We start from the raw sequence: 55,607 nt of genomic DNA, 5'->3' as shown, positions 1-55,607 counted from the left end.
TACCCACGTGTTACTCACCCGTCCGCCGCTAACATCAGGGAGCAAGCTCCCATCTGTCCGCTCGACTTGCATGTATTAGGCACGCCGCCAGCGTTCGTCCTGAGCCAGGATCAAACTCTCCGATAAAGTAGTTTGACTGACTACGCACATTACTGTGCGATTTTATATTAAAACTTGAATTAACAGGTACGTTTTGTCTTGTTTAGTTTTCAAAGATCATTTTGTCACTTCGTTTAAGCGACTTTATTATTATAACTCGTTGACTCATTGAAGTCAATAACTTTTTTTGAAGTTATTTTTTTGTCATCGCCTTGTTTAGCGGCAACGAATAATAATATACCACCTTGTAAATAATAGTGCAATAGTTTTTTGAAGAAAAACCTAAGGAATTATAAAAGAGCGTCATCCTTCTATTAGAAAGGTTGACGCTCTTTTAAATTAGCGCTGTCTCATTTGCGGGAATAACAGTACATCTCGGATCGAAGGAGCATTCGTAAGCAGCATGACCAGGCGATCGATCCCGATGCCTAAGCCTCCTGTTGGCGGCATGCCATACTCCAGGGCTTCAACGAAGTCTTCATCCATTAAATGAGCTTCATCATTACCCTCTTCTCGTTCTTTTAATTGGGCTTCAAAGCGTTCTCTTTGATCAATAGGATCATTTAGCTCTGTGAATGCATTTGCGTGCTCACGGCCTACGATAAACAGTTCAAAACGGTCTGTGAAGCGCGGATCCTCTGGATTTTTCTTAGCAAGAGGAGAAATTTCTACTGGATGTCCATAAATAAACGTTGGCTGGATAAGCGTTTCCTCGATTTTTTGTTCGAAGAATTCGTTTATAATATGGCCCACTGTCATAGAGTCTTTAATCTCTACACTATGCTCTTTTGCATATTCACGGGCTTGCTCAACAGTTACATCTTCCCAGAAGTCAACGCCTGTCGCTTCTTTGACTGCGTCAACCATATGGATTCTTTTCCACTCAGGTTTCAGTTCGATTTGCTCTTCCCCGTATTGGATTGTCGTCGTGCCAAGCACCTCTTGTGCGATATGAGCGACAAGGTTTTCAGTTAAACTCATGATATCTTTATAGTCAGCATACGCTTCATATAATTCAATCATTGTAAATTCAGGGTTATGGCGTGTAGAGACGCCTTCATTACGGAAAACACGGCCGATTTCATATACTTTTTCTAAACCGCCGACAATCAAGCGTTTCAGATGCAGTTCAATCGCAATACGCATGTAGAGCGGAATATCTAAAGCATTATGATGGGTAATGAACGGACGCGCGGAGGCTCCCCCTGGAATGCTGTGCATAGTTGGTGTTTCTACTTCTAAGTATCCATGATCATCAAGGTATCTTCTCATCGCTTGAATGATCTTGCTGCGTGTAATGAACGTATGTTTGCTGTCTGGATTTACGATAAGATCCAAGTAGCGTTGACGGTAGCGCTGCTCAACGTCTTTTAAACCATGGTATTTATCCGGCAGCGGACGAAGCGCTTTTGTCAGCAAATCAAATGATGTTGCTTTTACAGACAGTTCGCCTACATTTGTTTTGAACACTTTTCCGGTTACGCCGATAAGGTCGCCAAGGTCGGAAGATTTGAAGATTTCATATTGGTCGTCACCAACACTGTCTTTTCTTACGTAGATTTGAATTTGACCTTCTAAATCCTGAAGGTGCGCGAAGCCGGCTTTTCCTTTGCCGCGTTTTGTCATCATACGGCCTGCGATTGTCACTTCAATCGCTTTTTCCTCTAACTCTTCTTTCGTTAGATTTTGATATGCCGCAATAATTTGCTCAGATTGATGAGTTCTTTCAAAACGTGCGCCGAATGGATCTATACCGTTTTCTCTCATCTGATTCATTTTGTCGCGTCTGACTTGCAGCTGGTCGTTCAATTCTTCATGATTATGCTCTTCTTGACTCATTGTTATCACTCCATTACAGATATTGTTTCATGAAAAAAGCAGAAAAACTGCCAGCGTAAAACTGGCAGTGAGCAGCAAATAGAGGTGAGTGTTATCCTACTTTTGCGTCTTGAAGCTCTTTTGCCTCAACTTCAACAGTAAATGCATCTAAAAGCTGTACAAGCTCTTCTCTTGTCTCGCAATGATTGATTCCATTACGAACCTCCGCATTGCCTCTTATGCCTTTCAGATACCATGCAGCGTGTTTTCTCATTTCTCTTACCGCTACATTTTCACCTTTTAAGTTAATCAGGCGGTCAAGATGCAGTTTGCATACCGCCATTTTTTCACGTACTTGCGGCTCTTCTTTTAATTCACCTGTTTCAAGGTATTGAACCGTACGGTAAATCATCCACGGATTGCCTAACGCGGCACGGCCGATCATGACCCCGTCTACTCCTGTTTCATCAAGCATACGCTTAGCATCCTGCGGCGTCTTGACATCGCCGTTCCCGATAACCGGAATCGATACAGATAGTTTTACTTCTTTGATAATATCCCAGTTTGCAGTTCCTTCGTACATCTGCACTCTTGTACGGCCGTGAAGTGCAACTGCTTTTCCGCCCGCACGCTCGACAGCCTGTGCGTTTTTCACCGCGAAAATATGGTCTTCATCCCAGCCCATTCTCATTTTCACTGTGACTGGTTTATCGACGGCATCCACTACTGCAGAAACCATTTCATAAATCTTATCGGGATCGAGAAGCCATTTTGCTCCCGCATCACATTTTGTAATCTTTGGTACTGGGCATCCCATGTTAATATCAATGATATCAGCAGTTGTGTTCTGGTCTACAAACTTCGCCGCTTCCACAAGGGTTTCCTTTTTTCCTCCGAAGATTTGAAGGCTGAGCGGTTTTTCACGTTCATCAATGTAAAGCATACCCATTGTTTTGGCATTGTTGTAAAGGATCGCTTTGTCACTGATCATTTCAGCGCAGACCAATCCGGCTCCGAATTCCTTTACAGTCAATCTGAATGCTGAGTTGCAGACACCGGCCATAGGGGCCAGCACAACCCGGTTTTTTAATTGAATATCACCGATTTTAAACATTTTTCCCCTCCTTTCATTTGTTATTATTTTCTGGCGGCGCTAATTCGTCCGCGCTTATATTTAAAACATCTGCTGCACTTTGAATGATGGCAGCTGACGGCAATCGGTTTCCGCGTTCAATTTCGCCGAGAATAGAAACTGATATACCTAACGCTTTCGCAAATCCTTCTTGAGTATAACCTTTCAGCTTTCTGAATGCACGAATTCGTCTACCCCAGATTTCTGCTTCCATACTCTTACACCTTCTTGGTCGGTTTCCGCGCTTTTTGCCTCTTTTTCAACCCGCGTGCATATTTCCGCAAGCGGCGCGAGGACAAATAAACGCTCATACATTCTCGGATGCGGAACAATTAGTTGCTCTGTTTCAATATTTTCACGATTAAACAGTAAAATGTCAAGGTCTGCCGTCCGCGGCCCCCATCTGACTTCTCTCGTCCTGCCCAATTCATTTTCTATATGCTGCGTGAGCTCCAGGAGCTGAAACGGATTCAGCGACGTCTCGATTTCAACTGCCATATTTAAAAATTCATCTTGAGCTTCGTATCCGACTGGGTCTGTTTCGTAAATAGAAGACACTTTTGTGACTGTCACTGCCTCATGTTGATGCAGCATCGCCACCGCTCGCCGTAAATACGTTTCTCTATCTCCAATATTAGATCCAAGTGCTATATAAGCTGTATTGTTCATGATTTTTTTCTCGTGATTTCTATTGCTACTGATTTATAGTGGCCGGGAATTGGCGGATCTGGCTTAATCACTTTTACAGTACATTGCTGCACCTGATGAAATTTCTTCAGGACAGTGTCCGCAATACGTTCTGCCAGTGTTTCCACTAGTTTCACAGGCTCACCTTCGACGATATCTTTACATACGTGGTAAAGCTCGGCATAGTTAATGGTTTGCTCAAGGTCGTCTGTTTGTCCCGCTTTGCTTAAATCTAATTCTGCGGTTAAATCGACTTTAAAACGCTGTCCGAGCTTGTTCTCCTCTTTTAACACACCGTGGTAGCCGTAAAACTCCATGCCTTCTACGTAGATTTTATCCATGATGCATCCCTCCCTTGTTCAGCATTGCATCCATCATTTTCGCCATTCTGGCTATTTGTTTTACATCATGGACTCTCACAATGTCACAGCCTTTTTGAATGCCTAGACACACGGTTGCGCCTGTGCCCTCAGCCCGCTCCTCAGGCGGAAGATCCAAGACACGGCCGATAAATCTTTTCCGGGAGGTTGCAAGAAGAACCGGATAGCCAAGTCCGCTGAAAACTTCAAGTTTGTTCATGACTGCCAGATTATCGTGATAGTCCTTCGCAAAACCAATGCCGGGATCGAGGATAATGTTCTTTTCCTCTACACCTGCTTCAACAGCAATCTTTACACTTTCCATTAAGTCCGACAGCATATCCGGTATTAAGTCGTTGTAGTTTCTCTCTTTGCGGTTATGCATGAGAACGATCGGAACATTGTGTTCAGCTGCCACAGAAGCCATTTTCGGGTCATACTTTGCTCCCCAAATATCATTGATGATTGAAGCGCCGGCTTTAACAGCTTCATCTGCGACAGAAGCCTTGTACGTATCTACAGAGATCGGCACTGCGAGCTCTTTTGTAATCCGCTCAATCACAGGAATCACTCTGGACATTTCTTCGTCCTCGGACACATATTCGGCGCCGGGTCTTGTCGATTCGCCTCCGATATCAATGATATGCGCACCGTCATCAATCATCTCTTTCGCATGCAACAGGGCATTGTCCAGGCTGTCATATTTTCCGCCATCCGAGAAAGAGTCAGGCGTTACGTTTAAAATACCCATCACCAGCGTCTTTTCTCGATATGATAATGCGCTGGGTTTGGTATGGATTACTTGTGTTTGGTCTATCGTTTGCCGCGCCATTCTCTTCCTCCCTGTCATGAATTCATGTTCTTTATTTCTTGGTGGTATAGCGTTTGTAAAGCGGAAGTTATTTCTCCGTTTTGGCCCGGATAGTTCACTTCTTCTATTTTAGAAAACGGAATGATCTCAAGAACCGAGTTGGTCATCCATGCTTCATCTGCCGTCAAAAGGGCTTCAAGCTGGTAGCGGCCTGTTTTGACATCCATCCCTATTTTCTTTGCGTTCTCCATGACAAAACGTCTCGTGACGCCGTCAAGAATTCCGGTATCAAGTGATGGTGTATAGATAGAGCTGCCTTTTCTCCAGAAAACATTCGAAATGATGCCCTCTGCTACAGCGCAATCCTCCGTTAAAAAGATCCCTTCAAACCGCGGATCATTTCCGATCTCCCGTTTCGCATACATATTATTTAAATAGTGATGTGATTTTAACCGGAACGGCCCCTCCGGTGTGTTTCTCCGTACCGATAAAACCTTTCCTTCCTTTTGCAAAGGAAGACTTTCTGGTTTTAACTGATTAACAAAACATAAAACAGTCGGGTTATCGTAAGTTTGAGCAGCGAAGCCTTTATCACTGATGCCGGCTGATATGTTCAGCCTGACGCGGGCATTGCCGTCTTTGATATCATTCAGCCCGAGCAGCTTGTCCAGCATTTCAATCATCTCTTGTTTTGTCACAGTGTATTCGATTTGCAGATCCTTAAGTGCGCGTTCAAGCCGTTCTATATGCCAATCAAGCAGGAACGGCCGGCCTTCATAAAGCCTGAAGGTCTCAAAAACACCGATCCCATATAAAAAACCATGGTCAAAAGGAGAAAGAACTGCATCTTTCTCCTCTATAAATCGGCCGTTTACATATATCATCACGCAATGACTTCCTTGCGGTACGTTTCAATAAAATTTCTGAGCATTTCTTTTCCAAAGGAAGTCATAATAGACTCTGGATGAAATTGAACGCCTTCTATCGGAAGGTCATTGTGCCGAATAGCCATGATTTCTCCTTCTTTCGTTTGTGCGGTTACTGTGAAACAGCTTGGCAGCGTCTCAGGTTTTACGATCAGTGAGTGGTATCGTGTCGCCACAAGCGGGTTTTGCAAACCTTTAAAGATCGTCTTGCCGTCATGCTCGATTTCTGAGGTTTTTCCGTGCATCAGCCGCTCTGCTCTGACCACGTCTCCGCCAAACACCTGTGCGATAGACTGATGTCCGAGACACACGCCAAAAACGGGAATTTTGCCTGCGAAGTATTTAATTGCTTCAAGGCTGATTCCAGCTTCATCAGGACTGCACGGTCCGGGTGAAATCATTAAGAAATCCGGTGACAGCTCTTCAATTTGCTCTATTGTGATATCATCATTGCGTTTTACAATCAGCTCTTCTCCAAGCTCGCCCAAATACTGCACTAAGTTGTACGTGAAAGAATCATAGTTATCAATCATTAAAATCATTTCTCCGCTCACCTCATCTAATTTTTGTCTCTGCTTCGCTCAGCTCTAACGCCTTTTGCATCGCAAAAGCTTTTTTGAATGATTCTCTGTATTCATGCTTAGGAACAGAATCAATCACAACTCCTGCTCCGGATTGCATAAACGCCTGCCCTCCGGCTGCATAAATGGTTCGGATCACGATATTAAACTGAAGATCCTGATTATACCCAAACCACCCTATAGATCCAGTATAAAGCCCACGGCGTGTCGGCTCAAGTTCTTCTATAATTTCCATTGTCCTTACTTTAGGAGCACCTGTAATCGTTCCTCCAGGAAATACAGCATGAATAATATCTACAGCGTCGTATCCATCCTGCAGTTCACCTTGGACATTAGACACAATGTGCATGACGTGGGAGTATTTTTCAATTGCCATGAATTCATTAACCCGCACTGATCCGTAACGGGAAACTCTGCCCAGATCATTTCGTTCTAGATCAACCAGCATGACATGCTCAGCGCGTTCTTTTTCATTATGGATTAATTCATTTGCGAGCGCTTCGTCTTCCTCATCCGTTTTCCCTCTGGAACGAGTGCCAGCGATCGGTCTTGTCTCTAACAGTTTGCCCTTTTTGCTGACAAGAAGTTCAGGAGATCCGCAAATAATTTGGAAATCTGGTGTTTCTAAATATGCCATATATGGAGAAGGATTCACTTCTCTCAGCTTTTTGTAGATCTCATACGGGTGAGCAGACAGCGGCTGCGACTGCCTGATCGATAGATTGACTTGAAAAACATCTCCGCTGGCAATGTATTGCTTGATTTTCTCTACAGCCTGAGAAAAGCCTTCTTCAGTAAAAGGCGCTGCAAAGGAACCGTCAGCTGTATATGTCATCTCTTGTAACGGCTCACCGGGAAGCTCAGTCAGCCACATATGTTCGAGCTGGGACAGCTTTTCGTCCGCTGATTCGTTCTCATCATTCACATGAGTGACCAGCCAAAGAGCCTGTTCTTCATGGTCATAGACGGCGATATCATCAAAGACAAGAAAATAGATATCAGGTGTCTCCAGGTCATCTAATGAGAGCATTTTAAAATTTTCAATGTAGCGTGCGTAATCATAGCTAAGAAAGCCGATTGCTCCCCCTTGAAAATCAGGCAATTCTTCATCCGTTTCTGTTTCCAGCGTTTTAAACCAACTGTGGAAGGCGCGTAATGGGTCACCCTCTATAAACAGTGTCTCATCCCCATGCTTAATGGTTGTAATTCCGTCTTTTCCCTTGACAGCCGCAATTGGATCAAGACCGGCTATACTGTATCTGCCGCCTCTTGCACTTTCAAGAAGCACGTGCTGTTTTCTGGATTGTGAAAGTTTCTCATATTGTTGCAAGAATGAATCTTTTTGAAAAGGTACTTTTTTGCCTGCCGGTCTGCGTTGTGCCATTTATATCATTCCTCTGTTTTCTTTTTCTGCTTTTTTTATTGTAAAGCAATATCATGAGTGAAAAAAGTGAATTTCTCTTCCAAGGATAAGATTCGTCGCGGACACGGCATATTTGATGCACAAATAAAAAAACTCCCGGGCACCGGGAGTTTTTTCGAGCTTTTTAATCGAATTGATACAGCGGCGTACTCAAATAACGTTCGCCGTTACTCGGAATGATAGCTAATACTTTTTTGCCCTTTCCGAGTTTTTTCGCTACTTCAATAGCAGCATAAATGGCCGCACCTGATGAGATGCCTCCGAGAATTCCTTCTTCACGTGCAGCTCTGCGTGCATATTCAAATGCTTCTTCATTCTTCACAGGGAAAATTTCATCGTATACTTCAGTGTTTAAGATGTCGGGCACAAAGCCAGCTCCGATTCCCTGAATTTTGTGAGGGCCTGGTTTTCCTCCTGAAAGCACTGGGGAATCTGACGGTTCAACAGCGTAGATTTTGACGGAAGGATATGCTTCCTTCAGGACTTCACCCGCTCCTGTAATCGTTCCGCCTGTTCCGATTCCGGCTACAAATGCATCAAGCTGGTCATCACCGAATTGCTCAACGATTTCTTTACCTGTTGTTTGGCGATGGATTTCAGGGTTCGATGGATTGTTAAACTGCTGCGGCACGAAGTATCCGTGTTTTTCAGCAAGCTCCTCCGCTTTCTTAATGGCGCCTTTCATGCCTTCCGCACCCGGAGTCAGCACAAGCTCAGCACCATATGCGCGAAGAAGGTTGCGGCGCTCCATGCTCATTGTGTCAGGCATAACCAAAATCGCTTTTAAACCTTTAGCCGCAGCAACCATTGCCAGCCCGATTCCTGTATTTCCGCTTGTCGGTTCAATGATTGTATCGCCAGCTTTTAATTTCCCTTCTTTTTCAGCGGCTTCAATCATCGCTAAACCGATACGGTCTTTTACACTGCTTCCAGGGTTCATGTATTCAAGCTTCAAATATACATCCGCACTGTTTTCATCAACAAGGCGATTTAATTTAACGATTGGCGTATTCCCAATTAATTCAGTAATGGAGTTTGCTACACGTACCATTCTCGACACCTCAATTTCCGACTATTTGTATTGGTATTATGTATATAATCTATCAATTTCAAAATTTTTTGTCAATCATTTAGTACTTTTTTCCCCATAGAACCAAGACACGTCAGCTTCTTTCCAAAGCGATTTTACAGTTGCTTTATCACCTAACTGATCCATTGCGATCTGGCGTTTAATCTGATTCTTCACTTCATCATATGAGAACGTTCTCGCATTTAACCTTTCTTTCAGTTGAATAATCGCATAGCCGTTGTTTACCTTTATCGGTTCGTTTGACCATTCATCTTGTTTTAGTGTCTTTGCTTCTTCAATGTATGATGACGGAATGTTGTCTGATGCCTCGGTGACAAACCCTAAATCTCCCCCGTACGGTGACGTATACCTGTCTGTGGACCGTTCCGCCGCAACAGCTTCAAAGCTCGAGCCGCCTTCAAGCTCTTTTAAAACTTGTCTGGCTTCCTCTTCATCCTTTACAACAATATGCCGAATACGATACGAATCATCAAACTGATACAGTTCTTTATTTTGATTATAAAATGATTTCATTTCTGTCTTTGAAATATCAATATCCTTTGTTAATAATTCCTCAAGAAGAATATTATAGCGAATTTGGTCTTTCCACTCTTTTTCAGTTGTATGCTCGTCTTCGTAAAATGAATTATTCACCGCCTTAATCAGCAGAAATTCCCGATCAATTTCGCTTTTAGATACTTTGAGATTGTTCTTTTTGGCAAGCTGCTCTACCACTCGGACATTGATCATATCTTCAAGTGTTGATTTTCCGTATTCATCTTCCATTTCCTTCAGCCATTCTTCTCTTGTGACGCTTTTGCCTCCAATAGTAGCAATGGACTCGTCGGACGGGGAAGCACTGGCTTGAGATTTCGTCAGTGTATATGCCACTGCGATACAGCATACCAGCAGCGCGCCCCAAATGATTGTCCAGATTGTTCTTGATTTCAAATTTACTGTCAGCCCCTTTTCTTAAATTCAAAAAACCCGCTAAAGAGCTTAGCGGGTCGTTTGGTCTCGAAGCTCTTCCAGCTCTTCTTTTGTAAATAAGTACTTTTCATTACAAAAATGGCATACTGCTTCGGCTTGTCCATCTTCTTCTATCATATCTTGAATTTCTTTTTTGCCTAGTCCTAAAACGGCTGTTTCAAAACGCTCTTTTGAACAAGGGCAATGGAATTTAACAGGCATGGTTTCCAAAATCTCAGGCTTTTCTCCTAAGACTTCTTCCAAAATTTCTTCCGGTGCAAGCCCTTTTTGAATCAGTTTAGAAATAGGTTCTACTACAGATAAACGCTGTTCAATTTTTGTAATGGTTTCATCATCTGTTCCCGGAAGGAGCTGAAGAATGAAACCTCCTGCCGCCAAAATGGTGTTGTCTGGGTTAACAAGCACGCCGACACCTACAGAAGAAGGAACCTGCTCCGATGATACAAGATAGTACGTAAAATCTTCCCCCAGTTCTCCGGAAACGATTTCTACTTGCCCTGTGAAGAACTCGCGCAGGCCTAAATCTTTTACAACACTTAATGTTCCATCTGTTCCAACAGCTCGTCTGACATCCAGCTTGCCGTGTTCATTCAAGTCAAAATGAACATGCGGGTTTGAGACATATGCCCTGACTTCCCCTTTAGCATTTGCATCAGCAACAATCGCGCCGATTGGCCCGCCGCCTTCCACTTTCACTGTCAGCTTATCATCACCTTTCAGCATAGAACCAAGCATTAGTGAAGCTGTCATTGTACGGCCCAGTGCAGCAGATGCTGTCGGCCATGTATCATGCCGTCTCTGTCCTTCATTCACCATATCAGTCGTTTTTGCAGCATATGCCCGAACTTTTCCGTCATACGCCAGCGCTTTTACTAAATAATCCATTGCAAAACCTCCTATACACTTCCCACGCGGTTTCGTTCATAAATCAATTCCAGCCCTTTTAGGGTTAAGAATGGATCAACGATGTCTATACAATCTGATTCGTTTGCGATTAATGGCGCAAGACCGCCTGTCGCAATGACTTTCGGTTCTTGTTTTGCCTGCCATTTCATTCGTTTTACGATTCCTTCCACTTGGCCGACATAGCCAAATAAAATCCCTGATTGCATCGCGCTTACAGTGCTTTTTCCGATAATATTGTCAGGCCGGGCGATTTCAATACGCGGAAGCTTCGCCGCACGCGAGTACAGCGCCTCAGTCGAAATTGTAATTCCAGGCGCAATCGCTCCGCCCATATATTGTTTGTTTTCATCGATATAACAGTACGTTGTGGCTGTACCGAAATCAACAACAATCAAAGGATTGCCGTACAAGTGAATGGCCGCAACAGCATTTACGATTCTGTCAGCGCCTACTTCTTTCGGATTGTCGTACTTTATATTTAAACCGGTTTTCATACCAGGACCGACAATTTGCGGTTCGATATGAAAGTATTTTGTGCACATTCTCTCTAACGCAAACATGATTGGCGGCACAACTGAAGAAATAATAATGCCTTCTATTTGTTCAAACATGAGACCTGAATGATCAAATAAAGAGCGCAGAATCATCCCAAACTCATCTTCTGTTTTATGCCTGCTTGTTTCTATACGCCAGTGATATTCTAATTCACCCTCATGATATACACCAAGTACAGTATTGGTGTTCCCCACATCAATAACAAGTAACAACCTCTATCACCACTTTTGAATAGTTTCTCTATCATTACTTTTACAAACATTCTACAATACCATACACGATCGGCGGCTCATTTGTAAACAAATCGATACCATAATTGGATGATTGAAAAGAGGGGCAGCAGAGGCGGGATTCACATAAAAAAACTGCCAGCGTCAGCCGGCAGTTTTTATCAGAAAGCGTTACTCTTTCGTATCGTCTTTCTTTTCTTCTTCTGTTTTTGACAGAATGTTTACTTTGACATCATCGTTCTTCTCATCATCAGAGAACTTACGCTCAGGCAATGTTCCGTGATCGACAAGGTGTTTGATTTGTTCAGCATCCAGTGTTTCAACTTCCAGAAGCGTCTGAGCAATCAATTCAAGCTTGTCACGATTTTCTGTCAGGATTGTTTTCGCACGCTCGTAACACTCTTTGATAATGCGCTGAATTTCCTGATCAATTTCGTAGGCAATTTGATCACTGTAGTTTTGTTCGTTGTTGAAATCACGGCCTAAGAATACCTGGCCACCCTGAGACTGTCCAAATTGCAGCGGTCCCAGTTTTTCTGACATACCGAATTCTGTAACCATTCGTCTTGCAATATTTGTCGCACGCTGGAAGTCATTGTGCGCTCCTGTGCTGACTTCGCCAAAGATAATTTCTTCAGCAACACGTCCGCCCAAGAGACCGACAATTTTATCAAGCAGCTCCGGCTTTGTCTGGAAGTAACGGTCTTCTCTTGGAAGCATAACTGCATAACCGCCAGCCTGGCCCCGAGGAACAATCGTTACTTTATGAACCATATCAGCCTCATCTAAAACGAGTCCGATAACGGTGTGTCCGCCTTCGTGATATGCCACGATATTGCGTTCTTTCTTGGAGATGACGCGGCTTTTCTTAGCTGGTCCGGCAATAACACGGTCCGTAGCTTCATCAATGTCGCGAGCATCGATTTTTTTCTTGTTTTGACGAGCCGCCACAAGAGCAGCTTCATTCAATAGGTTTTCTAAGTCAGCGCCTGAGAAACCAGGTGTTCTCATGGCAATCGATTTCAGGTTTACCGTTTCATCCAGCGGTTTGTTTCTCGCATGGACTTTCAATACAGCTTCACGTCCAATTACATCTGGGCGGTCCACTGTGATTTGACGGTCAAAACGTCCCGGACGAAGTAAGGCTGGGTCCAAGATGTCCGCACGGTTCGTTGCGGCAATGATGATAATTCCTTCATTGGCACTGAATCCGTCCATTTCAACAAGCAATTGGTTGAGCGTCTGTTCACGTTCATCGTGTCCGCCGCCGAGACCCGCTCCACGCTGGCGTCCGACTGCGTCAATTTCATCAATGAAGATCAAACAAGGCGCATTCTTTTTCGCGTTTTCGAACAAGTCACGCACACGGGAAGCACCGACACCTACAAACATTTCAACGAAATCAGATCCGCTGATGCTGAAGAATGGTACACCGGCTTCACCGGCTGATGCTCTTGCAAGAAGTGTTTTACCGGTACCCGGAGGTCCAACTAAAAGCACACCTTTAGGGATTCTTGCGCCAAGCTCGGCAAACTTGCGGGGATCTTTCAGAAATTCAACAACTTCCACAAGTTCTTGTTTCTCCTCGTCTGCCCCTGCAACGTCTTTAAATTTGACGCGTTTCTTTTCCTCTGTATATAGCTTCGCCTTACTCTTACCAAAGTTCATGACACGGCTGCCGCCGCCTTGAGCTTGATTGAGCAGGAAGAAGAACAGAATAAAGATAATGACAAATGGGATGATGGTCGTCAGGAACGTCACCCATCCGCTTGTTTCTTGAGCGGGATCAACCTTTACATCTGTCTTTTTTATAGCATTAAAGATCTGGTCTGCTCCCTTACCTTCAGGAACATGAGTCAAAAAGTATTGATCCTTGTCGTAATTTTTCAGCTGTCCTTTTACCTCATAAACACCTCTGACAGGCTGAACCGACACGCTATCAACTTTCCCGTCATCCAGGTTTTTGATGAACGTGCTGTACGACATATTTTCTGTTTTCGGATTTGAGGTCTGGAAGTAGCTCACAACCCCGATTACTACTAATAAAATAAGTAAATAAAAAATGGTATTACGGAAGACCCGATTCATTCCTTACCTCCTCCCACAGTAAGCACAACTATGTTCAATAGTACCATAGAAAATCATTCCAATACAACCAATAACCATCTCGGAAGCAGGCTGCCGATCAGCTTTCATAAACTGCCGGTTTTAACACTCCGATATAAGGCAGATTGCGATAGCGCTCAGCATAATCAAGTCCGTAACCCACTACAAACGCGTCAGGAACTTTAAAGCCGACGAAGTCTGCTTTAATGTCCGCTTTTCTTCCGCTTGGTTTATCCAAAAGGGTAACAATCTTAATTGATTTTGCTTTACGGTATCGGAAGAGCTCTACTAGATAACTTAAGGTTAACCCACTGTCGATGATATCTTCAATAATTAAGATGTCCCGGCCCTCTACAGATGTATCCAAATCTTTAATGATTTTTACTTCTCCAGATGAAACCGTAGATTTTCCGTAGCTTGATACATCCATGAAATCCATTTCCAAATATGTATCAATATGCTTGATAAGATCCGCCATAAAAGGAAGAGCTCCTTTTAACACACCGATTGCCAACGGAAATTTATCTTGATACTCGCTTGTTAAGTCTGCACCTAACTCTTTTACTTTCTCTTGTATCTCTTCCTCTGAGATCAGAACTGTTTCAATATCATGTTTCATCATGATTATGCTTGCCCCCTACACTTTTCATGCTGTCTATATTGTAATACAATGCGGTCACTGTTTGGAATCACAAGATCTTCAAAAATGGATTTTTTCAAGCCCGGTATCCAGATAATTTCACCGCTTGCATCCGTCACAACCGGCCAGTTGTCTCTTTCTTGCAGAGGCAATTTCTTATCAATAAATATATCCTTTACCTTTTTCGAGCCGTTCATCCCTTTTAGTTTTATCCGATCGCCGGCTTTTCTTGTCCGGATCGTCAAGGGAAATCTCACCTTATCTTGACTTGTAATAAAAACAGAATTCCCATGACCTTCAAGAGATTCCGCGTTACGCTTTGCCTCTATCAGAAATCCGTTTGGGAGCACTGCCGTCTCATCGGCAGCTCCGCTTATTTGATATTCAAAGGGAACATTTTTGCACTGCCATTGTTCAAATGTAAACAAACATGTCTGATATGATTTGACCACCTTCAGTCCTTTCGGAAAGTCCAGTACTCCTGAAGGACCGCCCTTATCCGCCCAATCCAAAAACTGCTGAATATGATGAGCTGAAAAGGATGATGGAACGTTTTCATAAAGATAGTTTAATATTAGTTGAACTCCTCTTCTTTGTAAAGGCATCGGGAGGGCAAGCAATTGAGAGGAATTGATTTCAACTGATATTTTAGACTGGCTTGTGATTACTTTATTCATTTCTTCTTTCGTTAATGACTGTAAGAATTGCTCATCTTCAGTCAGTGCTTCGCTTACTTTCTGAAACCTTTTATGCACATCCGGTGATTCCTGTTTCAAAAAAGGGAGCACTGCTTTTCTGAATCTGTTTCTAGTGTAATCATCTTTGGCGTTGCTTTCGTCCGTCCGGTAGCTCAAAGCGTTTTCATGGCAATAATGAAGAATCTCTTCTTTTGTAATGGCTAGAAATGGTCTGATCATCTGTCCCGTTTCAAACCGTCTTACCGGCTGCATGCCGGCAAGTCCAGCTCCGAGTATGCCTTTGGCCAGTCTCATAAGCATTGTTTCAACCTGATCATCTCCATGATGAGCAAGTGCAAGATAATCCGCTTGATGCTTGGACATCACTTCCTTAAAAAACTGATATCGGCAATCACGGGCAGCTGCCTGCTTGTTGAGACCGTTTTTCTCAGCATACGCAGTTACATTGATTTGAGCCGTTTCACATTTGATCTGTTCAGCCTCACAATATGCTTGGACAAAACGCATGTCTTCCTCAGATTGTGCCCCTCTGAACCGGTGGTCTACGTGAGCCGCAATCACATTGGCTGAACGGCCGTATAACGCATGAAGCGCGTGAAGGAGAGCCATCGAATCCGGACCGCCGGAAACGCCTACAATAATTGTCGCCCCTTTTAACGTAAGATTGTGTTTGATAAAAAAATCTTTGACACTGTTCACAATGTCCTCCTCACAATGAGCAGGTATTTTAAAGATATTCATATCCTATCACTTTCAATCCTTCCAAGCAAAGAAGAAGCATGGGTATTGCAGATTGCGGCTGTCAAATAAGGAAAAAGATAATGTAAGCGAAATAAAGCGCCAAAACACTGATTACGATAAGAGCGGTTTCGAATAACCCTCCGGACTTAGCGCCCTTCTTTTTAGGTGCATATCTCGTCTGTGTTACTTTTCCCTGGCGCATTTTTTGCTGTCTTTGTCTTGAGATAGGTTGCGCCGAAGTTGGCGTTTTTCCGGCCTGTTTTCTTTGCGCTGCCTTTTGCCCTGCTGCGAGCATCTCTCTTTTCATCTCGTCAGCGGAATCATAATGGCCATTTAAAGCAGAAATAAGCACTTTTTTATACTTTTGCAACACCGGACTGCCTTCGATTAAAGATCGCAGTTGTTCCTTTGGCTGGCTTGTTTTTTTGAATTCCTTTTTATGTACACAGTTGATCATAATCATAGCAACCGCAAACAAGTCGTAAGAGGGCTCTGCTTTTCTTGTCCCATACCCCCAATATCCTCTGTCGTAAAACTCGGTATACTCTTTTATCGCTCGGCCCTCCTTGGTTGTTCCGCCTACATCTATGCATCGGATTCTGGCTGGCGGACCGGTGACAATCAGATTATCCGGCTTAAGGTCGCCGAATATCCACCCTTGCTGATGAAGCACGGATAAGCTGGTTAACAGCTGAATCATCAAGACCGGAATCCATTCTGCTCCTTTGTCACTGACGAATTGTAAAAGCAACGGGCCTTTTATGTATTCCATTGCATAAAATGAAACCTTTGTATTAGCACTGGGAATAAAGGCATCATCAGTGTCAAAAAAAGAAGGCCCCATCGTTACGGACTGGGCCTTTGAAAAAGATTTTAAGACATTCACTTCAGAAGTAATAGACAGGCTGTCATCGCTTACCTTTAAGGCAACATGTCCATCTGATGCTTCTGCCAAATACACAATTCCATTGGCCCCTTTTCCAAGCTGTTTACGCAGTGTGTAAGTATTTCCATTCCACTTGCCCTTTACTCTCGTTCCCGGCTTGAGGCTACATGCCAAACTCGTCAAAGTGTCGTTCATCATCTGCCAGCATGCTCCTTCTTGAGCGGATTTTTTCGAATTGCTGTGTCGCTTCACGAATCGCCGGACCTGTCGGCGTGATGCCGCCTGTCGATAGCTTCGCAAAGAGTGTGGAAAGAGACTGCAGCTTCGGTGTCCAATTTAGCACAAGCTCGACCTCCTGTTTTTTCCCGGGAAATATACACATCGCAAATTCGTTATTCCCTATTCGGGAGTTAAGACTAACGGACAAGTCAATCAGTGCTTCTTTCACTGTAGGGAGCTTTGGCGCCATACTAGCGCTTGTATCAACGAGAACCAAAACCTGAAGATGCACTGTTTCTCCCAGTTCATCTACCACTTCCATGACTTCGCCGCGTTTTTCCGGAGAAAGCTCCTCCATTTCCACATTCTTTCCCAGGATTTGCTTCAGTTCTTGATTTACCACCCCTTGCAGGGTTTGCGTCATTGCTTTTTTGGTTACCATTTGAACCGTTTGCGAAAGCTGTGATGCGTAAACGACCTGATGCACGCCGCCTCCAGCAAGCGCAATCCCTTCGACTTCTTTCATAGCCTCGTGGTCAATTTTGTTTTCTTCCATTATACCTATGACATTTACTGTAATCCCTTGCTCTTTAGCAAAAGCAGCCATAGCAAGCGGATCTTCACCATGATTTGAGCAGCCATCCGTTATCAGCAGAATTTGATTTAAACGTCCGTTGTTCACATTCATTCCTCCTGGAGAATACGATGATTCTCAGATTCATATAGTTCCATCTTCGCCAGAAGAAAATTGATTTATACGGAAGCGTTATGAAATTTCTTGTTTGCTTTGAAAGATGGCCGGAACGGGAATAGACGCCCACTTTGGTGTGTTGTGATCAATTCGGACGACAACAACCGTCATATCATCATCAATTTGGCCTGATCTTGTGCGAATCACTTCCTCCATGAGTAAGTCAGCAATTTCCTGCGGATCATCTGTTTTTAACCCTTTCATTTTGCGCTTCATCCATAAATCATGATTTTCCACGTGTTTAGGGCCTTCGAAAATACCGTCACTCATCATGATCAGGAGGTCTCCCGCCTTCAGCTGCTCACTCACAACCTCAACGTCGAATTCGTTAATAATGCCGATTGGCAGATTGCTCGCTTGGACTTTCATCACCTGCTCACCCCGTTTGATAAAGCTCGGTGTTGATCCAACCTTTAAAAACTTACAGCTCGCATCCTGAAGGTCGATAATAGAAAGATCGAGCGTGGAATATATTTCATCCGTTGTCCGCAGAGACAGTATGCTGTTGATCGTTTTGATTGCTATTTTTTCATCAATTCCTGATTCAAGGATCTTTTCAAGAAGTTTAATCGTTTCATTGCTTTCAAAGTGAGCCCTCGCGCCATTGCCCATGCCGTCGCTGATAGCAGCTGCATATTTTCTTGCGCCCAGCTCCATCATGCTGTAGCTGTCGCCGGAGACAAGGCCGCCGCCCTTCGCTGCATGAGCCGCACCCGTAGACACTCTGTACGATTTTGTTGATCCAAACGCGACATGGCTGTATCCATTTGGATGCGGCGAATGCTGCTCGGCTTTCACGAGAACTTGCTCTTCCAAAATGTCAGAAAGCATAGGCGCTATGATTTTTTCACTTTCTCCATGCCCGCTGAATGGGATTGTCATTTCAATATCAATGTTCCCCTGTTCAAGGCTGTAAATTTCCACCTGCTGAATCTCTATTCCAAAATGCTGAAGAGCCTCAATAATTTGTTCTTCTTGGATAAAGTGCTGTTCCCTCTCCCTTTTTATTTCCCGAGAAAAGTCTGCCATGACCTCTGAAACACCCAAGAGCTGTTCAGCCACAAGCCGCCTGCTGTCCTGCACTTTTTTCTTAAGGGTTAAATGCGCATGATGATAGGCAAGTTCATCCTCTATCAACTCTTCAACCTGACGCGATTTAGAGCAATACTGGTGAAACTCTTTTTTCAGCCTTCGGTTTGAAGCATACTCTTTTTCCTCTGTTTCAAGCATAACTTGTTTCATTAAATCATATGTTTTATCAAAGTTCTGAACCCAGCACCTGTTTTTCTTGTAGCACGTTTGACAGGAATGCTCCGTAATTTTACTTAAAAACAGATCGACTTCGCTGTCATCTGTTTGTTCGTCAGACGCTTGATAAAAGGTTGCAAAGCTTTCTGACAATGCATGAAATACATTGGAGAACTGATCCACCTTTTGAGCAGTGACATCTCTGATTTTTCTCGCGTATTGCTGCTGCTCCTGAAGATGTTCCACAGTGCCCGGAATATATCTCGCCACTTTTCTTGTGATGGACTGAGGCGTAAGCAGAAACAGGCCGACTGCTATCAATGACTCATAGAGCGTTGTCATCAGACCGGCAGAGCCTTCTCCATATAAAGAAATAAGAAGCGACCCGATAATCAGCCCGATTGCCGCACCTGCTTTTTTTCCTTCTTTCAGCAAACCGCCTAATAAGCCCGAAAAAGCGAGCAGACTCATTTGATAGAGATTTCCGATATTGGCTAAGCCGAGAATCAGGCCTGTCACGACACCCACTGTACAGCCGATGCTTGCACCGCCGATGAAGGAAAAGCTTAATACAACATAACGGGCCAGGATATGTTCTGCCTGCATCCCTTGATAGGACAAGCCTGCAAGTCCAGTCAGCACCGAAGCAATCAGAATCATAAAACAAATGATTTCTTCTATTTTTAAGGATTGTTTTACTTTCTTCACTGTGAAAATCGGAAGGCTTTGGAGGAAAATCAGCGTTAAAATAAAGGACAGCCCCGCTTCTACAACAGCCATCACATAATCATAGGTTGTAAACGCGCCATTCTGAGCGTAAACAAAACCCGCTCTTGCCGCCGCCATGGAGAAGAACACGACAATCGGAAGGGCTTTCACACGATCATCTGTGATGAAGGATGCTACTTTAGAAAACACGAAGAATGCAAGCAACGCCGCTAATATGAGTAATGAGTGCTTCGGAGAAATTGTCATTGCACCTGCAAGCACAGCCAGCACTGCATACAGCGCCTTGTCTCTTCTGATCAGAAGCATTGCCCCAAAGAAAGGAAGGGCGAAAGGAAGGACCTCGGATAATATGAAAGCTCGTCCAAGCAAAAACCCGATGACGACATAAATGAATCCTTTATAGAAAAACAGTGAATGCAAATGATGAGTCACCAGCTTCGCTCCCCTGTTAAAAAACGATTGGAGTTTTTCAAAAGCTTGTCCCGCCATTGGCCCGTTCACTCTTCTTTCTGCTTTTTCCATTTCTCTCATCTCCCACCTGTTATATTCGTTGCCTGTCATTATAGCGAAAGCACAGATAGGATTTTGTCAAAAGAAGGTAAGTATACCAAAGAAGTCTTCGACGGTTTCTGCCCTGAAATTCGTTTATGCGGAGAATTTCCAGAAAGATGTCTAAAAATGAAAAAAATCGGTTTCTGTAACAGAAACCGATTTTTCAGTATGACCCGTACGGGATTCGAACCCGTGTTACCGCCGTGAAAGGGCGGTGTCTTAACCGCTTGACCAACGGGCCTAACAAATATGGTAGCGGCGGAGGGGATCGAACCCCCGACCTCACGGGTATGAACCGTACGCTCTAGCCAGCTGAGCTACACCGCCATATTGTTTTGTGCTTCTAAGCACAAGTTATATAATACAAAGGTTTGTCCTTTTCGTCAACAGAAACTTTAATGTTATAATTTTCTGACTCTTACCTTGAGAGAGCATATAAAAAAAGCACCCGTTGGGACGAACGGATGCTTCATTTATTTATAGAAAGCAGCAAGTTATCCTCTTCTTGCTCCGCGCCCTCCACGTTTTGATTCCGTATTGCGTTTTAAAGATGACAAGCGATCTTCGCTATCTTTTAAAAACTTGTTCATTTTCTGTTCAAAAGATTCTTTCGGACGGAAATCATTTCTAGGTCTGGCTTGCGGACGGTCTTTAGCTTTTTTAATAGATAAACCAATTTTCCCGTCTTTTTCAACGTTGATGACTTTCACTTCAACTTGGTCGCCGACTTTTAAGTGATCATTAATGTCTTTAACATAATTATCGGCTACCTCACTGATATGAACGAGACCGGTTGAGCCTCCAGGCAATTCAACAAATGCTCCAAAATTTGTAATACCTGTAATTTTCCCTTGCAACTTGCTGCCCACTTCAATCGACATAAAAAAAGTGCTCCTCCTTAGGCTTATAAAAAGATCGTTTGCTTAATTATACCTAAATAAAAATTTAAGTGTCAACAAGGCTACTTGTTCTTCTTCTCCACATTAAAGATTATTTCACCGTCTCCAGACATGAATAAGTCTCTTCTGGCAAGCTCTGTGACGTAATCTTCATCTTTTAATTTGGATATTTCTTCTTTTAAATCCGTTTGCTTTGTCTTTAAATTCTTCAGTTCTTTTTCAAGCTGTTCTTTCTTTTCTTCTTTTGCGCTAAGGGAAGATGTTTGGCTCCATACAGAGCTTGCCAGTACAATTGCCGTCAGAAATACGAGGGCGCCGAATACAGTCAACCGTCTGTACAGCCCTTTTCTTCTTCTTTTCTTCAGCTGATTTTGCCGCTCTACTTTTTCTTTATAGTCGTTTTGTATTTCAGTTATCGTTCGTTCCCTGGAAAAATTCAAATCAGACGGTCCTCCTTTCATCTCTTCAAAAAACGTGTAATGGTCGTTCTTATGGTTACCAATAGTTTCTTCTTCTTTTTTAGAAATCCTGCACCTTTTTGAAAATATCGTCTGAAAATTAGACGCAGTTTTTCAGGAAGAAGTTTCATACATTGTTTCACGATAAAGCGGATCGGAAAACACAGAACCATGACTATTTTATAAAGACATAACATGAGAAAACCGATCAGGCGGTATGTTCTCTGAAAGAGAAACGTGACCAGCCAGATGATGACTCCGCATGTCCACACAATAGGACGAAATAACACGTGCTGAATGAGCTTTTTTAAGAATTGATAAACAGAAACAACAAGATAAATGACGAATTTCAGTATTTTTATATAGATTCGTTTGCAAAGGCTTTGATACGTCGCAACGCCCAGCAGAACCGCCAAAAAAATGTACAGCCTGAATTCTCCCTCATTTACATGAAGCAAGACATAAAAGAAGAGCAGCCCCTGCAAAATCCAGAAAAGAATATCATGAATAAATAAAAGCCATCTGGCTGTTCTGGCACGAATGACAAAGAGCCTGTACGTATCAAGCGACGCGCCAAGCCAGAGGCCCATACCGGACATCGCCAGCATTGTATAGAATTGTGTCGTCAGCGTCATTTAAACAACTTGCTAAAAAACCCTTTAGCTTTATCCCCTTGTTGCTCGTCTAAATACACTAAATCAAATACCCTGCCTTTGATCGAAACAATCCCTTTTTCTACATCAAGATTTTTCATTTGAAGGTTTTCGCCTCTGACTGAGAGCATTCCCATCACTGTTTCCAGCAGGAATTCTTCGTTATCAAAGCTTTCAACTTGCTTAACCCCAGAAATATCTAAATGTTTCCGGCCTTTCATTGTCACATCGTGCTGTTCCGGAACAGAAGAAGAACCTTTTTGTTCATAATATGAATTCATCTATTCAGCCCCCATATCCTCGATACTTTTAGCATTATTACTGCATTGTATGAGGCGGGGGATTCTTTTAGAACAAGCCTATTCGCCGAGTTTTTCTTCCTTTAGCACCGTATACATATTTGCGGCTTCTTCTTTTTTCGTCGTGTCTTTGAGCTCATTCACTTGTACCGTTACAAGCTTTTGGCCGAAGCGGATCGTTAATTCATCTCCAGGTTTTACGTCTGAGCTTGCTTTAGCCTGATTTCCGTTAATGGAGATTCTGCCTTGATCAGCTACTTCCTTCGCTAGTGTACGTCGTTTAATCAGCCGTGATACTTTTAAAAATTTATCTAATCTCATATTATGATCTCCTCTCAGTTTCTTTTGCTTCATTCCACAGGTTGTCCATGTCCTCAAGAGACATATTAGCCAGCTCGATTCCCTTTTCCTTCGCTGTTTGCTCAATATAAGAGAAACGTCTCCGGAATTTATCGTTTGTCATCGCCAATGCTTCCTCCGGTTCTATTTTGTAGAAGCGGGCTACATTTACCAAGGCGAAGAGAACGTCGCCAAATTCGGCCTTGAGATTGTGTTCATGAGGGTCTTCAGAAACCTCCGAAGAAAATTCCTCCATCTCCTCATTCACCTTTTCCCAAATATCACTCACATCTTCCCAGTCAAAACCGACTTTTGCCGCTTTTTTCTGAAGTTTAGCAGCTTTAGAAAGAGCAGGAAGGGTTTTCGGGACGTTGTCTAACAAGGATTCTTCAGATGTATGTTTTTCTGCTTTTTTAATATCTTCCCAATTTGCCAAAACATCGTTTTCATCCTGAACCTTAACATCTTTAAACACATGGGAATGTCTTCGGACCATTTTTTCACTGATCCCTTTAATCACATCATCTATTGTGAAATAACCTTCATCTTCACCGATTTGCGCGTGAAGCAGGACCTGAAGCAAAACGTCGCCAAGCTCTTCGATCATATGGTCTGTGTCTTCTTCGTCAATTGCTTCGAGAAGTTCATAACACTCTTCAATCATGTATTGTTTTAATGACTGATGAGTCTGCTTTTTATCCCACGGACAGCCGTTAGGCCCGCGAAGCTCTCTGATAATGTGCCGAAACGCGGAGAACTCCCGGTACAGCAGCTTCTCTTCTTTAATCGGCGGAATATACACACTTGTTAAGTTATTCATGGCGACATTACGGTCCAATTCAAATAAAGGCACTCTCCGAATATCCTCATCGCGGCTTCCGGCGGCCGTTACAATTACAACTTCATAATCATCCGGCAGCTTCTCCATTAATGTCAGCTTCACTTCGGATGCAGTCATTTGGTCGTAAACCTGACAAATGATCAGGTGATGTCTGAGCTCAAGCTCATCCGCGCTCAATGTGCCGGCATCCACAAATTGAAAGCCTTCAATGGGATCAATTTGCAAGGCATTAAAAGTTGCATCAAGAAAACTTTGCCCTCCCGCGACTTTCACCTGAATGTTTTTTTCTTCCTGCCGCTCCGTCAGCAGCTGTACTGTTTTTTCTGCTACAAATGGATGCCCCGGAACCGCATAAACAACGTCCTGATGCTTCGCTTCTCCAAAGAGAATGTCAGCAATTTCTTCGTATACCGCATCAAACTGGTCGTGCTTCTCATATATATCATCAAAATAACGAATGTTCTTCGTTTCGCTTTCTAGCTCCTGAATTAAAGGATGGTCTTTTGTTCTGACAAACAGAGTGTCCGCCTTTGTCAGCAGCTTATGTATGCCAATTGTCAACTGGTCCATGTCTCCGGCGCCAAGCCCGACGACTGTAATGTTACCTGCCATTTTGTTCTCTCCTTCTTGTGAGTTTGCTTAACTTGCTGCCAAAAGGCACACTGTTGAGCTCTTCATCCGTAAATATTCCCAATTTCATCATACAATAAATAAACACCGCGCCTCCAATGGCGACAGCAGAAACACTTTCAACCGCCGCATATCCTCTTCCTTCCGCATCAAACAGAAAAGACCAAAGGCGTAAATAAGCAAGCAAGACAGCTGACATCAATAAAGCGGACCCAATAATCAGAAGCATAACGCCTCTCAGCTTGTCCAGCCATTCTTTTTGCCGCAGGCGATATAAATTAAGGCCGGCGACAGCCGCAAAGGTAGCCGCTGTCGCAAATGAAGCCCCTTCAATTCCATAACGCGGAACCAAAAAGGTATTTAACACCCATTTCACAGCCACGCCTGCGCCTACCGCTATTGCAGGAAATACCGTGTTTCCCGTTCCCTGTAAGACAGCAGCAGCCGTGACCGCCAAGGACGCAAACAAAATGGAGCAGCTAAATATCTGTAACGCAGCTGTTCCTTCACTATTTTGAAACAGCATAATGTTGACCGGCTTGAGGATGCAGATGAGACCAGCAGACGCCGCAACGCCAATCGCAAGACACAGCTTTAAGGAAGACGTCACTCTTTGTTTCATCACCAGCACTTGATTGTCCTTTACCGCTTTTGAAATCAACGGTACGAGTGAGGTCCCGATGCTCATTGCGAAAACAGAACCGAGCTGCAAAAGAGGCTGCCCCCGGTCATAAATTCCTTTCAGCCGCTTTGCTTCTTCACTCACCTCACCGCCAGACAGCAAAGAATATAAATTCAGCGCATCGACAAGCTGAATAAACAAAAGCAGCAGGCTGCTTACACAGATCGTTACCGAATATAAAAGCAGTTTCTTAATTAATTGATTTGTTGTAATGTGATTTTCTTTTTCTATTTCCGCTTTTTCAGGCTTTTTCGTTTTGAACCAAAAAAAGACGAGGATGATAAGCGCAATCAAACTTCCGGCAAGAGAACCAGAAGCAGCTGCCGCTCCCGCAGTATAAAGCGAGGCACCCTTTTTGATGAGCCAAAAAGATAACCCTAAAAGCACCGCTACCCGCAGAAACTGTTCCATGATTTGCGATAAAGCGGATGGCAGCATATTGTGCCTCCCTTGAAAAACGCCCCTGAGCAGCGCGACAAATGGAAACAGAAGAAACGCATATGCAGTTACTTGAATTAACTGGGCGAGATGCGAGTCACCCATAAACAGAGCGATCGGAACAGCTCCCATATATAAACACAGAAATAAAAAAACACCTATTACCGATAAAACCAGCGCTGAAATTTTCATTATGGTGTTATGGTTTTTTTCACTATAATCATTCATCAGTTTAGAAATAATCACCGGAAATCCTGATGTTGAAAGCATGACGGCAATACCAAGAAAAGGGTATACCTCCTGATATATATAAAATCCAACATCGCCGACAATGTTTTGAAATGGGACTCTGTAAACGGCGCTTAATATTTTTGAAATAACGCCTGCCAGAATTAAAACAAAAGCCCCCTGCCACATCCAATGCCGTTTGACGCGTATTGAATCATCCATCCAAAAGCTCCTTCCCAACGTCAGGGGCCATGCAGAGTTCGCAATGACCTTGGCACAAATAAAAACGAGGTTATTATACCATATCCCAACCCTTGGAATCCTTTTTCAGCCTGCACAAAAAAGAACAGCGTCCCAAGGAGAGCTGTTCTTTCTATACCTATTTTGATAATTGTAATAAGACCTACTGTTCCATTTGACGAGCCAAAAACCCAGCTGCTGTTTCAACGGCTTTATGCTCTACTTCGCCCATCGTCTGATCCTTTGAAAAAATCACGACAGCACCTATCGGGTCGCCATTCGCCACAATTGGGCCGACAGTATAAGAACTCATATCTTCATCAATTCCATTCACAAGCTGCACGGATTTTGCATCGCTCTCAAGCACGGAACTTCTCTGATCCATTGTTTTTTCCAGCATTTCGCTGATCGGCTTGTTTAAGTAGTCTTTTTTGGAACTTCCGGAGACGGCAATGTAGACATCACGGTCACAGATAAGCACTGAATGGCCAAGACTGTCATAAAGCGCGTCTGCATACTCCTTTGCAAAGTCTCCAAGCTCACTTATCGGAGAGTATTTTTTCAAAATAACTTCTCCGTCACGATCTACAAAAATCTCAAGCGGATCGCCTTCCCTGATTCTCAGCGTTCTGCGAATTTCTTTAGGAATCACGACCCGTCCTAAGTCATCAATACGACGTACGATACCGGTTGCTTTCATCTCTGGTGCCTCTCTTTCATTTGATGGTTATACAATGTGGGAAAGACCTAAAGCAGTTACTTTATGTACCTTCCGCCTCGCTTGAAATTAGTATCCGTCACATCAAATGTAATATACACCAGAGAGTAACAAAATTTACGTTGATGAAATGGTTTGTTTTTTCACATCTTTAAGGCCCTTCAGCATGCCCAGCACGGTTTCGAGCCATTCATCCGCAGTCTTGCCTTTCGTTTGAACGGAAATTTTGAGTTTTTTTCCTTCCATTCCCAGTCCGATTTGTCTGCCGTATTTGTTGCCAAGCTCAAACAGTTTCTGGCCGTCAATATCAGCACTAGCCTCTTCAGAAATGGTCAGCCTGACTGCATCTTTATCTTGCTTAATCAATTCGACCCGTTCATTTTTCGCATAAACCTTCATTTCAGCTACGGTAAACAAGTATTCAACTTCTTTTGGATAATTTCCAAACCTGTCAATCATCTCATCTTGAAGTTCATTTTTCTCTTCAATTGAAGCCACAGATCTGAAGCGTTTATACATATCAATTTTCTGTTTGCCGTCTTGAATGTAAGTTTCCGGAATGTACGCATCAAGCTCAAGATCAATTTCTGTTTCAAAATGCTCCGTTTTCGCTGTATCGCCTTTCCGCTCTTCTATGGCCTCTTTTAGCATTTGCGAATAGAGGTCAAATCCGACCGAATCGATAAAGCCGTGCTGCTGAGCGCCAAGGAGGTTTCCGGCTCCGCGAATCGTTAAGTCGCGCATGGCGATTTTAAAACCAGATCCCAGCTCCGTAAATTCTTTAATCGCCTGCAGTCTTTTTTCAGCTACTTCAGTAAGCACTTTATCCCGGCGATACGTGAAATACGCATACGCTACACGGTTAGAACGGCCGACACGTCCACGCAGCTGATAAAGCTGGGAAAGACCCATCTTGTCGGCGTCAAACACGATCAGCGTATTCACGTTTGGAATATCTACACCCGTTTCAATGATTGTTGTGCTGACGAGAACGTCTGATTCCCCTTCCAGGAAACTCAGCATGACAGCTTCTAATTCATTTTCTGTCATTTTCCCGTGGGCATACGCAACCTTCGCGTCAGGGACAAGCATTGAAATCTCATCTGCTTTCCGTTCGATATCCTCTACCCTGTTGTATAAGAAATAGACTTGGCCACCGCGCGCAAGCTCGCGCTCAATCGCCTCTCTGACAAGGGCACCATTGTATTCCACAACATATGTCTGTACAGGGAAGCGGTTTTCCGGCGGCGTCTCGATCACCGAGAGATCCCTTACGCCAAGCATAGACATATGCAGCGTACGCGGAATCGGCGTTGCTGTTAATGTTAATACATCCACATTGGCTTTAATCTGTTTGATCTTTTCTTTATGGGTGACACCAAAACGCTGCTCCTCATCAATGATGAGCAGCCCTAAGTCTTTATAAACAACATCTTTTGATAACAGTCGGTGTGTCCCAATGACGATATCAACCGTTCCGTTTTTCAATCCTTTGATCGTTTCGTTTGCTTCTTTTCTTGTTCTGAATCGGCTAAGCAGGCCGATATTCATCGGGTAGTCCTGAAAGCGCTCTGTAATGGTCTCATAGTGCTGCTGAGCCAAAATGGTTGTCGGGACAAGCAGTGCGACCTGTTTTCCATCAGCGATTGCTTTAAACGCCGCCCGGATGGCAACCTCTGTTTTCCCGTAGCCTACGTCTCCGCAAAGCAGTCGATCCATCGGCCGCTCTCTTTCCATGTCTTTTTTGATTTCGTGAATAGAGCGGAGCTGATCTTCTGTCTCTTGATAAGGGAACGCCGATTCAAATTCACGCTGCATTTCATGATCAGGAGAAAATGCGTAGCCCTTGCTCGCTTCCCTTTCGGCATACAGTTTAATTAAGTCATCAGCGATGTCTTGAACGGATGTTTCTACTTTTTTCTTAACCCGCTTCCATTCGCTGCCGCCTAACTTATACAGCTTCGGTTCTTTTCCTTCTGATCCGACATACTTCTGTACCTGGTCAATTTGTTCAACCGGCACATAAAGCTTGTCGCTTCCCTGATAGTGAATGTTTAAATAGTCTTTATGAATTCCATTGATCTCAAGGGTTTCGATCCCTAAATACTTTCCGATCCCGTGATTAATATGAACGACATAATCACCAATTTGAAGCTCGGAATAGCTCTTGATGCGCTCTGCATTCGTAAGCTTCTGTTTTCGAGGTTTCTTTTTCACGCGGTTTTTAAACAATTCTTCTTCAGTAATGACAGCAAGCTTCATTAACGGCAGCTCAAATCCTGATTGAAGCTCGCCTTCCATGATATAAACCTGTCCCTGAACAAGCGCCTTTTTGCTGTCAGTCATCGCCGCTTCGATTTCATAATCGGCCAAAACAGAAGACAGTCTTTGTGTACGTTCCTTATTTGCTCCCAAAAACACAACGGTGAAGTTTGATTTTTTAAACCGCTCCATTTCACCGGCAAGAACATTCATTTGCCCGTGGAAGCTCTGCATTTGTCTGCTGGATACATTTACGATATTTTGCGGGCTCGTATGCTGAACATGGCGTAAAAACAAAGAATAGTACAGCAAAGGCCGTCTTTGTTCAGCAGCTATTTTTTGGAAGCTGAATGACAGACTGATGTCATGCAAAATCTTCCCTTCCTCCAGCAGATTTGTGACAAACTCCGCTTCTTCCTTTTGAAGCTGCTCTTCCATTTCATGAATCCGGCTGACTTCGTCCAAAATAAGAAGCGTGTTATCAGGTGTATAATCTAGCAAACTAGCAGGTTTTTCATAAAAATATGAAAGGTACTTCACCAGTTCTTGATCTGTCTGGCCTTCAGATAAACGCTCTTTATCATGAGAAATATTCATATGCAGGATTTCTTTTTGCTTGTCGAGCTTTAATTTTTTCAAGCTGTCGGCAAGGCCTTTATCCATCTTCTCTATTGCACGTGCTTTTTCTTCAGCTCTGATAATCAGTTCCTTTGCCGGACCGATACTGATGGAGGTCAAGGTTTCAATTGACCGCTGATCGTCGGAGTTAAAGCTGCGGATGGAATCAACCTCGGTGTCGAATAATTCGATTCTGACCGGATGCTCAGAGGTCAGCGGATAAATGTCGATAATTCCGCCGCGAATACTGAATTCACCGGGTGCAGAAACCATATCAGACCGCTCGTATCCCACCTCTACCAGTCGGGATGCCAGCTGATCCGGTTCGATATCATGACCCACCTGAATGAGCATTTGGCTGTTTTTCCACACCTCTACCGGCGGCAGCATTCTTCTGACAGCCGCCACCGGAGCAACAACTATAGGCGTTTCTCCGTTTGTTAATCTATTAATGACATCTAAGCGCTGCGCCCGCAGTTCAGGGCTAGCCACCGCGATTTCTGATGATATGAGTTCATTGACGGGGTACAGAAGGACAGACCGATCTCCAAGAAGTGAAGTCAGATCATCCGTTACTTTCTGAGCTTGGTATAAATTATGGGTGATTAGAAAGATAGGCTTATTCGTTTCATTAGCCAGAGCAGAAGTAAAAACAGAACGCGCGGAACCTGAAAGACCCGCGAGCAGTTGTTCCTTCAGCCCCTCGTTTAAACCGTTGACGATGGATTTGAAGTCATCGCTTTCTTTAATAAAGGTTTGAATGTTGTCCATATGGCCCCTCCTCTCTGTTTTCTGTAAGAACAGAAAAACGCTTTGGTCTAGTGTCTACACCAAAGCTTTTTATTGAATAAATGTGTGATGTTCGTGGTAATGCGGATTTCGTTCAAGCGCCTCTTGGCAATCTTCACATATTGTAAGAACATGGACATCTCCATTGTCTTTATATGAAATCATATCGTTTCTTTCCTCGTTTGTTAAGTGCTCAAATCCAAGTGAGTTTGTCGATACCATGGAAGATTCCAGACTTCCAACTTTTACTCCGCAATGACGACAATAATAATGCAAAGCCATACAAGGGACCCTCCTGATGAAAAAGTCATTTTGGTGTAGTATGGACTTTGATTATGTATTTTATACCTTCGCGTTGAATTCGTTCATAACCTCTAAAAATGGTTTGCTGAGAGAAGCCTCACAAGCCTTAACGGACTTTCCAATCGCTTCATCAATTGCTGGTGTTTCATCCTTTGTAAAAGCGCCTAAAACATAATCAACCACCTTCATCCCGTTCACTGGCCGCCCGATTCCGATGCGGATGCGATCAAACTCAGGCGTTCCGAGATGCTGGATCAGTGATTTGATGCCATTATGCCCGCCGGCACTGCCTTTCGTTCTTAGACGGATCTTGCCAGTCGGAAGATCAAGGTCATCGTAAATGACTTTTAAATCTTCGTTGTCTACATCATAATAATCCATTAAAGGCCGCAAACATTCTCCTGATAAATTCATATATGTAAGCGGTTTAACAAGTAGAACCTTTTTGCCGGAAACAAATCCGGTTCCGTATAATCCGTTAAATTTGCTCTGGTTCAGCTCAATGTTCCATTCCTTCGAAAGCTGGTCTATTGCCATAAATCCGACATTATGCCTTGTATTTTCATAGTTCTTTCCCGGGTTTCCGAGGCCAGCAATTACAAGCATGGCAAATCCTCCCTTAGTCACATAAGCTCCCGCTCTAACACGGGCTATAATTCTTCTCATTCTAGCACAAAAGACGTAACCGCGGGAGGGTTACGCCTTAAGCTATTATTGATCTTCGTTTTCACCTTCAGGCTGAGCATCGGCAGTTTCCTCAGCGTCTGTTTCTGCAGCATCCTGCTGCTGCGGAGGAAGAATAGAAGCCACAACTTCATCTGATTCGTGATTATAGGAGTAGTCACCGCCGGCAGGCAAGTCCTCAATCGTGAGTACATCATTTACATCAAGACCAGAAATGTCTGCCTCGATCGATTGCGGAATTGCTTTTGGCTTCGCCTTCACGGTAAGAGCGTAAAGCGGCTGTTGCAATACGCCTCCATTTTTCACTCCAATTGCTTCTCCGGTCAGATGAATCGGCACTTCCACTTCAATTTCTTCACTCATATTGACTACTTGGAAGTCAGCATGAGTGACCTCATTTTTCAGCGGGTCCGTTTGCAGCTCTGTTACCATGACAGCGTGCTTCTCTCCGTTGACGTCGAGTGTAATGACTGTATTCTTGCCTTCATCCCTCAGTGTTTTGATAAGTTCCACACTGTCTAAGGATACCGGTTTGTTTGCCGTGTCTTTTCCATAAATGATACCTGGAACATGTCCTGAAGTACGGATATCCCGAAGAGACGAACGGGTGAAACCTGTTCTTTCTTTTGCCGTTAACGTTGCCATATTCAGCACCATCCTATTATCGTTTTATTGTCCTATTAGAAACAATACCCATAACGATAAAGGTTTAAACCTTTCAAAATCGGTTTAGCTGAAAAGGTAGCTGACAGATTGCTGCTCATGAACGCGAATAATCGCTTCAGCCAGAAGCGGTCCGACTGAAAGCTGCTTAAACCGTTCAATTTTCTTTTCTTCAGGAAGCTTGATGCTGTTTGTCACAACAAGCTCTTTAATTGTTGAGTTATTAATCCGTTCAACAGCAGGTCCTGATAGTACCGGATGTGTACAGCATGCATAAACTTCTTTTGCTCCGTTTTCAACGAGCGCATTAGCTGCAAGTGTAATGGTGCCGGCAGTATCAATGATATCATCGATAAGGATAGCGGTCTTCCCTTCGATATTACCTACAATATTCATGACTTCTGCCACATTCGGTCTCGGACGGCGCTTATCAATGATCGCAATCGGCGCTTTTAGTCTGTCAGCCAGTTTGCGGGCACGTGTCACACCGCCGTGGTCTGGTGAAACAATGACGATATCTTCAAGGTTTTTGCCTTCAAAATATTCTCCTAAAATCGGAACACCCATTAAGTGGTCAATCGGTATATCAAAGAATCCTTGAATTTGCGGTGCATGCAGATCAAGCGCAATGACACGAGTCGCACCGGCAGTTTCAAGCAGGTTTGCGAAAAGCTTTGCTGTGATTGGCTCACGGGATCTAGCTTTTCTGTCTTGACGCGCATAACCGTAATAAGGAATAACAATGTTAATGGTTTTTGCAGAAGCGCGTTTCAACGCATCTACCATAATCAACAGTTCCATAATATGCTCGTTAACGGGGTCACTTGTAGACTGGATGATGTAACAGTCACATCCGCGAATACTTTCTTCGATATTAATTTGGACTTCCCCGTCACTAAATCTTGTGACAGAACACTTCCCTAATTGAACTCCAACTATATCTGCGATTTCTTTTGCAAGCTCTGGATTAGAATTCAAAGAAAAAATCTTTAAATTCTTATCTCCGTATTGATTAGACATGGATAAACCTCCGAATTTAGGATTATTTTTTATGAATATTTTTCACATAATCGTCTTTATTTACTTGTCTCGCTCTGGCAATAGCAAGTGCTTTTCCAGGTACATCTTCCGTAACAGTTGAGCCTGCCGCTACATAAGCGCCTTCTCCGACTGTGACAGGGGCAACCAAATTGGAGTTGCAGCCGATAAATGCGCCGTCTTCAATTTTCGTCAAATATTTATTCTTTCCATCATAATTGACAGTAATTGAACCGCAGCCCAAGTTGACGTCTGTGCCTACTTCAGCATCCCCGACATAGCTTAAATGAGAAGCCTTGCTTCGGTCTCCGAATTGCGTCTTTTTGATTTCAACAAAATTCCCGATCTTCACTTCATTCCCGATGACAGAATCAGGCCTGATGTGAGCAAAAGGTCCTATGTTTACATCATTCCCCACTTTACTGTTATTGACTACCGATTGTTTAATCACAGTACGGCTGCCAATTGAACTATTCATAATCTCAGTATGAGGGCCGATAATCGTATCTTCTCCGATTTGCACCTCACCTTTAATCACAGTTCCAGGATAAATCACAGTATCGCTTCCGATGACAGCTTCAGGAGAAATATACGTATTCATCGGGTCAATCAGCGTAACGCCATTTTGCATATGCCGTTTATTAATCCGCTCTTTCATAAACCATTCAGCCTGAGAAAGAGCAACTCTATCATTAACTCCGAGCGTTTCTTGGAAGTTACCAGTCTGGTAAGCGGCAACAGTTTCGCCTTCATTTTTGAGGATCTCTATCACATCCGGCAAATAATACTCGCCTTGAACATTATCGTTCGATACTTGGTCAATGGCCCGGAATAGAGCTTCATTATCAAAACAATACGTTCCAGTATTGATTTCAGTCACAAGACGTTCTTCCTCTGAAGCGTCCTTGTGCTCCACGATTTTTTGAACCGCTCCGCTCTCACCGCGAATGATTCGGCCGTATCCAGTCGGATCTTCTGCAACTGCAGTCAAGATCGTAGCTTTTGCTTCTTTTTGTGTATGTTCTTTCAGCATCGCTTCCATTGTCTCCGCTGTTAAAAGCGGCGTATCTCCGCAAATGACAATCGTTACACCTTTTTCGTCAGCAAGAAATGGCTGTGCCTGTTTTACAGCATGAGCAGTGCCAAGCTGTTCTGCTTGAAGCGCATACTCGCTTTTATCACCAAGCTGCTTTTTCACTTCTTCCGCACCATGTCCGACAATCGTGACAAGCTTCGTTAAAGATAACTTTAAGGCTTCGTCTACGACGTGCTCTACCATAGGCTTACCGCAAACTGGATGAAGGACTTTGTAAAGCTTTGATTTCATTCTTGTTCCTTGTCCAGCCGCTAAAACAACTGCAAACCGCTTATCCATTTAATGGCCTCCAATATCCCTTTTATCCATAGAAAAATATATCCTAAATATCAGTTGATTTCAAGGAGACTTCATGAAGTGCAAGAATTTTCTATGGGTGCATTTTAGTTTGAAAAATCAGAATTAAAAAAGGACTGCCGGAAAAAGGCTTGTCTCAGCCCTATCAGCAGTCCTTGCTTTTTGGTTATTTTTTAAGAAGCTCCAGCTTCTTCGAATTCTAATGCTTCAGTGTCACCCAGACGATGATACTCATTTAACACGGCATCTTGAATCTTTCCTCGCGTGCTTGAATTAATAGGATGAGCAATATCGCGGAACTCTCCATCAGGGGTGCGTTTACTCGGCATCGCAACGAAAAGACCATTGTTTCCATCAATCACACGAATATCATGAACAACAAATTCGTGATCCAGCGTGATGGATGCAATCGCTCTCATGCGACCATCGGTATTCACGCGGCGTAATCTTACGTCAGTAACTTCCACAGTAGTTCACCACCTTTTCCCTATATAAAAGCATTAGTGTATCAATTCCACGATTTTTTCTGAATTCCTGCTGTTTTTTAAAATATTTTTTGAAAAAATAGGATATACATACACAATTAGGTCATAACGCTTTTATTTCGGACATAAGGTAAATAAAAAAGTGATTCCGAGTTTACCCAGAATCACTTTTCTTATTATTTTACTAACGCAATAACTTCAATTTCGACTAATGCATCCTTTGGAAGTCTCGCAACTTCAACGCAAGATCTCGCCGGTTTGTGCGTGTCAAAATATTGTCCGTACACTTCGTTCACTTCCGCAAACTGTTCCATGTCCGCGATAAATACAGTTGCCTTTACAACTGTTTCAAAAGAAGCACCCGCTTCTTCCAACACCGCTTTTAAGTTGCTGAATACTTGATGCGTCTGCTCCTTAATATCACCGTTTACCATCTCGCCTGAAGGCGTCAAAGGAATTTGGCCTGAGCTGTAAAACATATTATTGACGATGATCCCTTGTGAGTAAGGTCCAATTGCCGCTGGGGCATGTTTTGTGTGGACTGCTTTTGTCATGATTCTGTCTCTCCATTCTTCAAAAGATTGTCTTTAAAAAAACGCAGAAAATTGCCATTCTGAATTTCAATGGACTTATCTTTCATGTTGATCGTTGAAAGAGTTAGAAGTGACATATATTCATCAACAAGACGTTCATCTACTCCTTCGGCTTCGACCAAGACGCCGATCCCCGCGACATTCGCATTAAACTCATCCAACAGGTTAATCATACCATTAATTGTGCCGCCTGCTTTCATAAAGTCATCAATAATGAGTACGTTTGAACCCGTTTTCATGCTTCTTTTTGCAAGTGACATCGTTTGAATGCGGTTTGAGGAGCCTGACACGTAATTAATGCTCACCGTGGAGCCCTCCGTTACCTTGTTATCCTTGCGCACAATGACGACAGGCACATTCAGATAACTTGCAGCTGCATACGCAAGAGGGATGCCTTTCGTGGCAACGGTCATAACAACGTCAATTTCGCGGTCCGCAAATACAGAAGCAAACAGCTTTCCAACCTTGGAGAGAACAGATGGCTTTCCTAAGATATCCGTTAAATACACATAACCGCCCGGAAGGATACGCTCAGGATTTGCCAATGACCGTCCAAGTGTCTGAACGAACTCTTCAGCTTCAGCCTGCTTCATCTTCGGAATATATTTGACACCTCCGGCTGCACCGGGAACAGTAAGCAAGGTACCAATCCCCTGCTGCTCAAAGGTTTGCTTTATAATTGTTAAATCTTCACTGATCGATGATTTTGCAGATTCATACCGCTCAGAAAAAAAGGTTAACGGTATTAACTCGTGCGGATGGGTTAACAAATAATTTGTTAAGTCCACCAATCTGCCGCTGCGACGAAACTTCATGAACTTACCCCCAAAATCCGAATATTTTAAGATCAATATAACTTAACATACGGATTTAATCAAGAGCGTTCTGTTCGCCGATCATTCTCACCGCATATACCTGATCGCAGAAGCCTCTTAACCCGTTATAAATCCTCTGTACCTTAGACTCATACTGAACCAGTCCAAACACAGTCGGGCCGCTTCCGCTCATTAACACAGCATCTGCACCAAAGCGTTTCATCTGGTTTTTGATCATCGCAACTTCAGGATGCATATCAAGCGTTACAGACTCAAGCACATTGCCTAAACGGCTGCACATCTTTTGAAAGCTCTTTTCCTCAATCGCGTCAATCATACCGTTTACATCCGGGTGTTCCACCTCATCAAGCTTCAGCTGTCTGTAGACCTCGGCCGTGGAAACGCCGATTGTCGGCTTCGCCAAAATGACCCAGCAATGCGGAGGCGGGCTGATGTGTTTGATCTTTTCACCGCGTCCGGTGGCAAGCGCAGTTCCGCCATAGACGCAAAACGAGACGTCTGAGCCAATTTCCGCGCCCAGCTCCGCCAGCGTTTCTGCAGAAAGATTTAAATTCCACAGTCTGTTCAGTCCTCTGAGTGTTGCCGCCGCATCACTGCTTCCGCCAGCAAGGCCTGCAGCCACCGGGATCACCTTAGTGATCATAATGGAAACTCCCTTTTTCACGTTGTATCTGTCTTTGACGAGCTTGGCAGCCTGATAAGCTAAGTTTCTTTGGTCATCGGGCACAAAGCGGTTGTGGGATGAAACCCTCACTACATCTTCTGCCAGCTCCGTCAATTCAATCCGATCCGCTAAATCAATTGTCGTCATAATCATTTCGACTTCATGATAACCATCCGGGCGTTTTCGGGTAACGTCGAGTGACAGATTGATCTTGGCTGGCGCTTTTTCTAAAATACGCATAGCTTTCACCTACTTCTCCATCTAAACATAAGTATGAACATTGTATCACATTTGAAGTACGGGATGAACATATCCATATTGGAGCTATTATGTATTTACATCCAAAATCAAAAACCGGGGAACCATACGTCCCCCGGGTCACATTCCTTATCGGTTATTCTGATTCTGAGCCATTTGCTGTTCGGCGATTTCAATTGCCCGTTTTACCATGTTACCGGCATCGCGGGCACGAATGCCGCCCCAACCTTCATTTTTTACAGTGTCGTAAAAACCAAGGTCCTTAGCCAGCTCATATTTAAACTCATCTGACATAACTCCACGACGTCTGCCCAAACGAAACAACCCCTTTTTTAGAGATGATAACGATTCGTGCACGTCACGATAAAATGTGACCGTTTATATCTTTTGTTTAATGACAGTGAAAATATCGAGAGAATTAATGGAAACCAAAAAAAGGCAAAACAAAAAGCAGTAAACAAAAAGTTCACTGCCCGTTAAAATGCTACTGAACTTGCCGCGTCATCATTAAATGTCAGCTCAACAGTCTCAGTCAAAATATCAGCATAACTGTATGAAACTCTTTCAAACGAGTTCTCGTCTTGATCTAGTTGTATCACAAAAACAGCAGGGTACGTCTCAGCTAAAATGCCCGAGCGCTCAATCGTTTTTCGGCGGCCACCGTTTGCTTTTAACGTCAGCCTTTTACCTAAATTTCCATCAAGCGACCTTTTAATATCGGACAACGTCTTCGCCATTGCATCCACCTCACTACATTTATTGTACAACACGAGCCCATTTTTGTCAAATAAAATTTAAATTATATCAACGTTAATAAGACGTTGTCAACAAAATTATTTTGACAAAATTCTATGATTCCTCAAATATTTTCCGCAAGTTTCGGTAAATTATGTATCATTATGCAAAATAAAAACCCCGAATAAATCATCTATCCGGGGTTAATTGGACTTATAAGGCATTCCGACCCTCAGTACTCCTCTTGTTTCAATGCCTCCAAGTCCTTTCTCTCTTGTCAGTGTATTCCGAAGCACTTCCCATACATTGATTCGTTCCATAAAAGGCGTAAAGCTGATTTTCGCTACGATATATACAGGATCAAGAGCGTGAATGTTTACTCTTGAAGGAGAACTCGCGAAATTCGCCCCCGCTCTTATTAGTGATTCAAAGTGGGATTGGCAAGCCCCCGCAAAAATAACAAGCTGATCTAAGTGAGGGATTTTTTTTCGGGCTTTATGAACTGTTTCGACAAAGTGTTTTGAATGTCTGTATGCGCTCAAATCATCAATGCCGCCCTTTTGCTTGGAGTATGCATCATGCCCGGTAATCACCAGGATGTCAGGTCGATATTTGTCGAGCAATTCTTCTATAGAAGCAGACATTTTCTTTTCGTGGCAATGAATGCCGTAAACCGGCACACCGATTTTTTTATAGACACTCAGGCATTTTTTTAAATACGCCTCATCACCATCCATATGAAGCACCTTGCCCGGCATATGAAAATAGTGCTCCTGATGCTGATACTGGCTTGTTGCATAGTACTCCTGTTTCTCTCTCAGCAGTTTATAATCCTGACGGAGCAACTCAAGTGATTCATTCATTCTGCTTTCATCTTTCTTTTTTCGCATCAACTGCTCATCTTTTTGCACGGCCACCAAATCAGAAAAATACGCATCAGCAATCAGCCTGACTTCGTCACCATGCAAAATGGCGATTGAATTTCCTGTACTTGTTTGCTCTATCCCTATAATGCGAAACAAAACATCCATTTGATAGGATTTTCTGGCTACCATATCCCCTATTTGAAATTGCACGTTCCTCACTCCACACATAGACTAAGCCTCATCATGAAAGAAAGAGCCTTGAGAAAAGCGCCTTTTTTCGCTGAGTGCAAGTTTTTCTTATCATTGAATTTTAAGGTCCTTCTCTAGCCTATGTAGCGGCAGTCCATGTGGTGCGAAAACAAAAAGCCCTTTTAAAAAAGGGCTTTGTACAATCCGTTAGACAGCGCAGCGAACTCCTCAATAGACAAGGATTCACCTCGGCGCTTGCCGTCAATATTCGTTTCTTCCAGCACTTGCTCGATCGTTGGTTTTTTTGCTTTTCCATCAGGCAGATTGTTCACTAAGTTATTAAGCAATGTTTTACGGCGCTGAGCAAAACTCGCCTTAATTAACTGAAAGAAAAAGGCTTCGTTTTCTACATCCACTGCCGGGCCGTCACGGCGAATCAGCCGAATGACTGCAGAATCTACATTAGGCTGAGGAACAAATACCGTTTTCGGAACGATCATCACCGTTTTGGCCTCTGTATAAAATTGCACAGCAATAGAAAGTGAACCGTATTCCTTAGATGAAGGATCAGCTGCCATACGTTCGGCCACTTCTTTTTGCAGCATAACGACAATCCCCTTCAGCGGAAGGTTTTCTTCAAGCAGCTTCATGATAATCGGCGTTGTCACATAATAAGGAAGGTTGGCTACAACCATCACCTCATCACAGTCCTTAAATTGCTCTTCAATGACCGATTTGACGTCAGCCTTAAGCACATCTTGATGAATGACAGTGACATTGTCATAAGGGGAGAGCGTGTCTTTAAGGATCGGCAATAAACGCTGATCAATTTCAAATGCCACGACCTTTTTCGCCCGCTTGGCAAGCTGTTCAGTCAAAGCCCCGATTCCCGGGCCGATTTCAATGACACCGGTTTTCTCTGTCACTTCGGCGTGGTCGACAATTCTGTCTAAAATGTTCGTATCGATTAAGAAATTCTGTCCCAAACTCTTTTTAAAAGAAAAACCGTATTTCTTCAGTATCTCTTTCGTTCTATTCGGTGTCGCAATATCTTTATTCATTCTGTTCCTCCCGCATGACGGTATCGAGCGCACTCATAAAATCACTTTTTTTAATTTGAAACATTTGCAGCCGTTTTTGAAGCTGTTTGCCATTTGTATATCCGATTTTCAGCAAATCACCAAGACGTTCACGGCGGCGCTTTGCTTCAGATCCGCCAATCAGCCCGGCGTGAATCAGGTCTTCAGCAGAAATTTCACTCGGCTGTGCTTCCATTTCTTCGTGCACGTTTTCTAAACATGCCCTGATGCTTTCAATCGATGCGTGTTCTACGCCAATTCCCCGTTTGTTCTTAGGTTTCGCAAGATGCTTTGGCAAAAATGCATGCTTACAGCCAGGTACAGCCTCGGAAATGGTTTTTCGTATTTTTTCACCCGGGAAATCCGGATCCGTTAAAATAATGACTCCTCTGGTTTCCTGAGCCAAACGGATTTGTTCAATCACATGATCACCGATGGCTGAACCATTTGTTTCAATTGTGTCTGCATCAACAGCCAATTTGATGCGGGCTGTATCGTCACGCCCCTCGACCACAATGATCTCTTTAATTTTCATTATTTCCTCCAAGACAAAATAAAAACTTTTGTATATTGATGAAACTTTTTCATATTTCGAGCGTCTAATAAGCAGAAAATACACTTCGTCTATTATAACGAAAAAAACAGAGGGCGCAAAACCCTCTGTATAGATAAGTATATATTAATTCAAGATTTTAATTTTAACTGTTTTATTTCCCCATCGGTAAGCCGATGATTTCTCAGGGAAAAAGACATCTATTTTATTCCCTTTAATCGCTGAGCCCGTATCAGCAGCAACAGCGTATCCATATCCTTCAACGTGGACTTTTGAGCCTAGCGGAATGACATTTGGATCTACTGCGATGACTTTTGCATTAGGATTATTTTTCAGATTAACACCTGTAGCCGTATGTCCTGAACATCCGCTGCAGCTTGCAGTATAAGCCGTAGATGATACTGTCATGACTTTGCCGGTTGATTCATTGCTCCGAGACACAACTGGTGTTGAATCGCCAGAAGCACTGACCTTTTCAATCTTCGGACTGCTTTGCTTCGTGCCGATCGCAACCACTTTATCTTTGCTTTGCTCGGCTGTTTCTTCTTTTACAAGCTCTCTGGAAACTTCTTCGCCGTTTTCCTTTACGACTTCATAATGTTTTTTGAGCTTGCCTTCTTTTCCTTTTTGAACGACCTTTTCTTGCCCTTTTTCAAGAGAAGCGTCTTCTTGTTTTTTCACATCAAACGCTATTTTCTCTTCAACTACATCGGTGACCTTTTCGATACGAGTTATTGTAATATCAGCCTTTCCTTTCGTTAGCTTTTCGTCTAACGCAGGCTTGATTTTATCTTCGTCTTTTATGTTCATCTTTTGCTGTTTTAAAAAGTCAGCGACCGTAGTCGAAGTCGTCCAGATCTTCTTTTCTTTCCCCGCATCGTTCACAGTGACTTGGAACGCAGGTTCTATGTTAATTTTCATGTCTTTCGAAACTTCTGTATCTATTGCAGGATCAATTTGATCGTGTTCTTTCACATCAACATCTTGTTCGTCCAGTAATGCACCGACCGTTTTTGCTGTTGACCATAATGTCTTTTCTTCCCCGTTTAAAGTAAGCTTCACAGGTTTTGCAGCCTCATACACAACATTCATATCTGCTGTTATCTGTGTCTTTTTAGCAGGTGTGATCTTATCTTCGTCTCTTGTCTTTATATCGAGTGTTTCTAAAAGATCACCGACTGTTTTTGCATGTGTGCGTATATTTTTCTTTTTGCCGTTGATAGAAACTGAGACTGATTGTTTCGTCAGCTCATGAGCTGCGTACGCAGTCCCGCTTCCCGCCAGCAGCAAACAAGCAGCAATCAGAATGACTTTGCTTTTGCTAAGCTTTACGGAAAACAGCTTTTTCATTTTTTGTGTGATGAAAAACGCCTCCTTCTCCTCGGAGAGATTATATAGAGTATCTAAAAGGCTGTCAACCCTCCCTTCTCCTTCTCCTAAAAGCTCAGTGTCTTCTTCATTATCCTGAAACACACCGAGAAACGGAAGAAAGACTTGTCGACAAACCTATCCTATGAGGAGAAGAAAGCATGTAGAACTTTTATGGAAAAACGCCGGAACGGACAAGCTCTTACAAAACCTGCTAGCGTTTTTTGTCAGTTTATACGGAAAAGTCTTTTTGCATTTTCAGTCGTGATTGATGCAATTTCTTCAAAGGTTGTTCCTCTTAATTCAGCAATCTGCTCCGCCACATATTTTACATAGCTTGGCTCATTTCTTTTCCCTCGAAAAGGAGTTGGTGTAAGAAACGGACAGTCAGTTTCAATCAGCAGCCTATCATTCGGAATTTCCTTTACAACTTCCTTCGGTTTCTTCGCATTTTTGAAGGTGACAGGACCGCCAAATGACAAATAAAAATTCATCTTCATACATTCTCTTGCAACTTCGATACTGCCCGTAAAGCAATGCATGATGCCGCCGACTTCGTCTGCGCCTTCCTCTTTCAAAATGGCAACAACATCCTCTGTCGCATCACGGTTGTGAATAATAATAGGAAGATTGACCTCTTTCGCCAAGGCAATTTGTTTTCTGAATACTTCTTTTTGAACATCTTTAGGAGATTTATCCCAATGATAATCCAGGCCCATTTCTCCTATCGCTACCACTTTTTCATGAGCAGAAAGCTCTTTAATCCAAGCCAAATCTTCCTCTGTCATGTCAATGGCGTCAACCGGGTGCCAGCCGATGGCAGCATAAATAAAATCATATTCCTCAATCATTTCCATCGCCCGGGTAATGGTCGGCCGGTCAAAACCGACGACTACAATACGGTCCACTTTTTCAGTTTTCGCCCGCTCAATAACCTCTTCTAGATCTGTATTGTATTGTTCTGCATTTAAATGCGCATGTGTGTCAAATAACATAAATGAAAAACTCCTTTCTTGTCGAAACACAAAAGGTGTTCGACGAATTGTTACACGTGAAACACCTTTTGTTTATCATTATTTAATTCTTGTGCCTTTCGGTAAGGACTGATCGATGGATACGACTTTTAATACGCCGTCTGCTTCTCCTGCAAGGATCATTCCTTGAGAAAGCTCTCCTCTCAGCTTAACCGGTTTTAGATTTGTTACACATACGAGTTTTGTTCCAATAAGCTGCTCAGGCTTATAATGTTTTGCAATGCCGGATACGACTTGGCGTTTCTCAAAGCCAAGGTCAAGCTGGAGTTTCAGTAAACGATCTGCTTTTTTCACCGGCTCTGCTTCTATAACCTCTGCCACACGAAGTTCTACATTCATGAACTGATCAATCGTAATTTCAGGTAAACGGTCGACCTCTTGCGGCTCTTCTTCTTTTTTCTCTTCTTTAGCTGGAGCTGAGCCCTGCATTTTCTCTTTAATGTACGCAATTTCTTCTTCTGCCTCTAAACGCGGGAATAAAGGCTCGCCTTTTTGTACTTTTGTGTCTTTAAGCTGACCGAAAGCTGTAATGCTGTCCCAGGCTTTTAAAGCATCATCCGTGATGCCCAGCTGCTCAAACATTTTTACCGGTGTTTTTGTCAGGAACGGCTGAAGCAGTACGGCTGAAATACGCAATGATTCAGCAAGGTGATACATAACCGACTGCAGTTCTTTTTCTTTTTCAGGATCTTTGGCAAGAACCCATGGAGCCGTTTCGTCAATGTATTTATTTGTACGGCTGATCAACTGCCATAACGTTGAAAGAGCCACCGAGAATTCCATATTTTCCATTGCTTTTTCATATGATTTCACTGTTTCCTCAGCCACAGAAGAAAGCGTCTGGTCAAATTCCGTTACGGCACCTTTATAAGAACCGATTTGCCCGTCAAAATATTTATTGATCATAGCAACAGTACGATTCAAAAGGTTACCTAAATCATTCGCTAAGTCATAGTTAATCCGTTCAACAAAACCTTCCGGCGTGAAGACACCGTCAGATCCAAATGGCACTTCGCGAAGCAGGTAATAACGAAGCTCGTCTAAACCGTAGCGTTCGATGAGTGTGACTGGATCAACAACATTGCCTTTGGATTTCGACATTTTTCCGTCTTTCATCAAAAGCCAGCCATGCGCAAATACTTGCTTCGGCAGCGGAAGATCCAGAGCCATCAGCATAATCGGCCAATAAATGGTATGGAATCGCACAATTTCCTTACCAACTAAATGAACATCGGCAGGCCAATATTTTTGATATAGCTCATCATTTTCTGTATCATAACCGAGTGCTGTTAAATAGTTGAATAGTGCGTCGATCCAAACATACACAACATGTTTTGGATTTTCCGGCACCTTCACACCCCAGTCAAATGTGGTGCGTGAAACAGCTAAATCCTCAAGGCCGGGTTTGATGAAGTTGTTAATCATCTCGTTTTTACGTGACTCCGGCTGAATGAAGGTTGGGTTTTCTTCATAGAATTTTAAAAGACGGTCAGCATATTTCCCCATACGGAAGAAATAGGATTCCTCTTTGATCAATTCAACAGGGTGCCCGCTGTCAGGGCTTTTCCCGCCAATAACCTCACCCTTTTCATTTCGTTCAATATCCACAAGCTGAGTTTCCGTATAGAATGTTTCATCAGGGATACTGTACCAGCCCTCGTATTCATCAAGATAGATGTCCCCGTTATCAAGAAGCTTTTGAAACACCTTTTCTATGACGACTTTATGCCGTTTTTCAGTTGTGCGGATAAAGTCATCATTTGAGATTTCAAGCTGTTTCCACAGTTTCTGAATATCTGCCGCTGCGCGATCCACATACTCCTGAGGCGTAATGTTTTCCTGTTCAGCTTTTTGCTGAATCTTCTGCCCATGCTCGTCCGTTCCCGTTAAATAGCGAACATCAAAGCCTTTTAATCGTTTGTAGCGAGCCATTGCGTCACCCGCGACTGTCGTATACGCATGGCCGATATGTAATTTTCCGCTCGGATAATAAATCGGTGTTGTAATGTAAAATGTATTGTTTTCTTGCGGCATCTTGAAACCTCCCAATCAGAATGTCAAAAAGCTCCCGCCCAAAGGACGAGAGCGGCGATAAGTGCAAATCATATATGATTACCTATTTTTATATTTATCCTTTATCTATGATACCATCTTAGCCTTTAAGATCAAGGATATATACGTATGCCCCTAAAAAGAATAATTAAAATTAAAAATGTTTAATGAAAATAAAAAAAGTCTGTTCATGTCGAATTTTGTCGTATATAATCTTACGGTATAAAAAACCTTGGTTCGAAAGTCTTGATTTAAAAGGATTTTTCATAGGATAATAGCTTTATTAGAAAATTATAAAATGCTGTTATTCCGGTATTTTCAAAGCCATTACTGACTATAAGAACTAAATCTTACAATCAATAGTAAACAAAAGGATTGACGATTATTGGAAACCTTGTTATGCTATGAAGGTAAGGATTTTGTCGAATAATGACGAAGAAAAATATAATTTAAACAATAATTATCTCTTGGGAGGAGAATGTTTATGAAATCTACTGGTATTGTACGTAAAGTTGATGAATTAGGACGTGTAGTGATTCCTATCGAACTGCGTCGTACTCTTGGAATCGCAGAAAAAGATGCTCTTGAAATTTATGTTGATGATGAAAAAATCATCCTTAAAAAATATAAACCAAACATGACTTGCCAAGTAACTGGTGAAGTTTCTGACGATAACCTTAAACTTGCTGGCGGCAAATTGGTACTAAGCAAAGAAGGCGCTGAGCAAATCATCAGCGAAATCCAAAACCAGCTTCAAAACCTTAAATAATCATTTTTTACACAAAAAACGTTCTTGTTATGACACAAGAACGTTTTTTTTATTGCTGAATATGGTATGCATCATACATTTCACGTTTTGGGACGTTACGATCTACAGCCGCTTTTTTAATGGCTTCTTTTGATGTCGCTCCCTTTGAGATGTAATGCTCGATATGTTCTTTTGCAGATAGGTTCTCCCACCAATGTGTTTCTTCATCTGCTTCCTCAGCTTTATTGCCTTCGACCACAAGACAAAACTCACCGCGGATCTGATCCTCATTTGCCCAGTCTATCACTTCGGATATTGTTCCTCTTATAAACTCTTCATATTTCTTAGTGAGTTCACGGGTCACCGCAATGTCCCGATCTCCTAATATGTCTAACATCACAGACAGGGTTTCCTTCAATCGGTGAGGTGCTTCATAAAAAATAATCGTTTCTTGCCGTTTTTTGAGGACATCGAGTTCTTTCTTCTTTTCTTTTTTCTGCCTGTTGAGAAATCCGTAGAAAAAGAAAGGCTGCGGTACAATTCCTGAAGCGATCAGCGCTGTTAATGCGGCATTGGCTCCCGGCAGAGGAACAACATAACCGCCCATTTCCGTAAAGTCCTTGACGATTTCCGCTCCAGGATCAGAAATTGTCGGCAGGCCGGCGTCACTGACCAGCGCTATGTTTTTCCCGGACTTCAGCCATTCAATGATTTTGTGGCCGCTGCTTTCTTTATTATGTTCGTGATAACTGACAAGCGGTGTTTCAATTTCATATACATGGCAAAGCTTTTTTGTTTGCCTCGTATCTTCTGCAGCAATCGCATCCACTGATTTCAGCGTTTCGATCGCACGAAATGTCATATCCTCTAGATTTCCGATAGGTGTCGGAACCAAATAAAGAATCCCCATATCCGACTTTCCATTAAAGCTCATCTGGCGCCTTAACATATACAGCCTCCTTGCTGTTCCGTTTTTCTTCTATATAAAGCTCTTTTTTTCTGCGGGTCAGTTTTTTAAAGTAATATTCCTCCTGCATGGCTTCCCGCTTCGTTGCAAAAGCCTCAGCAAAAATTAAATCAACCGGGCGTCTTGCTTTTGTATACTTTGCGCCCTTTCCATCGTTGTGAGTTTTCAGCCGTTTCTGCAGATCGTTGGTATACCCTGCATACCAGCTGTTGTCTTTGCACTGTACAACATAAAAGAAATGGTTATTTGTCTCCATATAAAATGGTCCTGATTTCTTTTGTATATTCATTTTGTTCGTTATACACGAACAGCGGAGGAAGTATTTTCAAATCTGGACGCCCGCCTTTTATGCCTTCAACCAAAATGGTATTGGCTTCCTTCCCTTGTTTCGGATAGACAAACTGAACACGCTTCGGCTCAATTTGATAAGCCTTCATCAATTCAAAAATTTCGAGAAGCCGGCCCGGACGGTGAACAAGCGCCGCCTTTCCTCCTTGCTTTAGCAATTTACTGCTGACTGAAATGACATCTTCCAATGTACAGTGAATTTCATGTCGTGCGATACGGAGATGCTCATTCAAATTTTGTTCGGCCTGTTTCGGTGTTTTAAAATAAGGCGGGTTGCAGGTAACAACATCATATCTATTATGCCCCAGCTTTTCAGGCATGTTTTTCAGATCATCATGTATGATTTGAATTTGAGCCTCCAGTTTGTTATATTCCACACTGCGGACAGCCATATCATGCAATCTTTCCTGAATTTCAACACCAAGGATATCTGCTTTTGACCTTGTACTCAACAGCAGCGGCACAATACCGTTGCCAGTGCACAGATCAACAATTTTCCCTTTTTGAATCGGAACATACGCAAATTTGGAGAGAAGCACGGCGTCCAATGAAAAAGCAAATACCGTTGGACTTTGTATAATCTTCATATTCTCTGCCAGCAAATAATCTAATCTTTCATCGTCATGTAATGAAACCATTTTCTTATCCTTTCCAGCACCTTTGAAAAAGGCTTCCGTCTGATGCGGAAGCCTTTTCCTTATTTTTTATTTAAGAATGACAGACAGAAAAGACAATCTTCTTTTCTGACGCTTCCATAGTGGACGTTACAGATATGGAATCCTTCCTGATACAGACGTGCCAGATTATCATATCCTTCCCCTATATCAGCTTGCTCTGTCTTCTGTGTTTTTGATTCTTTTTTATCAGCTTTAAACTTTTCAATCTGCTGCGTCGTATCGTCCAGCCGTTTACGCAAATGCTTATTTTCAAGCTGTAAATGATGATTTTCCTCAATCATCTCACCGATATGCTGCTTTAAATCCCCCAGCTGCCGGTAAAGCGAGCCGATTTGTTCTTCTAAGTTAATGACGGTATCAAATAACTCTTTTTTATCCAAGGTTCCACACCTCGTTAATCTGTGGTTTGTGCGGATACGACGCCCTCTTCCAAGAGCTCTTCCCAAGTATATTCTATCACTTTTTCACGGTTCATCAGTTCCACCTGAAGCACCCGTTCCAGAATATTCAGCCCGACGACTTTTGCAGGCCCGTTTGCTGTCGTAATCATTTCCCCTATATCCGGAAGCTGTTCCTTTGCAGTCTCATACTCATCGTTTTCGTATTTCAGACAGCACATCAGACGTCCGCAAAGACCAGAAATCTTTGTTGGATTTAAGGATAGGTTCTGATCCTTCGCCATCTTAATGGACACAGGTTCAAAATCTCCGAGGAATGTTGAACAGCAAAGCATTCTGCCGCAAGGGCCGATTCCTCCGAGCATTTTTGCCTCATCTCTCACCCCAATCTGGCGAAGCTCAATCCTTGTTTTAAAGATGGAGGCTAAATCCTTTACAAGTTCTCTGAAGTCTACTCGGCCGTCAGCAGTGAAGTAAAAAATCACTTTATTACGGTCGAACGTAAACTCCACATCGACCAGCTTCATATCCAAGCCGTGATCTATCACTTTCTTTTGGCATATTTCAAATGCTGATAAAGCTTCTTGTTTGTTTTCTTCTACAATAAGAAGATCGCGCTCGTCAGCCACGCGTATCACTTTACGGAGCGGAAGCACAACATCATGCTCATCCACCTGTTTATTCGCGACAACAACCTGGCCGTACTCAACGCCTCTGACAGTTTCTACAATTACGCAGCTGTCTTGTTCTATATGAAATCCATTCGGATCGAAATAATATATTTTACCCGCTTTTTTAAAGCGGACGCCAATTACATTGTACAAGCTTATCCCTCCTGCAACATTAACACCAAGTGCTCCATTAATCCCTGCACATTCACATTGGAATGAAGCCGTTTCTTTGCTTCTAAAACAGCAAGTATCTGGTTCGTAACGCTTTGTTGTGTTGATTGTAGCGCATGCTGTTTTATTGATTGGAATAAGTCTTGATAAATCAATTTATCTTCATTTCCTATTTGGATGGACAACACATCGCGATATATCAATAAGAGCATATCAAGACCCATTTCTTGATGGGTTTTTTCTTTGAAAAAGGGCATCCATTGATCTTGAATAAAGAAAAAGGCATGTCCTTTCCGCTGGTGTAAGACTTCATACAATTTTATCACTTTCGCTCTAGACTCTGCAAACTCATCATTTCGACTTAATTCGACTGCTTCTGCTACATTGTTGGTCATGTTCGCCAGGAGCCTCGCCATATGAGGCAAGACATCCTGTTCTATCAGTCGGTCTTCAATTGCTTTGGGCTGCAAAGGCTGAAAAGGAAGGGTTTGGCATCTTGAAATGATGGTATCCAATAACCTTTGAGGCTGCTCAGTGATAAGGATGGCCATTGTGTCTCTGTTCGGTTCCTCTAAAAACTTCAGCAGGCTGTTTGCCGCATTAGCCGTCATTTGATCTGCATGGGATATGATGTACAGCTTTTTATGCGATTCAAGCCCTGTTTTAGAAAACTCTGCTTGCAGCGCTTGAATTTGCGCCTTTTTAATCGATAACCCATCAGGCTGGACCAGATGGAGATCAGGGTGGTTCCCCGACTCAATCCGCTTACAATTTCTGCAGTTCTCACAAGGCTCTGCTCCGTCTTCCAGACAAAAAAAGCTTTTCGCAAGAAGCATTGCGGCCTCCAGCTTGCCTGTTCCTTTTTTGCCCTCAAATAAATAAGCGTGTGATAGTCTGTCCTTCTCAATACTATTATATAAAAGCTTCATTACTCTGGGCTGAAGCTCGGTCATTTCCTTCCAGGATATTGCCATTGTATCACTCTCTATGTGTAAAGGTTAATCAATAAACCTTTTATTTCGCCAATACGCTCCAGCAAATCAATTGCCGGTTTTTCCTGATCCATCATCTCTTCAGTAAGCTTTATCAATTTCTCGTCTATTTCTTTTACAAGTCCCAGCGTTCTGCTGTTTCCGTAAAGATCAAAGCTTTTCGACGTTTCATGTGAAAGGCCGCTGTCAACAGCTTCTTTGACAAAACGTTTCACAAGCCCTTTAAATCTTGCCAAGTCTTTAAAATTCCGTGATTTCGTCAGTCTTTTCCCAAATGCTTCTATGTCCGTTAACATCCTGGTCAGCTGATCAAACTTCAATTTGCTGCTTTGGTTCTCCATTGATGTTTTAAAAGATGCTGAAATCTCAGCTGTTTTCATAGAAGGAAGCTGCTTATTATCTATAAATGTGCGTATATCTTTATTAATTTTCACAGTTTCAAATCCTTAAAATTGATGAAATTCATCGACTGGAAGGACAAACACTGTCGCTCCGCCAACTTCAACTTCGACTGGATAAGGGACATATGAATCAGCATTTCCGCCCATTGGAGATACAGGAGCAATCATCTGATCACGTTTCTGTCCGTTTTCTTTAATGAGGCTCAATGCTTTATCGACCCGAATATCCTCGACACCAATCATAAACGTTGTATTGCCTGATTTAAGAAATCCTCCCGTCGTCGCAAGCTTTGTGACTCTAAAGTTGTGATCTGTTAAAGTTTTCAAAAGTCTGTTGCTGTCCTGATCTTGTACAACTGCCACTATTAATTTCATCTGTAAAGGCCTCCTTTAGATTGGAAACAACAATGATCTCGTTTACATTATTATATCAACTAATGAGAAACAGGTCACAATTGAATTTTTTTCAACGCTTCTTTGATAACCTTTAGAACGTCCTGAACAACGAGGTCTTTCGATTGTGCTGCATCAACTGAATGAAATCTTTCTGGAAAACGTTTCATCAGCTCCCGATAACCTTCCTGAACCTTTGTATGGAAGCTCAACTTTTCCAGATCGAGCCGGTTTTTCTCCCGAGAGCCGTTCGCATCAATGCGCTTCAGGCCTTCTTCCGGATCAATTGAAAAATAAATTGTGACATGAGGCATCATATCTCCAATGGCGAATTGGTTAATCGAAAGAACTTCATCAATACCAAGGCCTCTTGCATATCCTTGGTATGCGAGTGAACTGTCTATGAATCTGTCACAAAGTACAATATGCCCCTGCTCTAAAGCAGGTGTTACTTTTTCAACTAAATGCTGACGTCTTGCAGCTGCATATAAGAGAGCTTCTGTTTTCGGATCCATTAACGTGTTGTTTTCGTTTAGAATAACTTCTCGAATTTGTTCTGCGATATCTATGCCGCCTGGTTCCCGTGTTGCTGTAACCTGAAGGCCTTCTGCTGCCAGTATCTTTTTTATTTCCTGCAATACAGTCGTTTTTCCCGCGCCTTCAGGACCTTCAAATGTAATAAATAAACCGCTCATGATCTCTCCTCTTCTATATAAACAAGTAATTGCTTCTCATTGATTTTCATATTCCCTTGAACATGCGTTTTCATGCTGATCAAGCGGCTGAGCTTTTGTACGCTTTCCCTTGTGATTCTTTCGCCTGCCATAATCATCGGAATTCCCGGCGGATAAGGTATAACATCCTCTGCATTCAGCCGGCCTGCCGCTTTATCAAAACCCACATATTCTTTCTGTAACGTGTTTAAAACCTTTTTTGAATAAGGCATTACAGTAATAGGCTGTGCTCCCCATTCTGCAGAAACAATTATCTGGTCCGATGGAGTCTTTTCGATCTCTTGATCGATTTTCTTAATCGTTTCAGCAGTAATTCTTCTTTTTCCTCCCAAGGGAAGAACAAGCAAAACCTGATTTTCATCGGCAAGCTCTGTGAATATGTTGACACGCTCCAATATTTTTTGCAGTGTAAAACCTGAATGGCCGCATTTGGAACGAATGGTGAGCTTCAGCGGATCCGTTGTAATCCGTTGATTGGCCGGTTCAACCGCTTCAGCATATGCAAGTGAATCAAACGTTTGTTTAATCGATTGAATATGCTGCAGAACGTCAGAAAGCTTTTGTTCCTCTATCATATGCTGCACATAAGCGCGGGCAAGATCCAATGAAGCCATTATCGGATAAGACGGGCTGCTGCTTTGTAAACGATTCAAGTAATCCGCTACCCGGTTCCGTTCAATTTTGTTGCTATTGAGGTGCAAATAAGACCCCATCGTCATGGCAGGCAGCGTTTTGTGCGCCGACTGAACAACAATATCTGCTCCCATTTGCAACGCTGAAGCCGGGAAAGGCTCCCCTAAAACAAAGTGCGCGCCATGCGCTTCATCCACCAGCACAGGAATTCCGTATTGATGGGCCTCTGAAATGATTTCAGTCAAATCCGCGCTATGTCCATAGTATGTGGGATTGGTCAGCACCAACCCCTTCGCATTTGGATATGCCTTTAGAGCTTCTTTTATCGTATCAAGCGGAACATGCGTAGGCACATGCATTATTTCATCAATGTCAGGTGCGAGATAAACCGGCTCAGCTCCAGCCAAATCAACAGCATGAAAGACAGATTTATGGCAGTTTCTTTGGATCAGGATCGTATCTCCAGGATCACAAACTGATAAAATCATCGCTAAGTTTCCGACAGTCGTGCCGTTCACAAGAAAAAAACTTTCTGCCGATCCATACAATTGGCTGACAAGATCTTGGGCTTCCTTAATCACACCTGAAGGATGATGCAAATCATCAAGCCCGGATAGTTCAGTCAGGTCAATTGTAAGAAGCGGGTTGTATATGGTCTTAGCCTCATCAAAAAAGACATCTCCATTGTGATGTCCCGGAACGTGAAATGAATGAGAATTCCTTCTCGCATGTTGAATCAGTGCATGATATAAAGGTGTGTTCATTAAAACAATCCTTTGAATGTGTATTCTTACTCTTTATTATATCGTTCCTATGACAGAACTTAAAGCTTAGACTTACTGGTAAACTACCTTTCCTTTATCGCGAGCAGCTTTTGCTTCAAATCGCCTTCCATCATCATGAGCTCTTCTTCAGCCTGTCGGCGTTTGAGCCGCCCTTCTTCTTGAATCGTCAGCGTTTCTTCAAGCGTACTGATTAAGCTTTCCTGCACCTTCTTTAACGTATCAATATCAACAATCCCTCGTTCGCTGGCTTTCACTGTTTCAATTGTATTCGTTTTTAAAAGCTCCGCGTTTTTTAGCAAAAGGTCATTTGTTGTATCGGATACTTTTTGCTGTGCATCCACAGCGTTTCGCTGCCGTAAGAGTGTCAATGCAATCGCTACTTGGTTTTTCCAAAGCGGGATTGCGGTTACAATGGATGACTGGATTTTTTCAGCTAATGCCTGATTCGTATTTTGAATTAACCTGATTTGCGGAGCGCTTTGTATGGTAATTTGCCTGCTCAAGAGCAAATCGTGCACCCTTTTATCCAATCGGTCAGCAAATTGGATCAAATCGTTCACTTCTTGAACGGCCATTTGATTATGTTCACTTGATTCGGCCTGTCGTTTCAGTTCAGGAATTGTTTTCGTTCTTAATTCATCGAGCTTTAATTCACCAGCAGCAATATAAACATTCAGTGCAGAAAAATATTCTTTGTTTTTATCATATAACTGCTCTAACAGCTTATTATCACTGAGTAATGCATTTTTTGAATGCTCAAGTTTTAAACTGATTCTGTCTATCTGCACACTGGTCTTTTGATACTTTGACAGTACCTCCTGAAGAGAATGAGACACTTTCCCAAACATGCGTGCCAAGAAACCTTTTTTCTTAGACTGCAGTTCATCTGGATTTACTTGTTCCAGCTTTTTCATCAGCTCACCAAGGATTTCACCGATTTCCCCGACGTCCTTCTTTTGAACATGATCAATCATCGTATGAGAAAAATTCAGCAGCTTAGACTGAGCTTGTGAACCATATAAGACAATACTGTTCATATTGTTATGATCAATCTGTTCAGCCAGCTGGTATGCTTTTTCTTTGTTTTCTTCTGGCAGAACATCGACAAGCCGCACTGGCTGCTTCCCTGATTCGACAGCCTCCCCTTTTGGTATTTCGATATCCCCAAAAGGGTCTGCCAACAATCCGTCTATTTGAAGTTCGCTTCGATCTTTATTCACCGTCCTTGCCCCTTCCGTTATTTTTTCAAAGAATGCTTCGCTGCATCTAATTCAAATTGCAGTTCACCAATTTCGTCGTCCATTAATTGAGTTAAATCTTCTTCTAAACGCTTCGTCAATTCAGCAAGTGTGATACGCACTTCACTCAACGACATCGAAAGCTCTTTGTTTTTTTTCGGATGGGAAGAAAGAAAAGCATATTTCTCAGTCAGTTCCACAACAGAATCTAGAGTCTGATAAAAGAAACGCTCAGCCCGATAAAACCGTTTTGGCTCTTTTTTGGTTAATATATAGATCCTTCTGACAAGTCTCAGCATCTCTGCATTTTGCTTAAACATCTGGATACTTTTCGCCTGAAATAAAGCTTTTCTAAGACGGATTATTTTTTGCCTTGCTTCCTCAAGATTTTTCTTGATGTACGCATATTCTCTTCCCGTCAGTTCATGTTTTTTAAGAAATAACCGTCTTGCATTCCATAAACCCGCTGTGTATATGAGAGCTGCTGATGAGACGCCATATACAAAAGATAAAAAAAGTGATTGGTTAAAACCAAAAAAACTCAATAATCCTATGAAAACAAAAGTCGCACTGCTTGTGAAACTCCATATCAAAAATTGAAGAAATCTATGCATCACTTCATCGACTCCTGTGAGTATTTCATATTTAACATTATTATCTACTACGTTCAGTCCCTAAACAAGTTTCATGTTCTTTTATCGTATCCATTGCTTTATATAAAGTGAAAAATGGTACAAAAAAAGACCTTCTCAGGTCTAAGAATATAATGGCGGTGTATGAATGCTCTTTAGTTTTTTGACATAAAAGGCATAGTCAGGATCGGAAGTTGCTGTTGAAATTACTTTTCTCTCACAATCTAAGCATATGAATTTTGTATAAAGATGAATCCCTCTGCTTTTCTCTTGTTCACAAATAATACATGTTTGATGGTGTTTAACCGTTTCGTCCATCGTCCCCACCTCCGTACAATTAGCCTTTCCTGAAACCTGATATTGTATACATTATTTAGATCTTTTGGAATCTTGAGATCAGTATATGGGCTATATAAGCTGTCGGTGTTTGTATAGTTTCGATTTCACTTGTACATGGACAAACAAAAAACCCAGCTCAAAGAGCTGGGTTTTACCCTTGCTTGGCGGCGTCCTACTCTCACAGGGGGAAACCCCCGACTACCATCGGCGCTGAAGAGCTTAACTTCCGTGTTCGGTATGGGAACGGGTGTGACCTCTTCGCTATCGCCACCAAACAATTGAGAGTGTTCTCTCAAAACTAGATAACAGGTGTGACATCATTAGAAATTAGGTTAAGTCCTCGATCGATTAGTATCTGTCAGCTCCATGTGTCGCCACACTTCCACCTCAGACCTATCAACCTGATCATCTTTCAGGGATCTTACTTCCTTGCGGAA

The 55,607-nt window shown here is 42.7% G+C and carries 59 protein-coding genes, 2 tRNA genes and 3 rRNA genes; 1 reads left to right on the top strand and 63 read right to left on the bottom strand.

The window, feature by feature from the left end:
- The 48 genes from KXD37_RS23465 to metG form a co-directional block, all read right to left on the bottom strand.
- Positions 1-126: ribosomal RNA gene (locus KXD37_RS23465) — 16S ribosomal RNA — on the bottom strand; the annotation flags it as partial.
- A gap of 312 nt (positions 127-438) precedes the next feature.
- Positions 439-1,938, bottom strand: a complete 1,500-nt coding sequence (gene lysS / locus KXD37_RS23460) for a lysine--tRNA ligase (protein ID WP_127696168.1) — start codon at positions 1,936-1,938, stop codon at positions 439-441.
- Between the two features lie 91 nt (positions 1,939-2,029).
- On the bottom strand, positions 2,030-3,031 hold the full coding sequence (dusB, locus tag KXD37_RS23455) for a tRNA dihydrouridine synthase DusB (protein ID WP_188323432.1): 1,002 nt from the start codon (positions 3,029-3,031) through the stop codon (positions 2,030-2,032).
- Positions 3,032-3,044: 13 nt separating this feature from the next.
- Positions 3,045-3,263, bottom strand: coding sequence for a helix-turn-helix domain-containing protein (locus tag KXD37_RS23450; RefSeq protein ID WP_024123645.1), 219 nt, complete (start codon positions 3,261-3,263; stop codon positions 3,045-3,047).
- Positions 3,215-3,718 (bottom strand): 2-amino-4-hydroxy-6-hydroxymethyldihydropteridine diphosphokinase, encoded by a 504-nt coding sequence (folK, locus tag KXD37_RS23445; protein ID WP_024123644.1) that lies wholly within the window; start codon positions 3,716-3,718, stop codon positions 3,215-3,217. Before folK ends, KXD37_RS23450 begins: the two co-directional genes overlap by 49 nt.
- Positions 3,715-4,077 carry a dihydroneopterin aldolase gene (folB, locus tag KXD37_RS23440; RefSeq protein ID WP_095714744.1) on the bottom strand — a complete coding sequence of 121 codons (363 nt, stop codon included), beginning with the start codon at positions 4,075-4,077 and terminating at the stop codon, positions 3,715-3,717. Before folB ends, folK begins: the two co-directional genes overlap by 4 nt.
- Positions 4,070-4,927, bottom strand: coding sequence for a dihydropteroate synthase (folP, locus tag KXD37_RS23435; protein WP_101860936.1), 858 nt, complete (start codon positions 4,925-4,927; stop codon positions 4,070-4,072). The genes folB and folP overlap by 8 nt, the downstream gene beginning before the upstream one ends.
- Before the next feature lie 14 nt (positions 4,928-4,941).
- On the bottom strand, positions 4,942-5,790 hold the full coding sequence (pabC, locus tag KXD37_RS23430) for an aminodeoxychorismate lyase (protein WP_095714742.1): 849 nt from the start codon (positions 5,788-5,790) through the stop codon (positions 4,942-4,944).
- On the bottom strand, positions 5,790-6,374 hold the full coding sequence (pabA, locus tag KXD37_RS23425) for an aminodeoxychorismate/anthranilate synthase component II (protein ID WP_024123640.1): 585 nt from the start codon (positions 6,372-6,374) through the stop codon (positions 5,790-5,792). The genes pabC and pabA overlap by 1 nt, the downstream gene beginning before the upstream one ends.
- Positions 6,375-6,387: 13 nt before the next feature.
- On the bottom strand, positions 6,388-7,797 hold the full coding sequence (locus tag KXD37_RS23420) for an anthranilate synthase component I family protein (RefSeq protein WP_263463754.1): 1,410 nt from the start codon (positions 7,795-7,797) through the stop codon (positions 6,388-6,390).
- A 163-nt stretch (positions 7,798-7,960) separates the two neighbouring features.
- On the bottom strand, positions 7,961-8,887 hold the full coding sequence (cysK, locus tag KXD37_RS23415; RefSeq protein ID WP_024123638.1) for a cysteine synthase A: 927 nt from the start codon (positions 8,885-8,887) through the stop codon (positions 7,961-7,963).
- Positions 8,888-8,962: 75 nt separating this feature from the next.
- A complete protein-coding gene (locus KXD37_RS23410) occupies positions 8,963-9,856 on the bottom strand; it encodes a peptidyl-prolyl cis-trans isomerase (RefSeq protein ID WP_106021681.1) in 894 nt (297 codons plus the stop codon).
- A gap of 48 nt (positions 9,857-9,904) precedes the next feature.
- Entirely contained in the window at positions 9,905-10,780 is an 876-nt protein-coding gene (gene hslO / locus KXD37_RS23405) for a redox-regulated molecular chaperone HslO (protein WP_024123636.1), read from the bottom strand.
- A gap of 11 nt (positions 10,781-10,791) precedes the next feature.
- Positions 10,792-11,568 (bottom strand): type III pantothenate kinase, encoded by a 777-nt coding sequence (locus KXD37_RS23400; protein ID WP_024123635.1) that lies wholly within the window; start codon positions 11,566-11,568, stop codon positions 10,792-10,794.
- A gap of 189 nt (positions 11,569-11,757) precedes the next feature.
- Positions 11,758-13,674 carry an ATP-dependent zinc metalloprotease FtsH gene (gene ftsH / locus KXD37_RS23395; protein ID WP_024123634.1) on the bottom strand — a complete coding sequence of 639 codons (1,917 nt, stop codon included), beginning with the start codon at positions 13,672-13,674 and terminating at the stop codon, positions 11,758-11,760.
- A gap of 97 nt (positions 13,675-13,771) precedes the next feature.
- On the bottom strand, positions 13,772-14,314 hold the full coding sequence (gene hpt, locus KXD37_RS23390) for a hypoxanthine phosphoribosyltransferase (protein WP_038954341.1): 543 nt from the start codon (positions 14,312-14,314) through the stop codon (positions 13,772-13,774).
- Between the two features lie 2 nt (positions 14,315-14,316).
- Positions 14,317-15,729 (bottom strand): tRNA lysidine(34) synthetase TilS, encoded by a 1,413-nt coding sequence (tilS, locus tag KXD37_RS23385; RefSeq protein WP_095714738.1) that lies wholly within the window; start codon positions 15,727-15,729, stop codon positions 14,317-14,319.
- 103 nt (positions 15,730-15,832) lie between these two features.
- Positions 15,833-16,855 carry a protein kinase domain-containing protein gene (locus tag KXD37_RS23380; protein WP_106021680.1) on the bottom strand — a complete coding sequence of 341 codons (1,023 nt, stop codon included), beginning with the start codon at positions 16,853-16,855 and terminating at the stop codon, positions 15,833-15,835.
- Entirely contained in the window at positions 16,821-17,558 is a 738-nt protein-coding gene (locus KXD37_RS23375) for a VWA domain-containing protein (protein WP_024123631.1), read from the bottom strand. Before KXD37_RS23375 ends, KXD37_RS23380 begins: the two co-directional genes overlap by 35 nt.
- A gap of 84 nt (positions 17,559-17,642) precedes the next feature.
- Positions 17,643-20,126 (bottom strand): stage II sporulation protein E, encoded by a 2,484-nt coding sequence (spoIIE, locus tag KXD37_RS23370; RefSeq protein WP_024123630.1) that lies wholly within the window; start codon positions 20,124-20,126, stop codon positions 17,643-17,645.
- 199 nt (positions 20,127-20,325) lie between these two features.
- Positions 20,326-20,397, bottom strand: a tRNA-Glu gene (locus KXD37_RS23365).
- Between the two features lie 9 nt (positions 20,398-20,406).
- A tRNA-Met gene (locus KXD37_RS23360) sits at positions 20,407-20,483 on the bottom strand.
- Positions 20,484-20,650: 167 nt separating this feature from the next.
- Positions 20,651-21,037 (bottom strand): S1 domain-containing RNA-binding protein, encoded by a 387-nt coding sequence (locus KXD37_RS23355; RefSeq protein ID WP_003218379.1) that lies wholly within the window; start codon positions 21,035-21,037, stop codon positions 20,651-20,653.
- 80 nt (positions 21,038-21,117) lie between these two features.
- Positions 21,118-21,495, bottom strand: a complete 378-nt coding sequence (gene divIC / locus KXD37_RS23350) for a cell division protein DivIC (protein ID WP_010332711.1) — start codon at positions 21,493-21,495, stop codon at positions 21,118-21,120.
- A gap of 17 nt (positions 21,496-21,512) precedes the next feature.
- Entirely contained in the window at positions 21,513-22,148 is a 636-nt protein-coding gene (gene yabQ / locus KXD37_RS23345; protein ID WP_095714735.1) for a spore cortex biosynthesis protein YabQ, read from the bottom strand.
- A complete protein-coding gene (gene yabP, locus KXD37_RS23340; RefSeq protein ID WP_024123628.1) occupies positions 22,145-22,447 on the bottom strand; it encodes a sporulation protein YabP in 303 nt (100 codons plus the stop codon). The genes yabQ and yabP overlap by 4 nt, the downstream gene beginning before the upstream one ends.
- Positions 22,448-22,525: 78 nt before the next feature.
- Entirely contained in the window at positions 22,526-22,786 is a 261-nt protein-coding gene (locus tag KXD37_RS23335) for an RNA-binding S4 domain-containing protein (protein WP_263463753.1), read from the bottom strand.
- A gap of 1 nt (position 22,787) precedes the next feature.
- A complete protein-coding gene (gene mazG / locus KXD37_RS23330) occupies positions 22,788-24,257 on the bottom strand; it encodes a nucleoside triphosphate pyrophosphohydrolase (RefSeq protein WP_263463752.1) in 1,470 nt (489 codons plus the stop codon).
- Positions 24,247-25,845 (bottom strand): polysaccharide biosynthesis protein, encoded by a 1,599-nt coding sequence (locus KXD37_RS23325; RefSeq protein ID WP_263463751.1) that lies wholly within the window; start codon positions 25,843-25,845, stop codon positions 24,247-24,249. Before KXD37_RS23325 ends, mazG begins: the two co-directional genes overlap by 11 nt.
- A gap of 181 nt (positions 25,846-26,026) precedes the next feature.
- Positions 26,027-26,563: a stage V sporulation protein T gene (spoVT, locus tag KXD37_RS23320; protein WP_024123624.1), complete on the bottom strand. Its 537-nt coding sequence runs from the start codon at positions 26,561-26,563 to the stop codon at positions 26,027-26,029.
- Positions 26,564-26,698: 135 nt separating this feature from the next.
- The gene (mfd, locus tag KXD37_RS23315; RefSeq protein WP_095714733.1) at positions 26,699-30,232 is read right to left on the bottom strand and encodes a transcription-repair coupling factor; all 3,534 of its coding nucleotides are present in this window, start codon (positions 30,230-30,232) and stop codon (positions 26,699-26,701) included.
- A 69-nt stretch (positions 30,233-30,301) separates the two neighbouring features.
- Positions 30,302-30,532 (bottom strand): anti-sigma-F factor Fin family protein, encoded by a 231-nt coding sequence (locus tag KXD37_RS23310; RefSeq protein WP_024123622.1) that lies wholly within the window; start codon positions 30,530-30,532, stop codon positions 30,302-30,304.
- Positions 30,533-30,592: 60 nt separating this feature from the next.
- Positions 30,593-31,159 (bottom strand): aminoacyl-tRNA hydrolase, encoded by a 567-nt coding sequence (gene pth, locus KXD37_RS23305; protein WP_044153493.1) that lies wholly within the window; start codon positions 31,157-31,159, stop codon positions 30,593-30,595.
- 105 nt (positions 31,160-31,264) lie between these two features.
- Complete coding sequence (locus KXD37_RS23300; RefSeq protein WP_024123620.1) at positions 31,265-31,882, bottom strand: 50S ribosomal protein L25/general stress protein Ctc; 618 nt, start codon at positions 31,880-31,882, stop codon at positions 31,265-31,267.
- Between the two features lie 84 nt (positions 31,883-31,966).
- Entirely contained in the window at positions 31,967-32,920 is a 954-nt protein-coding gene (locus tag KXD37_RS23295) for a ribose-phosphate diphosphokinase (protein WP_003218353.1), read from the bottom strand.
- Between the two features lie 22 nt (positions 32,921-32,942).
- Positions 32,943-34,313 (bottom strand): bifunctional UDP-N-acetylglucosamine diphosphorylase/glucosamine-1-phosphate N-acetyltransferase GlmU, encoded by a 1,371-nt coding sequence (glmU, locus tag KXD37_RS23290; RefSeq protein WP_151174690.1) that lies wholly within the window; start codon positions 34,311-34,313, stop codon positions 32,943-32,945.
- Positions 34,314-34,504: 191 nt separating this feature from the next.
- The gene (gene spoVG, locus KXD37_RS23285) at positions 34,505-34,798 is read right to left on the bottom strand and encodes a septation regulator SpoVG (RefSeq protein ID WP_003218346.1); all 294 of its coding nucleotides are present in this window, start codon (positions 34,796-34,798) and stop codon (positions 34,505-34,507) included.
- A gap of 194 nt (positions 34,799-34,992) precedes the next feature.
- Positions 34,993-35,370, bottom strand: coding sequence for a 2-iminobutanoate/2-iminopropanoate deaminase (ridA, locus tag KXD37_RS23280; protein WP_003226738.1), 378 nt, complete (start codon positions 35,368-35,370; stop codon positions 34,993-34,995).
- Entirely contained in the window at positions 35,367-36,224 is an 858-nt protein-coding gene (gene purR / locus KXD37_RS23275) for a pur operon repressor (RefSeq protein WP_106021675.1), read from the bottom strand. The genes ridA and purR overlap by 4 nt, the downstream gene beginning before the upstream one ends.
- Before the next feature lie 55 nt (positions 36,225-36,279).
- Positions 36,280-37,149 (bottom strand): 4-(cytidine 5'-diphospho)-2-C-methyl-D-erythritol kinase, encoded by an 870-nt coding sequence (gene ispE, locus KXD37_RS23270; RefSeq protein ID WP_024123617.1) that lies wholly within the window; start codon positions 37,147-37,149, stop codon positions 36,280-36,282.
- Positions 37,150-37,296: 147 nt separating this feature from the next.
- Positions 37,297-37,482 (bottom strand): small, acid-soluble spore protein, alpha/beta type, encoded by a 186-nt coding sequence (locus tag KXD37_RS23265; RefSeq protein ID WP_010332697.1) that lies wholly within the window; start codon positions 37,480-37,482, stop codon positions 37,297-37,299.
- 161 nt (positions 37,483-37,643) lie between these two features.
- Positions 37,644-37,904, bottom strand: a complete 261-nt coding sequence (gene veg, locus KXD37_RS23260; protein ID WP_024123616.1) for a biofilm formation stimulator Veg — start codon at positions 37,902-37,904, stop codon at positions 37,644-37,646.
- Positions 37,905-38,105: 201 nt separating this feature from the next.
- The gene (gene prtG / locus KXD37_RS23255; RefSeq protein ID WP_024123615.1) at positions 38,106-38,978 is read right to left on the bottom strand and encodes a sporulation-specific protease PrtG; all 873 of its coding nucleotides are present in this window, start codon (positions 38,976-38,978) and stop codon (positions 38,106-38,108) included.
- Positions 38,979-39,139: 161 nt separating this feature from the next.
- Positions 39,140-40,018, bottom strand: coding sequence for a 16S rRNA (adenine(1518)-N(6)/adenine(1519)-N(6))-dimethyltransferase RsmA (gene rsmA / locus KXD37_RS23250; protein WP_095714729.1), 879 nt, complete (start codon positions 40,016-40,018; stop codon positions 39,140-39,142).
- Positions 40,011-40,571 (bottom strand): ribonuclease M5, encoded by a 561-nt coding sequence (gene rnmV, locus KXD37_RS23245; protein ID WP_044153503.1) that lies wholly within the window; start codon positions 40,569-40,571, stop codon positions 40,011-40,013. The genes rsmA and rnmV overlap by 8 nt, the downstream gene beginning before the upstream one ends.
- A gap of 144 nt (positions 40,572-40,715) precedes the next feature.
- On the bottom strand, positions 40,716-41,939 hold the full coding sequence (locus tag KXD37_RS23240) for a G5 and 3D domain-containing protein (protein WP_254518285.1): 1,224 nt from the start codon (positions 41,937-41,939) through the stop codon (positions 40,716-40,718).
- A gap of 245 nt (positions 41,940-42,184) precedes the next feature.
- Complete coding sequence (locus KXD37_RS23235; RefSeq protein WP_044153506.1) at positions 42,185-42,952, bottom strand: TatD family hydrolase; 768 nt, start codon at positions 42,950-42,952, stop codon at positions 42,185-42,187.
- Between the two features lie 78 nt (positions 42,953-43,030).
- Complete coding sequence (metG, locus tag KXD37_RS23230; RefSeq protein ID WP_127696180.1) at positions 43,031-45,025, bottom strand: methionine--tRNA ligase; 1,995 nt, start codon at positions 45,023-45,025, stop codon at positions 43,031-43,033.
- 496 nt (positions 45,026-45,521) lie between these two features.
- Here metG and abrB point away from each other — a divergent pair, with 496 nt between their 5' ends.
- Positions 45,522-45,812 (top strand): transition state genes transcriptional regulator AbrB, encoded by a 291-nt coding sequence (gene abrB / locus KXD37_RS23225; RefSeq protein WP_003226760.1) that lies wholly within the window; start codon positions 45,522-45,524, stop codon positions 45,810-45,812.
- Positions 45,813-45,861: 49 nt separating this feature from the next.
- Here the strand turns inward: abrB and rsmI are convergent, their stop codons facing one another.
- The 15 genes from rsmI to KXD37_RS23150 all read right to left on the bottom strand — a co-directional run.
- Complete coding sequence (gene rsmI, locus KXD37_RS23220) at positions 45,862-46,740, bottom strand: 16S rRNA (cytidine(1402)-2'-O)-methyltransferase (RefSeq protein WP_103672539.1); 879 nt, start codon at positions 46,738-46,740, stop codon at positions 45,862-45,864.
- Positions 46,715-47,014: a GIY-YIG nuclease family protein gene (locus KXD37_RS23215; protein ID WP_106021673.1), complete on the bottom strand. Its 300-nt coding sequence runs from the start codon at positions 47,012-47,014 to the stop codon at positions 46,715-46,717. Before KXD37_RS23215 ends, rsmI begins: the two co-directional genes overlap by 26 nt.
- A complete protein-coding gene (locus KXD37_RS23210) occupies positions 47,001-47,744 on the bottom strand; it encodes a tRNA1(Val) (adenine(37)-N6)-methyltransferase (protein WP_263463750.1) in 744 nt (247 codons plus the stop codon). The genes KXD37_RS23215 and KXD37_RS23210 overlap by 14 nt, the downstream gene beginning before the upstream one ends.
- A 59-nt stretch (positions 47,745-47,803) precedes the next feature.
- Positions 47,804-48,163: a replication initiation-control protein YabA gene (gene yabA, locus KXD37_RS23205; protein WP_010332687.1), complete on the bottom strand. Its 360-nt coding sequence runs from the start codon at positions 48,161-48,163 to the stop codon at positions 47,804-47,806.
- Between the two features lie 14 nt (positions 48,164-48,177).
- Positions 48,178-49,005 carry a competence/sporulation regulator complex protein RicT gene (gene ricT, locus KXD37_RS23200; protein ID WP_010332686.1) on the bottom strand — a complete coding sequence of 276 codons (828 nt, stop codon included), beginning with the start codon at positions 49,003-49,005 and terminating at the stop codon, positions 48,178-48,180.
- A gap of 2 nt (positions 49,006-49,007) precedes the next feature.
- Positions 49,008-49,997 (bottom strand): DNA polymerase III subunit delta', encoded by a 990-nt coding sequence (gene holB, locus KXD37_RS23195; RefSeq protein ID WP_106021671.1) that lies wholly within the window; start codon positions 49,995-49,997, stop codon positions 49,008-49,010.
- Between the two features lie 11 nt (positions 49,998-50,008).
- On the bottom strand, positions 50,009-50,449 hold the full coding sequence (locus KXD37_RS23190) for a YaaR family protein (RefSeq protein WP_024123606.1): 441 nt from the start codon (positions 50,447-50,449) through the stop codon (positions 50,009-50,011).
- A 12-nt stretch (positions 50,450-50,461) separates the two neighbouring features.
- A complete protein-coding gene (gene darA / locus KXD37_RS23185; RefSeq protein ID WP_003218295.1) occupies positions 50,462-50,791 on the bottom strand; it encodes a cyclic di-AMP receptor DarA in 330 nt (109 codons plus the stop codon).
- Positions 50,792-50,865: 74 nt separating this feature from the next.
- Positions 50,866-51,504, bottom strand: coding sequence for a dTMP kinase (gene tmk / locus KXD37_RS23180; RefSeq protein ID WP_101860946.1), 639 nt, complete (start codon positions 51,502-51,504; stop codon positions 50,866-50,868).
- Positions 51,501-52,940 (bottom strand): aminotransferase class I/II-fold pyridoxal phosphate-dependent enzyme, encoded by a 1,440-nt coding sequence (locus KXD37_RS23175; RefSeq protein ID WP_263463749.1) that lies wholly within the window; start codon positions 52,938-52,940, stop codon positions 51,501-51,503. Before KXD37_RS23175 ends, tmk begins: the two co-directional genes overlap by 4 nt.
- An 83-nt stretch (positions 52,941-53,023) precedes the next feature.
- A complete protein-coding gene (locus KXD37_RS23170) occupies positions 53,024-54,181 on the bottom strand; it encodes a toxic anion resistance protein (RefSeq protein WP_151174687.1) in 1,158 nt (385 codons plus the stop codon).
- Positions 54,182-54,198: 17 nt separating this feature from the next.
- Positions 54,199-54,813 carry a 5-bromo-4-chloroindolyl phosphate hydrolysis family protein gene (locus KXD37_RS23165; protein WP_106021669.1) on the bottom strand — a complete coding sequence of 205 codons (615 nt, stop codon included), beginning with the start codon at positions 54,811-54,813 and terminating at the stop codon, positions 54,199-54,201.
- 141 nt (positions 54,814-54,954) lie between these two features.
- Positions 54,955-55,149 (bottom strand): sigma factor G inhibitor Gin, encoded by a 195-nt coding sequence (locus KXD37_RS23160; protein WP_024123601.1) that lies wholly within the window; start codon positions 55,147-55,149, stop codon positions 54,955-54,957.
- A gap of 180 nt (positions 55,150-55,329) precedes the next feature.
- Positions 55,330-55,445 (bottom strand): 5S ribosomal RNA (gene rrf, locus KXD37_RS23155).
- Positions 55,446-55,498: 53 nt separating this feature from the next.
- Positions 55,499-55,607, bottom strand: a 23S ribosomal RNA gene (locus tag KXD37_RS23150); the annotation flags it as partial.

Origin of the sequence: Bacillus sp. XT-2 (assembly GCF_025696525.1) — a bacterium.
Lineage (GTDB): Bacteria > Bacillota > Bacilli > Bacillales > Bacillaceae > Bacillus > Bacillus halotolerans.
This window is presented reverse-complemented; position numbering and strand designations above follow the sequence as displayed.

Coding starts and splice junctions, on each gene's coding strand:
- metG (WP_127696180.1), bottom strand. CDS start 45,025: ATGCCGCAAGAAAACAATACATTTTACATTACAACACCGATTTATTAT.
- darA (WP_003218295.1), bottom strand. CDS start 50,791: ATGAAATTAATAGTGGCAGTTGTACAAGATCAGGACAGCAACAGACTT.
- tmk (WP_101860946.1), bottom strand. CDS start 51,504: ATGAGCGGTTTATTTATTACATTTGAAGGTCCTGAAGGCGCGGGAAAA.
- dusB (WP_188323432.1), bottom strand. CDS start 3,031: ATGTTTAAAATCGGTGATATTCAATTAAAAAACCGGGTTGTGCTGGCC.
- spoIIE (WP_024123630.1), bottom strand. CDS start 20,126: ATGGAAAAAGCAGAAAGAAGAGTGAACGGGCCAATGGCGGGACAAGCT.
- KXD37_RS23240 (WP_254518285.1), bottom strand. CDS start 41,939: ATGAAAAAGCTGTTTTCCGTAAAGCTTAGCAAAAGCAAAGTCATTCTG.
- holB (WP_106021671.1), bottom strand. CDS start 49,997: ATGGCAATATCCTGGAAGGAAATGACCGAGCTTCAGCCCAGAGTAATG.
- ridA (WP_003226738.1), bottom strand. CDS start 35,370: ATGACAAAAGCAGTCCACACAAAACATGCCCCAGCGGCAATTGGACCT.
- cysK (WP_024123638.1), bottom strand. CDS start 8,887: ATGGTACGTGTAGCAAACTCCATTACTGAATTAATTGGGAATACGCCA.
- yabQ (WP_095714735.1), bottom strand. CDS start 22,148: ATGACGCTGACGACACAATTCTATACAATGCTGGCGATGTCCGGTATG.
- veg (WP_024123616.1), bottom strand. CDS start 37,904: ATGGCGAAGACGTTGTCCGATATTAAAAGGTCGCTTGATGGAAATTTA.
- KXD37_RS23450 (WP_024123645.1), bottom strand. CDS start 3,263: ATGGAAGCAGAAATCTGGGGTAGACGAATTCGTGCATTCAGAAAGCTG.
- KXD37_RS23175 (WP_263463749.1), bottom strand. CDS start 52,940: ATGAACACACCTTTATATCATGCACTGATTCAACATGCGAGAAGGAAT.
- KXD37_RS23235 (WP_044153506.1), bottom strand. CDS start 42,952: ATGTTATTTGACACACATGCGCATTTAAATGCAGAACAATACAATACA.
- folP (WP_101860936.1), bottom strand. CDS start 4,927: ATGGCGCGGCAAACGATAGACCAAACACAAGTAATCCATACCAAACCC.
- KXD37_RS23295 (WP_003218353.1), bottom strand. CDS start 32,920: ATGTCTAATCAATACGGAGATAAGAATTTAAAGATTTTTTCTTTGAAT.
- pabC (WP_095714742.1), bottom strand. CDS start 5,790: ATGATATATGTAAACGGCCGATTTATAGAGGAGAAAGATGCAGTTCTT.
- KXD37_RS23420 (WP_263463754.1), bottom strand. CDS start 7,797: ATGGCACAACGCAGACCGGCAGGCAAAAAAGTACCTTTTCAAAAAGAT.
- yabP (WP_024123628.1), bottom strand. CDS start 22,447: ATGAATTCATATTATGAACAAAAAGGTTCTTCTTCTGTTCCGGAACAG.
- mazG (WP_263463752.1), bottom strand. CDS start 24,257: ATGGCAGGTAACATTACAGTCGTCGGGCTTGGCGCCGGAGACATGGAC.
- KXD37_RS23310 (WP_024123622.1), bottom strand. CDS start 30,532: ATGGCTTTGCATTATTATTGTCGTCATTGCGGAGTAAAAGTTGGAAGT.
- rsmA (WP_095714729.1), bottom strand. CDS start 40,018: ATGAATAAAGATATTGCGACACCGAATAGAACGAAAGAGATACTGAAG.
- KXD37_RS23215 (WP_106021673.1), bottom strand. CDS start 47,014: ATGGAGACAAATAACCATTTCTTTTATGTTGTACAGTGCAAAGACAAC.
- pth (WP_044153493.1), bottom strand. CDS start 31,159: ATGCTTGTAATTGCTGGCCTCGGAAACCCGGGAAAGAACTATGAAAAT.
- KXD37_RS23380 (WP_106021680.1), bottom strand. CDS start 16,855: ATGATGAACGACACTTTGACGAGTTTGGCATGTAGCCTCAAGCCGGGA.
- glmU (WP_151174690.1), bottom strand. CDS start 34,313: ATGGATAAGCGGTTTGCAGTTGTTTTAGCGGCTGGACAAGGAACAAGA.
- folB (WP_095714744.1), bottom strand. CDS start 4,077: ATGGATAAAATCTACGTAGAAGGCATGGAGTTTTACGGCTACCACGGT.
- KXD37_RS23300 (WP_024123620.1), bottom strand. CDS start 31,882: ATGGCAACGTTAACGGCAAAAGAAAGAACAGGTTTCACCCGTTCGTCT.
- hpt (WP_038954341.1), bottom strand. CDS start 14,314: ATGATGAAACATGATATTGAAACAGTTCTGATCTCAGAGGAAGAGATA.
- ftsH (WP_024123634.1), bottom strand. CDS start 13,674: ATGAATCGGGTCTTCCGTAATACCATTTTTTATTTACTTATTTTATTA.
- pabA (WP_024123640.1), bottom strand. CDS start 6,374: ATGATTTTAATGATTGATAACTATGATTCTTTCACGTACAACTTAGTG.
- rnmV (WP_044153503.1), bottom strand. CDS start 40,571: ATGAAAATTAAAGAGATCATTGTGGTCGAGGGGCGTGACGATACAGCC.
- purR (WP_106021675.1), bottom strand. CDS start 36,224: ATGAAGTTTCGTCGCAGCGGCAGATTGGTGGACTTAACAAATTATTTG.
- spoVT (WP_024123624.1), bottom strand. CDS start 26,563: ATGAAAGCAACCGGTATCGTACGTCGTATTGATGACTTAGGACGGGTC.
- abrB (WP_003226760.1), top strand. CDS start 45,522: ATGTTTATGAAATCTACTGGTATTGTACGTAAAGTTGATGAATTAGGA.
- KXD37_RS23165 (WP_106021669.1), bottom strand. CDS start 54,813: ATGCATAGATTTCTTCAATTTTTGATATGGAGTTTCACAAGCAGTGCG.
- KXD37_RS23355 (WP_003218379.1), bottom strand. CDS start 21,037: ATGTCGATTGAAGTGGGCAGCAAGTTGCAAGGGAAAATTACAGGTATT.
- mfd (WP_095714733.1), bottom strand. CDS start 30,232: ATGGACAACATTCAAACCTTTATTAAAGAAAGCGATGACTTCAAATCC.
- KXD37_RS23335 (WP_263463753.1), bottom strand. CDS start 22,786: ATGAGATTAGATAAATTTTTAAAAGTATCACGGCTGATTAAACGACGT.
- KXD37_RS23160 (WP_024123601.1), bottom strand. CDS start 55,149: ATGGACGAAACGGTTAAACACCATCAAACATGTATTATTTGTGAACAA.
- KXD37_RS23210 (WP_263463750.1), bottom strand. CDS start 47,744: ATGGTTTCATTACATGACGATGAAAGATTAGATTATTTGCTGGCAGAG.
- rsmI (WP_103672539.1), bottom strand. CDS start 46,740: ATGTTAAGGCGCCAGATGAGCTTTAATGGAAAGTCGGATATGGGGATT.
- KXD37_RS23325 (WP_263463751.1), bottom strand. CDS start 25,845: ATGGATGATTCAATACGCGTCAAACGGCATTGGATGTGGCAGGGGGCT.
- folK (WP_024123644.1), bottom strand. CDS start 3,718: ATGAACAATACAGCTTATATAGCACTTGGATCTAATATTGGAGATAGA.
- lysS (WP_127696168.1), bottom strand. CDS start 1,938: ATGAGTCAAGAAGAGCATAATCATGAAGAATTGAACGACCAGCTGCAA.
- ispE (WP_024123617.1), bottom strand. CDS start 37,149: ATGCGTATTTTAGAAAAAGCGCCAGCCAAGATCAATCTGTCACTCGAC.
- hslO (WP_024123636.1), bottom strand. CDS start 10,780: ATGGATTATTTAGTAAAAGCGCTGGCGTATGACGGAAAAGTTCGGGCA.